The sequence below is a fragment of the Vibrio sp. STUT-A16 genome (genome assembly GCF_026000495.1).
Taxonomy (GTDB): domain Bacteria; phylum Pseudomonadota; class Gammaproteobacteria; order Enterobacterales; family Vibrionaceae; genus Vibrio; species Vibrio diabolicus.
The window spans coordinates 3460141-3517811 of the sequence record NZ_AP026765.1 but is presented as its reverse complement, the minus strand read 5'-3'; the positions used below and the strand labels follow the sequence as shown (position 1 = coordinate 3517811).

The 57671-nt window shown below is 47.2% G+C and carries 50 protein-coding genes, 3 tRNA genes and 3 rRNA genes (2 of these 56 only partly in view); 29 read left to right on the top strand and 27 right to left on the bottom strand.

The window, feature by feature from the left end; translation table 11 throughout:
- From atpF to glmU, 7 genes are all read left to right on the top strand, one after another.
- On the top strand, window positions 1–359 hold the 3' portion of the coding sequence (atpF, locus tag OO778_RS16595) for a F0F1 ATP synthase subunit B (protein WP_031780375.1). Its footprint begins 112 nt before the window's first position; 359 of the gene's 471 nt are visible here — the last part of the coding sequence; its start codon lies beyond the left edge, outside the window; the stop codon is at window positions 357–359.
- A 14-nt stretch (window positions 360–373) separates the two neighbouring features.
- A complete protein-coding gene (gene atpH / locus OO778_RS16590) occupies window positions 374–907 on the top strand; it encodes a F0F1 ATP synthase subunit delta (protein WP_005394085.1) in 534 nt (177 codons plus the stop codon).
- A 13-nt stretch (window positions 908–920) separates the two neighbouring features.
- Window positions 921–2462, top strand: a complete 1542-nt coding sequence (gene atpA, locus OO778_RS16585; protein ID WP_005394084.1) for a F0F1 ATP synthase subunit alpha — start codon at window positions 921–923, stop codon at window positions 2460–2462.
- 44 nt (window positions 2463–2506) lie between these two features.
- Window positions 2507–3373 (top strand): F0F1 ATP synthase subunit gamma, encoded by an 867-nt coding sequence (gene atpG, locus OO778_RS16580; RefSeq protein WP_005394082.1) that lies wholly within the window; start codon window positions 2507–2509, stop codon window positions 3371–3373.
- Window positions 3374–3408: 35 nt separating this feature from the next.
- Complete coding sequence (gene atpD / locus OO778_RS16575; RefSeq protein ID WP_005383849.1) at window positions 3409–4812, top strand: F0F1 ATP synthase subunit beta; 1404 nt, start codon at window positions 3409–3411, stop codon at window positions 4810–4812.
- 18 nt (window positions 4813–4830) lie between these two features.
- Window positions 4831–5253: a F0F1 ATP synthase subunit epsilon gene (locus tag OO778_RS16570; protein WP_005378937.1), complete on the top strand. Its 423-nt coding sequence runs from the start codon at window positions 4831–4833 to the stop codon at window positions 5251–5253.
- Window positions 5254–5402: 149 nt separating this feature from the next.
- Window positions 5403–6764 carry a bifunctional UDP-N-acetylglucosamine diphosphorylase/glucosamine-1-phosphate N-acetyltransferase GlmU gene (gene glmU, locus OO778_RS16565; protein ID WP_005394079.1) on the top strand — a complete coding sequence of 454 codons (1362 nt, stop codon included), beginning with the start codon at window positions 5403–5405 and terminating at the stop codon, window positions 6762–6764.
- 81 nt (window positions 6765–6845) lie between these two features.
- Here glmU and OO778_RS16560 read toward each other — a convergent pair whose 3' ends face one another.
- A complete protein-coding gene (locus OO778_RS16560) occupies window positions 6846–7586 on the bottom strand; it encodes an amino acid ABC transporter permease (protein ID WP_031780374.1) in 741 nt (246 codons plus the stop codon).
- 115 nt (window positions 7587–7701) lie between these two features.
- Here OO778_RS16560 and OO778_RS16555 point away from each other — a divergent pair, with 115 nt between their 5' ends.
- Window positions 7702–8478, top strand: a complete 777-nt coding sequence (locus OO778_RS16555; RefSeq protein ID WP_005394073.1) for a transporter substrate-binding domain-containing protein — start codon at window positions 7702–7704, stop codon at window positions 8476–8478.
- A 45-nt stretch (window positions 8479–8523) separates the two neighbouring features.
- Here OO778_RS16555 and punC read toward each other — a convergent pair whose 3' ends face one another.
- Window positions 8524–9729 (bottom strand): purine nucleoside transporter PunC, encoded by a 1206-nt coding sequence (gene punC / locus OO778_RS16550; protein ID WP_074190057.1) that lies wholly within the window; start codon window positions 9727–9729, stop codon window positions 8524–8526.
- 152 nt (window positions 9730–9881) lie between these two features.
- On the opposite strand from punC, the gene punR reads away from it, so the two are divergent.
- Complete coding sequence (punR, locus tag OO778_RS16545) at window positions 9882–10784, top strand: DNA-binding transcriptional activator PunR (protein ID WP_005394068.1); 903 nt, start codon at window positions 9882–9884, stop codon at window positions 10782–10784.
- 55 nt (window positions 10785–10839) lie between these two features.
- Here punR and ilvA read toward each other — a convergent pair whose 3' ends face one another.
- Genes ilvA through ilvG form a run of 5 tightly spaced genes read right to left on the bottom strand, consistent with a single transcriptional unit; the run spans window position 10840 to window position 17139 of the window.
- Complete coding sequence (gene ilvA, locus OO778_RS16540) at window positions 10840–12387, bottom strand: threonine ammonia-lyase, biosynthetic (RefSeq protein WP_074190056.1); 1548 nt, start codon at window positions 12385–12387, stop codon at window positions 10840–10842.
- A 2-nt stretch (window positions 12388–12389) separates the two neighbouring features.
- Entirely contained in the window at window positions 12390–14231 is a 1842-nt protein-coding gene (gene ilvD / locus OO778_RS16535) for a dihydroxy-acid dehydratase (RefSeq protein WP_258614849.1), read from the bottom strand.
- A gap of 14 nt (window positions 14232–14245) precedes the next feature.
- The gene (ilvE, locus tag OO778_RS16530) at window positions 14246–15184 is read right to left on the bottom strand and encodes a branched-chain-amino-acid transaminase (RefSeq protein ID WP_005378953.1); all 939 of its coding nucleotides are present in this window, start codon (window positions 15182–15184) and stop codon (window positions 14246–14248) included.
- Window positions 15185–15196: 12 nt separating this feature from the next.
- On the bottom strand, window positions 15197–15481 hold the full coding sequence (ilvM, locus tag OO778_RS16525; protein ID WP_005378958.1) for an acetolactate synthase 2 small subunit: 285 nt from the start codon (window positions 15479–15481) through the stop codon (window positions 15197–15199).
- An 11-nt stretch (window positions 15482–15492) separates the two neighbouring features.
- Complete coding sequence (gene ilvG, locus OO778_RS16520; RefSeq protein WP_264910434.1) at window positions 15493–17139, bottom strand: acetolactate synthase 2 catalytic subunit; 1647 nt, start codon at window positions 17137–17139, stop codon at window positions 15493–15495.
- 465 nt (window positions 17140–17604) lie between these two features.
- Between ilvG and OO778_RS16515 the strand changes: the two genes are divergently transcribed.
- Window positions 17605–19128, top strand: coding sequence for a YifB family Mg chelatase-like AAA ATPase (locus OO778_RS16515; protein ID WP_005383862.1), 1524 nt, complete (start codon window positions 17605–17607; stop codon window positions 19126–19128).
- A 55-nt stretch (window positions 19129–19183) separates the two neighbouring features.
- On the opposite strand, the gene OO778_RS16510 is transcribed toward OO778_RS16515, so the two are convergent.
- Entirely contained in the window at window positions 19184–20140 is a 957-nt protein-coding gene (locus tag OO778_RS16510; protein WP_005379034.1) for a DUF2860 domain-containing protein, read from the bottom strand.
- Between the two features lie 149 nt (window positions 20141–20289).
- Between OO778_RS16510 and OO778_RS16505 the strand changes: the two genes are divergently transcribed.
- A complete protein-coding gene (locus tag OO778_RS16505; protein ID WP_064368872.1) occupies window positions 20290–21168 on the top strand; it encodes an acyltransferase in 879 nt (292 codons plus the stop codon).
- A gap of 46 nt (window positions 21169–21214) precedes the next feature.
- On the opposite strand, the gene OO778_RS16500 is transcribed toward OO778_RS16505, so the two are convergent.
- The 5 genes from OO778_RS16500 to OO778_RS16480 all read right to left on the bottom strand — a co-directional run bounded on the left by OO778_RS16500 (window position 21215) and on the right by OO778_RS16480 (window position 25227).
- A complete protein-coding gene (locus OO778_RS16500; RefSeq protein WP_005379036.1) occupies window positions 21215–21817 on the bottom strand; it encodes a thiol:disulfide interchange protein DsbA/DsbL in 603 nt (200 codons plus the stop codon).
- 34 nt (window positions 21818–21851) lie between these two features.
- Window positions 21852–22838 (bottom strand): serine/threonine protein kinase, encoded by a 987-nt coding sequence (locus tag OO778_RS16495; RefSeq protein ID WP_104970086.1) that lies wholly within the window; start codon window positions 22836–22838, stop codon window positions 21852–21854.
- 53 nt (window positions 22839–22891) lie between these two features.
- Window positions 22892–24313: a cytochrome c oxidase accessory protein CcoG gene (gene ccoG / locus OO778_RS16490; protein WP_047010286.1), complete on the bottom strand. Its 1422-nt coding sequence runs from the start codon at window positions 24311–24313 to the stop codon at window positions 22892–22894.
- A gap of 313 nt (window positions 24314–24626) precedes the next feature.
- Window positions 24627–24893, bottom strand: a complete 267-nt coding sequence (locus OO778_RS16485) for a YihD family protein (protein ID WP_046874595.1) — start codon at window positions 24891–24893, stop codon at window positions 24627–24629.
- A 166-nt stretch (window positions 24894–25059) separates the two neighbouring features.
- Entirely contained in the window at window positions 25060–25227 is a 168-nt protein-coding gene (locus OO778_RS16480; RefSeq protein ID WP_005379043.1) for a hypothetical protein, read from the bottom strand.
- 296 nt (window positions 25228–25523) lie between these two features.
- On the opposite strand from OO778_RS16480, the gene OO778_RS16475 reads away from it, so the two are divergent.
- Window positions 25524–26330, top strand: coding sequence for a sporulation protein (locus OO778_RS16475; protein ID WP_005394045.1), 807 nt, complete (start codon window positions 25524–25526; stop codon window positions 26328–26330).
- Window positions 26331–26400: 70 nt separating this feature from the next.
- Complete coding sequence (locus OO778_RS16470) at window positions 26401–27054, top strand: hemolysin III family protein (protein ID WP_005394044.1); 654 nt, start codon at window positions 26401–26403, stop codon at window positions 27052–27054.
- A gap of 38 nt (window positions 27055–27092) precedes the next feature.
- Here OO778_RS16470 and OO778_RS16465 read toward each other — a convergent pair whose 3' ends face one another.
- From OO778_RS16465 to def, 6 genes are all read right to left on the bottom strand, one after another.
- Window positions 27093–27677 carry a DUF3157 family protein gene (locus OO778_RS16465; RefSeq protein ID WP_264910433.1) on the bottom strand — a complete coding sequence of 195 codons (585 nt, stop codon included), beginning with the start codon at window positions 27675–27677 and terminating at the stop codon, window positions 27093–27095.
- Window positions 27678–27702: 25 nt separating this feature from the next.
- A complete protein-coding gene (locus OO778_RS16460; protein ID WP_006742925.1) occupies window positions 27703–29148 on the bottom strand; it encodes a TrkH family potassium uptake protein in 1446 nt (481 codons plus the stop codon).
- Between the two features lie 9 nt (window positions 29149–29157).
- On the bottom strand, window positions 29158–30534 hold the full coding sequence (trkA, locus tag OO778_RS16455; RefSeq protein ID WP_005394041.1) for a Trk system potassium transporter TrkA: 1377 nt from the start codon (window positions 30532–30534) through the stop codon (window positions 29158–29160).
- A gap of 64 nt (window positions 30535–30598) precedes the next feature.
- Window positions 30599–31882, bottom strand: coding sequence for a 16S rRNA (cytosine(967)-C(5))-methyltransferase RsmB (gene rsmB, locus OO778_RS16450; RefSeq protein WP_005394040.1), 1284 nt, complete (start codon window positions 31880–31882; stop codon window positions 30599–30601).
- Between the two features lie 80 nt (window positions 31883–31962).
- Window positions 31963–32910, bottom strand: a complete 948-nt coding sequence (fmt, locus tag OO778_RS16445) for a methionyl-tRNA formyltransferase (protein ID WP_005461453.1) — start codon at window positions 32908–32910, stop codon at window positions 31963–31965.
- A gap of 33 nt (window positions 32911–32943) precedes the next feature.
- Window positions 32944–33462, bottom strand: a complete 519-nt coding sequence (def, locus tag OO778_RS16440; RefSeq protein ID WP_005379068.1) for a peptide deformylase — start codon at window positions 33460–33462, stop codon at window positions 32944–32946.
- 138 nt (window positions 33463–33600) lie between these two features.
- Between def and OO778_RS16435 the strand changes: the two genes are divergently transcribed.
- The 4 genes from OO778_RS16435 to OO778_RS16420 all read left to right on the top strand — a co-directional run bounded on the left by OO778_RS16435 (window position 33601) and on the right by OO778_RS16420 (window position 36918).
- Window positions 33601–34695, top strand: a complete 1095-nt coding sequence (locus OO778_RS16435) for a LysM peptidoglycan-binding domain-containing protein (protein ID WP_264910432.1) — start codon at window positions 33601–33603, stop codon at window positions 34693–34695.
- Window positions 34679–35788: a DNA-processing protein DprA gene (dprA, locus tag OO778_RS16430; RefSeq protein WP_074190043.1), complete on the top strand. Its 1110-nt coding sequence runs from the start codon at window positions 34679–34681 to the stop codon at window positions 35786–35788. The genes OO778_RS16435 and dprA overlap by 17 nt, the downstream gene beginning before the upstream one ends.
- 2 nt (window positions 35789–35790) lie before the next feature.
- Window positions 35791–36270 carry a DUF494 family protein gene (locus OO778_RS16425; protein WP_005379074.1) on the top strand — a complete coding sequence of 160 codons (480 nt, stop codon included), beginning with the start codon at window positions 35791–35793 and terminating at the stop codon, window positions 36268–36270.
- A 78-nt stretch (window positions 36271–36348) separates the two neighbouring features.
- Entirely contained in the window at window positions 36349–36918 is a 570-nt protein-coding gene (locus tag OO778_RS16420) for a topoisomerase DNA-binding C4 zinc finger domain-containing protein (protein ID WP_104971082.1), read from the top strand.
- 69 nt (window positions 36919–36987) lie between these two features.
- On the opposite strand, the gene OO778_RS16415 is transcribed toward OO778_RS16420, so the two are convergent.
- Both OO778_RS16415 and purE read right to left on the bottom strand, forming a co-directional pair.
- Window positions 36988–38115 (bottom strand): 5-(carboxyamino)imidazole ribonucleotide synthase, encoded by a 1128-nt coding sequence (locus OO778_RS16415; protein ID WP_074190041.1) that lies wholly within the window; start codon window positions 38113–38115, stop codon window positions 36988–36990.
- Window positions 38116–38119: 4 nt separating this feature from the next.
- Window positions 38120–38605: a 5-(carboxyamino)imidazole ribonucleotide mutase gene (gene purE / locus OO778_RS16410; RefSeq protein WP_074190040.1), complete on the bottom strand. Its 486-nt coding sequence runs from the start codon at window positions 38603–38605 to the stop codon at window positions 38120–38122.
- Between the two features lie 199 nt (window positions 38606–38804).
- On the opposite strand from purE, the gene OO778_RS16405 reads away from it, so the two are divergent.
- The 4 genes from OO778_RS16405 (at window position 38805) to OO778_RS16390 (ending at window position 41529) form a co-directional block, all read left to right on the top strand.
- Window positions 38805–39362 carry an L-threonylcarbamoyladenylate synthase gene (locus OO778_RS16405; RefSeq protein ID WP_053815514.1) on the top strand — a complete coding sequence of 186 codons (558 nt, stop codon included), beginning with the start codon at window positions 38805–38807 and terminating at the stop codon, window positions 39360–39362.
- Between the two features lie 47 nt (window positions 39363–39409).
- On the top strand, window positions 39410–40327 hold the full coding sequence (gene hemF / locus OO778_RS16400) for an oxygen-dependent coproporphyrinogen oxidase (protein WP_005394013.1): 918 nt from the start codon (window positions 39410–39412) through the stop codon (window positions 40325–40327).
- A 101-nt stretch (window positions 40328–40428) separates the two neighbouring features.
- Window positions 40429–41262 (top strand): shikimate dehydrogenase, encoded by an 834-nt coding sequence (aroE, locus tag OO778_RS16395; protein ID WP_264910431.1) that lies wholly within the window; start codon window positions 40429–40431, stop codon window positions 41260–41262.
- Between the two features lie 3 nt (window positions 41263–41265).
- Complete coding sequence (locus OO778_RS16390) at window positions 41266–41529, top strand: DUF1488 domain-containing protein (protein ID WP_012841273.1); 264 nt, start codon at window positions 41266–41268, stop codon at window positions 41527–41529.
- A 7-nt stretch (window positions 41530–41536) separates the two neighbouring features.
- Here the strand turns inward: OO778_RS16390 and OO778_RS16385 are convergent, their stop codons facing one another.
- Window positions 41537–42085 carry a gamma carbonic anhydrase family protein gene (locus OO778_RS16385; protein ID WP_005394003.1) on the bottom strand — a complete coding sequence of 183 codons (549 nt, stop codon included), beginning with the start codon at window positions 42083–42085 and terminating at the stop codon, window positions 41537–41539.
- A gap of 496 nt (window positions 42086–42581) precedes the next feature.
- Here OO778_RS16385 and OO778_RS16380 point away from each other — a divergent pair.
- The 6 genes from OO778_RS16380 to rrf all read left to right on the top strand — a co-directional run bounded on the left by OO778_RS16380 (window position 42582) and on the right by rrf (window position 47904).
- A 16S ribosomal RNA gene (locus tag OO778_RS16380) occupies window positions 42582–44134 on the top strand.
- 90 nt (window positions 44135–44224) lie between these two features.
- A tRNA-Glu gene (locus OO778_RS16375) sits at window positions 44225–44300 on the top strand.
- Window positions 44301–44302: 2 nt separating this feature from the next.
- Window positions 44303–44378 (top strand) — tRNA-Lys (locus OO778_RS16370).
- Window positions 44379–44406: 28 nt separating this feature from the next.
- Window positions 44407–44482, top strand: a tRNA-Val gene (locus tag OO778_RS16365).
- A 322-nt stretch (window positions 44483–44804) separates the two neighbouring features.
- A 23S ribosomal RNA gene (locus OO778_RS16360) occupies window positions 44805–47694 on the top strand.
- Window positions 47695–47787: 93 nt separating this feature from the next.
- Window positions 47788–47904: ribosomal RNA gene (gene rrf / locus OO778_RS16355) — 5S ribosomal RNA — on the top strand.
- Together the 16S, 23S and 5S rRNA genes with 3 tRNA genes alongside form the textbook arrangement of a ribosomal RNA operon.
- 94 nt (window positions 47905–47998) lie before the next feature.
- On the opposite strand, the gene ilvY is transcribed toward rrf, so the two are convergent.
- Entirely contained in the window at window positions 47999–48889 is an 891-nt protein-coding gene (ilvY, locus tag OO778_RS16350) for an HTH-type transcriptional activator IlvY (RefSeq protein WP_134647525.1), read from the bottom strand.
- 143 nt (window positions 48890–49032) lie between these two features.
- Here ilvY and ilvC point away from each other — a divergent pair, with 143 nt between their 5' ends.
- Window positions 49033–50517, top strand: coding sequence for a ketol-acid reductoisomerase (gene ilvC / locus OO778_RS16345; RefSeq protein ID WP_139060105.1), 1485 nt, complete (start codon window positions 49033–49035; stop codon window positions 50515–50517).
- Window positions 50518–50699: 182 nt separating this feature from the next.
- Here ilvC and OO778_RS16340 read toward each other — a convergent pair whose 3' ends face one another.
- The 4 genes from OO778_RS16340 to OO778_RS16325 form a co-directional block, all read right to left on the bottom strand.
- Window positions 50700–50951, bottom strand: coding sequence for an accessory factor UbiK family protein (locus OO778_RS16340; RefSeq protein WP_012841251.1), 252 nt, complete (start codon window positions 50949–50951; stop codon window positions 50700–50702).
- A gap of 131 nt (window positions 50952–51082) precedes the next feature.
- Window positions 51083–54205 (bottom strand): multidrug efflux RND transporter permease subunit VmeD, encoded by a 3123-nt coding sequence (gene vmeD, locus OO778_RS16335; RefSeq protein ID WP_264910430.1) that lies wholly within the window; start codon window positions 54203–54205, stop codon window positions 51083–51085.
- Window positions 54206–54217: 12 nt separating this feature from the next.
- Window positions 54218–55321, bottom strand: coding sequence for an efflux RND transporter periplasmic adaptor subunit (locus OO778_RS16330; RefSeq protein ID WP_012841250.1), 1104 nt, complete (start codon window positions 55319–55321; stop codon window positions 54218–54220).
- Window positions 55322–55339: 18 nt separating this feature from the next.
- Window positions 55340–55921: a TetR/AcrR family transcriptional regulator gene (locus tag OO778_RS16325; protein ID WP_104216645.1), complete on the bottom strand. Its 582-nt coding sequence runs from the start codon at window positions 55919–55921 to the stop codon at window positions 55340–55342.
- 168 nt (window positions 55922–56089) lie between these two features.
- On the opposite strand from OO778_RS16325, the gene rep reads away from it, so the two are divergent.
- Window positions 56090–57671, top strand: partial view of a DNA helicase Rep gene (rep, locus tag OO778_RS16320; RefSeq protein ID WP_109168649.1) — the 5' portion only. It continues 434 nt past the right edge of the window; only the first 1582 of its 2016 coding nucleotides appear in the window; the start codon lies at window positions 56090–56092; its stop codon lies beyond the right edge, outside the window.

Sequence of the window (57671 nt, the reverse complement as noted above, 5' to 3'; positions counted from 1 at the left end):
AGAAAATTGCTGATGGCCTTCAAGCAGCAGAACGTGCTGCGAAAGACTTGGATCTAGCACAAGCCAACGCTTCTGATCAATTGAAAGAAGCGAAGCGCACAGCAACTGAGATCATCGAACAAGCGAACAAGCGCAAGTCTCAAATTCTTGATGAAGCTCGCGAGGAAGCTCAGGCAGAACGCCAGAAAATCCTAGCGCAAGCAGAAGCAGAACTTGAAGCTGAACGCAATCGTGCGCGCGATGACCTGCGCAAACAAGTTGCTACTCTGGCTGTAGCTGGTGCTGAGAAAATCCTTGAGCGTTCTATCGATAAAGATGCGCAAAAAGATATTCTCGACAACATTACTGCAAAACTTTAAGTCTGGGGGCGCATATGTCTGATTTGACTACTATCGCACGCCCCTATGCTAAAGCAGCCTTCGACTTTGCTTTAGAGAAAGACCAGTTGGACCAATGGGGCCAAATGTTATCTTTTGCTGCTGAAGTGGCCAAAAACGAACAAATGAACGAACTTCTAACCGGTTCGGTTTCTGCTGATAAAATGGCAGAGATTTTTGTTGCAGTTTGCGGCGAACAAGTTGATACGCACGGTCAAAACCTTTTGAAGGTGATGGCTGAGAATGGTCGTTTAGCGGCCCTTCCTGATGTTTGCACAGAGTTTTACACTCTGAAGAAAGAGCATGAGAAAGAAATCGATGTTGAAGTCATTTCAGCAACAGAACTTTCTGATGAGCAACTTGCAAACATTGGCAGCAAACTTGAAAAGCGTCTTGAACGCAAAGTGAAGCTGAATTGCAGTGTAGATGAGACCCTACTTGGTGGGGTTATTATTCGAGCCGGAGACCTAGTCATCGATGACTCAGCGCGTGGTCGTTTGAACCGCCTGAGCGATGCATTGCAGTCTTAATGGGGATTGGAGCATGCAACTTAATTCCACGGAAATTAGCGATCTAATCAAACAACGCATCGAATCTTTCGAAGTTGTTAGTGAAGCTCGCAACGAGGGTACTATCGTATCGGTAAGCGATGGTATCATCCGCATCCACGGCCTAGCGGACGTGATGCAAGGTGAAATGATTGAATTACCGGGTGGCCGTTATGCACTGGCACTTAACCTTGAGCGTGACTCGGTTGGTGCGGTTGTAATGGGCCCATATGCTGACCTTAAGGAAGGCATGAAAGTTACAGGTACTGGCCGCATTCTTGAAGTGCCAGTTGGTCCAGAACTACTAGGCCGCGTAGTAAACACGCTGGGTGAGCCTATCGATGGTAAAGGTCCAATCGAAGCGAAAATGACTTCGCCTGTAGAAGTGATCGCACCAGGTGTAATCGACCGTAAATCGGTAGACCAACCTGTGCAAACTGGTTATAAGTCAGTTGACTCAATGATCCCAATCGGTCGTGGTCAGCGTGAGCTTATCATCGGTGACCGTCAGATTGGTAAAACAGCACTGGCGATCGACGCGATCATCAACCAGAAAGACTCTGGTATTTTCTCTATCTACGTAGCAATTGGTCAGAAAGCATCGACTATCGCTAACGTAGTTCGCAAACTAGAAGAGCACGGCGCACTACAAAACACTATCGTTGTAGTTGCATCAGCTTCTGAATCTGCAGCGCTGCAATACCTAGCGCCATACGCAGGTTGTGCGATGGGTGAATACTTCCGCGATCGCGGTGAAGACGCACTGATTGTTTACGATGACCTATCTAAGCAAGCGGTAGCTTACCGTCAGATCTCTCTACTACTTAAACGTCCACCAGGCCGTGAGGCATTCCCAGGTGACGTATTCTACTTACACTCGCGTCTACTAGAGCGTGCAGCTCGTGTAAACGAAGAGTACGTAGAACGTTTCACTAACGGTGAAGTGAAAGGTAAGACTGGTTCATTGACTGCTCTTCCTATCATCGAAACTCAAGCAGGTGACGTTTCAGCATTCGTACCGACTAACGTAATCTCGATTACCGATGGTCAGATCTTCCTACAAACTGAGCTATTCAACGCCGGTGTTCGTCCAGCGGTTGACCCAGGTATCTCAGTATCTCGTGTAGGTGGTTCAGCTCAGACGAAAATCATCAAGAAACTATCAGGTGGTATCCGTACAGCACTAGCTGCATACCGCGAACTAGCAGCATTTGCTCAGTTCTCTTCTGACCTTGATGAAGCAACGAAGAAACAGCTAGACCATGGTCAAAAAGTAACAGAACTAATGAAGCAGAAGCAGTACGCTCCAATGTCTGTATTTGACCAAGCTCTAACTATCTTCGCGGCAGAGCGCGGTTACCTTGATGATGTAGAACTTAACAAAGTTCTAGATTTCGAGGCGGCTCTACTATCGTACGCTCGCGGTCAATACGCTGAACTAGCAGCTGAGATCGACAAGTCTGGCGCTTACAACGATGAAATCGAAGCTCAGTTGAAGAAACTGACTGACGACTTCAAAGCAACCCAAACTTGGTAATTAGGTCGGTGGCAGTTTCTGCCACCAACTAACGGAGAGTAACGATGGCCGGCGCAAAAGAGATACGTAATAAAATCGGTAGTGTTAAAAGCACGCAGAAAATTACGAAAGCGATGGAAATGGTAGCAGCTTCAAAAATGCGTCGTTCTCAAGATGCAATGGAAGCTTCTCGTCCATACGCTGAAACAATGCGTAAAGTGATCGGTCATGTGGCTAACGCAAACCTAGAGTACCGTCATCCGTACCTAGAAGAGCGTGAAGCTAAACGTGTTGGTTACATCATCGTTTCGACAGACCGTGGTCTGTGTGGTGGTTTGAACATTAACGTGTTCAAAAAAGCCGTTACAGACATGCAAGCATGGAGAGAGAAAGGTGCTGAGATTGAGCTTGCCGTTGTTGGCTCAAAAGCAACAGCTTTCTTTAAACATGGTGGCGCAAAAGTTGCGGCACAGGTTTCTGGCCTGGGTGATAACCCAAGCTTAGAAGACCTAATCGGTTCTGTTGGCGTAATGCTGAAGAAATACGATGAAGGTGAACTGGACCGTCTATACGTAGTATTCAACAAGTTTGTGAATACTATGGTTCAGCAACCAACGATCGATCAATTGCTACCTTTGCCTAAATCGGACAGCGAAGAGATGCAGCGTGAGCACTCATGGGACTACATCTATGAGCCTGAGCCAAAACCTCTACTGGATACGCTACTAGTGCGTTACGTAGAGTCTCAGGTATACCAAGGTGTGGTTGAGAACCTTGCTTGTGAACAAGCGGCTCGAATGATTGCGATGAAGGCTGCAACGGATAACGCAACCAACTTGATTGACGATTTGGAACTTGTGTACAACAAAGCCCGTCAGGCTGCGATCACACAAGAACTATCGGAAATCGTTGGTGGTGCAGCTGCGGTTTAAGCTTAGGTAAAACGAAATAGTTTAGAGGATTAACGATGGCTACAGGTAAGATCGTACAGATCATCGGTGCGGTAGTCGACGTAGAGTTCCCACAGAGCAATGTACCTAGTGTATATGACGCTCTAAACGTAACGGACTCAAAAGAGCGTCTAGTTCTTGAAGTTCAACAACAGCTAGGCGGTGGCGTAGTTCGTTGTATCGTAATGGGTAGCTCTGATGGTTTACGTCGTGGAGTTGAAGTGGTTAACACTGGCGCTCCAATTTCAGTACCAGTCGGTACTAAAACTCTAGGTCGTATCATGAACGTCCTAGGTGACGCGATTGATGAGCGTGGTGAAGTGGGCGCGGAAGAGGTTTACTCTATCCACCGCAGCGCACCAAGCTACGAAGAACAATCAAACGAGATCGCACTTCTAGAAACGGGCGTTAAAGTAATCGACCTAATTTGTCCATTCGCTAAGGGTGGTAAAATCGGTCTATTCGGTGGTGCTGGTGTAGGTAAGACCGTTAACATGATGGAACTTATCAACAACATCGCACTACAGCACTCAGGTCTATCCGTATTTGCGGGTGTTGGTGAGCGTACTCGTGAAGGTAACGATTTCTACTACGAGATGCAGGAAGCGGGCGTTGTAAACGTTGAGAAGCCTGAAGAGTCAAAAGTAGCGATGGTTTACGGTCAGATGAACGAGCCACCAGGTAACCGTCTACGTGTTGCACTGACTGGTCTAACAATGGCAGAACGTTTCCGTGACGAAGGTCGTGACGTACTACTGTTCATTGATAACATCTACCGTTACACACTTGCAGGTACAGAGGTATCGGCACTGCTAGGTCGTATGCCTTCTGCGGTAGGTTACCAGCCAACTCTTGCAGAAGAGATGGGTGTACTTCAGGAGCGTATCACGTCAACGAAATCAGGTTCTATCACGTCTGTACAGGCGGTATACGTACCTGCGGATGACTTGACTGACCCGTCTCCAGCAACAACGTTCGCGCACTTGGATGCAACGGTTGTACTTAACCGTAACATCGCGGCAATGGGTCTATACCCTGCGATCGACCCACTAGATTCAACATCTCGTATGCTTGATCCACTAGTAGTTGGTCAAGATCACTACGAAGTTGCTCGTGGCGTTCAGCAGACACTTCAGCGCTACAAAGAGCTGAAAGACATCATTGCTATCCTAGGTATGGACGAGCTATCTGAAGAAGATAAGCAAGTTGTATCTCGTGCACGTAAGATTGAGCGTTTCCTAACTCAGCCTTACCACGTAGCAGAAGTATTTACAGGTGACCCTGGTATTTACGTACCTCTAAAAGAGACTCTACGTGGCTTTAAAGGTCTACTAGCTGGTGAATACGACGACATTCCTGAGCAGGCATTCATGTACTGCGGTAGCATCGACGATGCTATTGAGAATGCGAAGAAGCTATAAGGCTAACTAGGAGGCGATATGGCAGCAATAACCTTTCACCTAGACGTAGTAAGCGCTGAGAAGAAAATCTTCTCTGGTCGTGTTGAAACGTTTCAGGTGACCGGTAGCGAAGGTGAACTTGGTATTTTCCATGGTCACACACCGCTGCTGACCGCTATCAAGCCTGGTATGGTGCGTATTGTGAAACAGCACGGCCACGAAGAAATCATTTATGTTTCTGGTGGTATGGTAGAGATTCAGCCTGGTACAGCGACTGTACTGGCTGATACCGCTATCCGTGGTGAAGAGCTAGACGCAGCGAAGGCAGAAGAAGCCAAGCGCCGCGCTGAGGAGCAAATCCAGAATCAGCATGGTGACATGGACTTCGCACAAGCGGCCAGTGAACTGGCTAAAGCCATTGCTCAGCTACGAGTTATCGAGCTGACAAAAAAGCGTCGCTAAGCTCAATTAGCAACGTTGCATGACAAAAGGCGGCCAAATGGTCGCCTTTTTGATTAATTTTAGTTGGAAATTTACCTTACTCCATTAACTATTTTAAAAGAGCTGTTTAAAATAACGGCCAATTAACATAAAACGTCAATAGGTTCTCAATGAAATTCAGTGCAGTGATTCTTGCTGCGGGTAAAGGTACCCGTATGCATTCGAACATGCCTAAAGTGCTTCACACTTTGGCAGGGAAGCCAATGGCAAAACATGTGATTGATACATGTACTGGTCTTGGTGCACAAAATATTCACTTAGTATTTGGTCACGGTGGTGATCAAATGCAAACCACTCTTGCTGAAGAGCCAGTAAACTGGGTGCTGCAAGCGGATCAGTTGGGGACTGGCCATGCAGTTGACCAAGCATCTCCTCGCTTCGAAGACGATGAGAAAATTCTCGTGCTTTATGGTGATGTGCCATTAATCTCAGCTGAAACCATCGAGAACTTGTTGGATGCTCAACCAACTGGTGGTATTGCACTGCTTACAGTGATGCTTGATAACCCAACAGGTTATGGTCGTATTATTCGTAAAAATGGTCCTGTTGTTGCGATCGTTGAGCAAAAAGATGCAACGGAAGAACAAAAACAAATTAAAGAGATCAACACGGGTGTCATGGTTGCGACTGGTGGGGATCTCAAGCGTTGGTTGTCTGGCTTAAACAACAACAACGCGCAAGGCGAATACTACCTAACTGACGTTATTGCAGCCGCACACGATGAAGGTCGTGCCGTTGAAGCTGTACACCCAGTCAATGCCATTGAGGTGGAAGGGGTCAACGACCGCGCACAGCTTGCTCGTCTAGAGCGTGCTTTCCAATCAATGCAAGCTCAGAAGCTACTAGAGCAAGGTGTGATGCTACGCGATCCAGCACGCTTTGATTTGCGTGGTGAGTTGCAGTGCGGTATGGACTGTGAAATTGACGTGAATGTTATCATTGAAGGTAAAGTATCACTCGGTGATAACGTGGTTATCGGTGCTGGCTGTGTACTGAAAGATTGCGAAATCGACGACAACACCATCGTTCGCCCTTACAGTGTGATTGAAGGTGCAACGGTTGGTGAAGAATGTACCGTTGGTCCATTTACTCGCCTTCGTCCTGGTGCTGAGATGCGTAACGATTCCCATGTGGGTAACTTCGTAGAAGTGAAAAATGCGCGCATCGGAGAAGGCTCAAAAGCGAACCATCTCACTTACTTAGGCGATGCTGAAATCGGTCAACGTACGAACATCGGTGCCGGTACGATTACTTGTAACTACGATGGTGCGAACAAGTTTAAAACCATCATCGGTAATGATGTATTTGTTGGTTCTGATAGTCAGTTGGTGGCTCCTGTCACTATCGCTGATGGCGCAACCATCGGTGCAGGTACGACGCTGACAAAAGATGTTGAAGAAGGCGAGTTAGTGATTACTCGCGTCAAAGAGCGCAAAATTAATGGCTGGCAACGCCCTGTAAAACAGAAATAAGCAGTACCTGCACTCTGTTGCTATATTATCAAAGCCGCTCAACAAGAGCGGCTTTGTTGTTTCTAGCTAAAGGCTTCATCGTTAGTAACTGGGAATGGCGATGCGTTTTTCGAGCCAACGAACGGCTTGGGATACGAATAGAATGAGCAACAAGTACTCCAAAACGAGGAAGGTATAAATCTCTAGGGGTAAGTATTCATTCACCACCAGCTCATTGGCACGGCGAGTGAGATCGCTTAAACCAATAACACTGACTAAAGAGCTCATCTTGAGGATGTAGACAAATTGATTGCCCAGTGGCGGGAGAATTTGCCGAAACGCTTGAGGAAGAATTACCAAGCGCATCTTTTGCCAATAGCTTAAGCCCAAAGATTCAGCCGCTTCATGCTGGCCACGACTGATGGCTTGGATTCCACCGCGAAACACCTCCGCCATAAACGCACTCTCAGCAATGGTCAGTGCAATGACTCCTGCCCAAAAGTGATTGAGTGAAACATCCAATAGCGTTGGCATACCGTAATACACCCAAAGTAGTAAGACTAAAACAGGCACTGAACGGACTACCTCGACATAAATGCGGTTGATCCACTTCAAGTAGGGAGAGTTCGACAGAGCCGGTAGGGCGATGATTAAACCTAAGGTCATCGCAAATAACATACTGAGGAGTGATACTTGGATGGTGTCACTAAATCCGGCGATTAAAAACTTCAGATTGGTGAGTCCTTGCTCCGTGGAGGGATCGAGCACATACCAGCCCCATTGATAATCTGAGCAACCTGTGAGCAACAGCAGCGAAATCAGCCATAGAGTTCGAAAGGTCACATTTACTCCCTGAATTAACTAAAAAACTTCCATTGTTGCTGCTATGTTATCAATAGAGCTTTAATAAAGGTTAATCATTAAACCGTATAAGGTCACTATTTTTAAGGGAATAAAAATGAAAAAGATTTTACTAGCGCTAGGAATGTGTTTACTTGCTGCAACTCAAATTGCTCATGCTGAAAGCCGTCTTCAATCCATTTTAGACAGTGGTGTACTCCGTGTTGGAACGACGGGAGATTGGAATCCGATGACGATGAAAGACCCTGCAACCAACAGTTATCGTGGCTTTGATATCGACGTAACGACCGAGCTTGCTAAAGATCTCGGTGTAAAAGTAGAGTATGTAGCCACGGATTGGAAGACACTAGTCAATGGCATTACCGCCAACAAATACGATATTACTGGCAGCGCGTCCCTGAATATGTCGCGCGCGAAAGTCGCTGGATACAGCCAACCGTATTTCTACCTTGCCTTTGTACCCGTTGTGCAAAAGAAAGATCTCGCCAAATTCTCTGATTGGGCAGATTTTAATACGCCTGATGTGAAAGTCGCGGCGACACTAGGAACGGTGCAAGAAAAAATGGTGAAAGAGTTTTTCCCGCTGGCTCAACACATTGTGATTGAAGCGCCAGCGCGCGACTTCCAAGAATTACTAGCTCGCAGGGCCGATGTATCGGTGACGTCCAATGTGGAAGCAGCGACGTTGGTGGACAAGTTTAAACAACTGGCGATAGTACCAGTGACCGCTCCGCGTAAACCGACACCAATTGCGATGCTGTTGCCGCAAGACGATCAAGTATGGATTAATTACATCAACCATTGGGTTGAGCTGAAAAAGACCCAAGGCTTTTTCAAGCTGACTGCCAAGAAATGGGGGTTGAAAAGCTTATAAACAAAAAGAGCCGGATTACGCGGCTCTTTTTTATTATCTGAACAATTAAAGTTCGTCTTCACTCACTACACGAGCATTGTCTGGAGTCGTGAAGTGCTGAGACAATTCACGGTTAGATAAGATGTAACCCATCCAAAGACCACCCATACAGATGATGATTGCAACGCCCGTTACCATTTGAGCTTGGCTTGCCATTGCAGCAACTAATGCGCTTGATAGACTGCTCACAGTAATTTGTAAGCTGTTTTGCAGGCCTGCAGCTGTTGCAGGGCTTTGTTTAGCACTTGCCAACGCGCGGTTTACTACGATTGGGTATAGCGCACCATTGGCTACCGCAATTAAACAGAAAGGCGCTAGAATTGGCCAGATAGAAGACAGTTCCCATTGTGAGGCAATGAATATCATTATTGCCGCGACACTAAATAGTCCAATCAATTGACGTAGAACTTTTTCATCACCAAATTTACGAACGCCGACTTTACCCAAGTAACCACCAGCCATAAACGCGATAGTTTGTGGGATAAAGCTCAAACCAATATCTTTTGCTTCATAGCCTAGTTGCGCCATGATTTCTGGCATACCAGTTAGGTAAGCAAAGAATGCAGCCGAAGCCGTCGCAAACATAAACACGTTGCCAAGGTACTTTTTAGAACTCAGCAGCGCTTTGATGTCGGCAGACATACTGGTTTGTTTGATTTCTGCTTTCTCGTCTTTTTGGACCATTGTCGCAAAGACCAAGAAGACACCAACTAGTGTTAGCGTAATAAAGATACTGTGCCAGCCGAAGTTATCTGCCAACACTACCCCTAATTGAGGTGCTAGTGCTGGTGATAGCGCGACTAACGGCATGATCGTTGCGAAAATTTGCTGACTGCTGCTTGAGTAGCGTTTAATGACCATGGCTTGCCAGATCACGGCTGGTGCACATACACCGATAGCTTGGATAAAGCGCAGTGTCAGTAGTTGCCATACTTGGTCACAGAAAGCCAAACCGAATGACGCGATAGTAAACAGCACTAACCCGGCCGCGAGTGTATTGCGGTGGCCAAATTTATCGGATGCCAATCCCCACATTAGCTGGCCAACCGCCATACCAACTAGGAATACTGTTAAAGAGAGCGCTATTTGCTCAGGGCCTGTTGCAAAGTCGATTTCCATCGCTTTGAATGCTGGCAGATACATATCGGTAGCAACGAAGCCAAGCATCGATAATGCTGCCAGATAAATGAGCTGTAGTTTTGATATTTTCATGATTCAACCAGTCAAATTATTTAATCATTTTTTAATCAACATCAGTTGGCGCCAACCCTGATTTATTTACCTTATTATTCTATTTTTCGATTTTAAGAAAATAAAACGCTAAAATTGTTGGTTATCAATCAAATTTTTTGAAAGGTTAAATCATGTTCTCTAAAGCGTCTCTGGAAATGCTGGATACGGTTGCCCGTTTAGGCAGTTTCACCGCTGCGGCTGAGGTGCTGCATAAAGTCCCTTCAGCCATCAGTTATGGAGTAAGGCAGGTCGAGCAAGATTTAGATGTGGTGCTGTTTCGACGCTTACCGAGGAAAGTGGAGTTAACTCCAGCAGGTGAGCTTTTTATGGCTGAGGCGCGCTCTTTGCTGCGTCAAATGGAAGAGGTGAAAGCACAAACACGCCGAGCCGCTCAGGGATGGAAGAGTACATTAAAACTGACCTTAGATAACGTGGTGAAACTGGAGAAGTTAAAACCTTTGGTGGAAGATTTTTATCGCGAGTTTGAATTTGCTGAATTGCAGATCAATATGGAGGTCTTCAATGGTTCTTGGGAAGCTATAGCACAAGGACGAGCTGATATAGTCGTTGGCGCTACGTCTGCGGTTCCCGTTGGTGGGGATTTTGAAGTCAAAGATATGGGCGTATTGGATTGGGCATTTGTGATGTCTCCCGCTCATCCCTGTGTTCGCCAACAAGTGCTTACTGAAGAGTTTGTGAGTCAATTTCCGGCGATCTGCCTTGATGATACTTCGAACGTGCTGCCAAAGCGCCATACTGGCCATTACCCTCAACAACGCCGATTGTTACTACCCAACTGGTACAGTGCAATTGAATGTTTGAAAAATGGAGTTGGCGTGGGTTATATGCCACGTCATATTGCAACGCCACTGATCAATGATGGTGTGCTGGTGGAGAAGGTGATGCCAGATGATAAGCCGCTCAGTCATTGTTGCTTGGTCTGGCGCAAAGATGATAATCATAAATTGATCCAATGGATGGTGGATTACCTAGGATCGCCTAATCAGCTACATCAAGATTGGTTACAGTCATAAAAAAACACCTCGCAATAGCGAGGTGTTTTATTTGATATGTTTGGAGTGTGGCGTTTTATGACAAGAAGAACTTGTAAGACGGGTTGTCTGTTTCGTCTTTGCATTGATAGCCAAGTTCGCGCAAATGTGCCGAAAATTGAGCTAAATCCCCTTCATCTAACTCGAAACCACATAAAACGCGTCCGTAGTCGGCGCCGTGGTTACGGTAGTTGAACAAGCTAATATTCCAATGGGTACCAAGCGTGCTTAAGAATTTCAGCAAGGCACCTGGGTACTCTGGAAATTCAAAGCTGTAGAGTCGCTCTTTGAGTTGCTTCGATGGCTTCCCGCCGATCATGTAGCGAACGTGTAGCTTCGCCATTTCATCATCAGAAAGGTCAACCACCGGATAGCCACCTTCACGTAGATCGTGAATGATGTTTTCCAACTCTTCTTGACCGCCTTGCAGACGAACACCGACAAAGATATTAGCGAGTTCGTCATCGTTATAACGATAGTTAAACTCCGTAACTGCACGACCGCCAATCAAGTTACAGAATTCAAAGAATGCTCCTTGGCGTTCAGGGATCGTCACTGCCAATAAACCTTCACGTTTTTCACCTAACTCGCAACGTTCTGACACGTAGCGTAACCCGTGGAAGTTGGTGTTTGCGCCAGACAGTACCGTGCCTAGGTTTTTGTCTTTCAGCTTGTTCTGTTCAGCAAATTTCTTCAGCCCCGCCAGAGCAAGCGCCCCCGAAGGCTCAGCAATGGCGCGAGTATCTTCAAAGATGTCTTTCACAGCTGCGCAGATTTCATCACTAGAGACCGCAATGTGGCCATCAATGTACTTTTGGCACAGACGAAACGTCTCTTCACCAATGCGTTTTACAGCGACGCCATCGGCAAACATGCTGACCTGGTCTAATACTACTGGTTCACCTGCATCCAATGCCGCTTTGAGGCATGAAGAATCTTCTGGCTCGACCGCAATCACTTTGATTTCTGGCATGAGTTGCTTCACAAGTACCGCAACACCAGCGGCCAAACCGCCGCCACCGACAGGAACAAAGATGTAATCAAGGTGACCATTTTGCTGCAGCATTTCCATACCGATGGTGCCTTGACCTGCGATCACCAGTGGGTGATCAAAGGGGGGCACAAAAGTATAGCCATATTGCTCTGACAAACGTTCGGCTTCTGCTTTTGCTTCATCAAAGTTGCTGCCGTGTAGTACCACATTGCCACCAAAGCTGCGTACTGCGTCGACTTTGATATTCGGCGTGGTCTTTGGCATCACGATGGTGGTTTTGATGCCCAGCTTAGTGCCAGACAGCGCCATGCCTTGAGCGTGATTACCTGCCGATGCTGCGATGACACCAGCGGCTTTTTGTGCTTCAGTTAGGCTTGCCACCATGTTGTACGCACCGCGTAATTTAAATGAGTGCACGGGTTGGCGATCTTCGCGCTTGATTTGCACATTGTTACCAATACGCGCAGATAAACGAGGCATTTCTTGCAGTGGTGTTACTGTTGCGACTTCATACACCGGAGCGCGGAGGATTTGGCGCAGATAGTCTGCGCCAGTTTGATTTACTTTCTTTTCGGGTTGAGATTCCATCATTGCTAGCCCTCTAGCTTCGACTTGTCTCGTACTGCACCCTTGTCAGCACTGGTGGCCATGCTAGCGTACGCTTTAAGTGCAAAGGAAACTTCTCTTTGACGATCAACAGGTTTCCAGCCAAGTTCGTCTTGTTTTGCACGGCGCTCTGCAAGTTCTTGTTCAGACACTTCGAGTGAAATTGAACGGTTCGGAATATCAATCGCGATCATATCGCCCGGTTTCACCAGTCCAATAGCACCGCCGTTAGCGGCTTCAGGAGAAGCATGGCCGATAGAGAGTCCTGATGTACCTCCAGAGAAGCGGCCATCTGTTAATAACGCACACTCTTTACCTAAGCCCATCGATTTTAGATAAGTGGTTGGGTAAAGCATTTCTTGCATGCCCGGACCACCTTTTGGACCTTCATAACGGATAACAACCACATCACCGGCTTTCACTTTACCTCCTAAGATGCCTTCCACCGCATCTTCTTGGCTTTCAAATACCACAGCCGGACCAGTGAACTTAAGAATGCTTTCATCAACACCGGCTGTCTTAACGATACAGCCATCCAATGCGATGTTGCCTGATAGAACGGCTAGGCCACCTTCTTGGCTGAAGGCGTTGTCTTTCGCGCGAATACAACCTTCTGCACGGTCGTCATCAAGGCGATCCCAACGACAATCTTGCGAGAACGCTTGGGTGGTACGAATACCCGCAGGGCCTGCGCGGTAGAACTTAAGTACCTCTTCGTCTTCCGTTTGGATTATGTCGTATTTTGCCAACTGCTCTTTCATTGAAAGACCCAGTACGGTGCGAGCATCATTGTGCAGTAGACCTGCACGATCTAACTCACCGAGAATCGCCATGACGCCACCAGCGCGGTGTACGTCTTCCATGTGATATTTCTGGGTAGATGGTGCCACTTTACATAGGTGTGGTACTTGGCGTGATAGGCGATCGATATCTTCCATATCGAAATCCACTTCACCTTCTTGCGCTGCAGCCAACAGGTGCAAAATGGTGTTGGTCGAGCCGCCCATGGCGATATCCAGTGCCATTGCATTTTCGAAGGCATCATAAGTTGCGATGTTGCGTGGCAACGCGGATTCGTCATCTTGCTCGTAGTAACGACGAGTCAGTTCAACGATGCGACGACCTGCATTAAGAAACAGTTGTTCACGGTCTGCGTGCGTCGCCAGCATAGAACCGTTGCCCGGCTGAGAAAGACCCAGCGCTTCCGTTAGACAGTTCATCGAGTTTGCCGTGAACATGCCTGAACACGATCCACAGGTTGGACATGCGCTGCGTTCGATCTGCTCACTTTGCTCATCAGGTACTTTTGGATCCGCGCCTTGGATCATTGCATCAACAAGGTCTAGTTTGATGATCTGATCAGAAAGCTTGGTTTTACCCGCTTCCATTGGGCCACCAGAAACAAAGATAACCGGGATGTTGAGACGCATGGATGCCATCAACATTCCCGGAGTGATTTTGTCACAGTTAGAGATACATACCATGGCATCGGCACAGTGCGCATTGACCATGTATTCTACAGAGTCTGCGATAAGTTCGCGTGAAGGCAGTGAGTACAGCATGCCGCCGTGACCCATTGCGATACCATCATCAACCGCGATGGTGTTGAATTCTTTTGCGATGCCGCCGGCTTTTTCGATTTCACGTGCGACAAGCTGACCCATGTCTTTAAGATGTACGTGACCCGGAACAAATTGAGTAAACGAGTTCACCACGGCGATGATTGGTTTACCGAAGTCTTCTTCTTTCACACCCGTTGCACGCCACAGCGCGCGTGCCCCCGCCATGTTACGACCATGTGTGGTGGTAGCTGATCTATATTTTGGCATTTCTTAAATCCTTCTTACTTCTGTTCTGGGTACACATAGTCTAACCAGCCCCACTTATCTTCCGTGGTGCCGTCAAATAGGCCAAAGTAGGCTGCTTGTAGTTCTTTAGTGATTGGGCCGCGTTTACCTGTGCCCACTTCAATTTTGTCGATGGTTGCCACAGGCACAATTTCAGCTGCAGTACCTGTCATGAAGACTTCATCGGCAAGGTAAAGGGCTTCACGAGCAATGTTCGCTTCACGCACTTCGTAGCCTTTATCGCGTGCAATCGTCATGATCGAGTCACGAGTGATGCCCGGTAGAATCGCGCTAGTTGCTGGTGGTGTGGTGATTACGCCATCTTTGATAACGAAGATGTTTTCACCGGCGCCTTCCGATAGGTAACCATCTACGCTTAGCGCAATACCTTCGTCGTAACCGTGACGACGCGCTTCACCACCAACCAGTAGTGAAGATAGGTAGTTACCGCCGGCCTTAGCTGCTGTCGGGATGGTGTTTGGTGCCGCGCGGTTCCAGCTTGAAATCATCGCATCCACGCCTTTCTCTAGCGCTTCTTCGCCTAAGTAAGAGCCCCAAGGGAATGCCGCAATGATTAGATCCATTTCAGTGCCAACTGGTGGGCACACGCCCAAACCAACATTACCGACAAAACCTAATGGACGAATGTAAGCGCTATCGAGTTTGTTTTGGCGCAGTGTTTCGCGGGTCGCTTCCATGATTTCTTCTACAGAAAAAGGGATCGGGAAACGGTAAATCTTGGCGGAATCTTTTAAACGTTGTGCATGCTCACGGTGACGGAAGACAATTGGGCCTTTTGGTGTGTTGTAACAGCGCACGCCTTCAAACACGGATGTACCATAGTGCATTGCGTGAGTCAGAACGTGAACGTTCGCCTCTGCCCATGGAACCATCTCACCATTAAACCAAATGAAATCTGCAGTTTTCGTTGCCATTTGTTGCCTTCCTTATGCACTTACGTGTTGTTGTAAGTTGTGATTTGGCAGTTCATCGTTGCGGATTTTTAGCACCTCAACCTTACGAACGTCCCACAACTTCTCTATTTGATTGATCAAAAACGAGATTGGTCGATCGCTGTCGACGATGATCTCGACGCTGGCTACTTTACTTTCATGGTTTTGCGTAGCAGCGACTTGTTTGATCACGAAGCCTCGGTGACGAATCACACGTAGAACGCGCTCCAACAGTACCGGTTTGTCATCGGCTTTGATGTCGAGTAAATATCTGTCCATGCGATTGTCTCCTATGTATTTTCCAACATATCACTGTTTGATGCGCCAGGTGGCACCAATGGCCACACGTTTTCTTCTTCATCAATCAAAACGTGAAGTATGTAAGAAGTTTCACTCGCTAGCATCTCTTTCAGCGCTGGCTCCACTTCTTCTTTCTTGGTGATGGTCTTGCCCGGGATATCGAACGCTTTTGCTAGCATCACGAAATCTGGGTTGTCATCAAGAATGGTTTCGCTGTGGCGGCCGTCAAAGAACAATGACTGCCATTGGCGTACCATGCCAAGACGTTGGTTGTTGAGGAGAACAATCTTCACTGGAATTTGGCGGCGTTTCAGCGTACCCAATTCCTGCACGTTCATCATAAATGAACCGTCACCTGTAATAAGGATAGACTGATCATCAGGACGTGCGATTGCTGCACCCATCGCTGCTGGCAAGCCAAAGCCCATGGTGCCAAGGCCAGCAGAAGTGATGAAATTTTGTGGTTCGCGTGGCTGGATATGTTGCGCTGTCCACATCTGGTGCTGACCGACATCAGTCGAGACAATTGAGCTGTCTGGCATCATGTCTGACAGTTGTTTAAGCAATAGCGGTGCGTAGATTAACTCGCCCGGGTGGTCGTAACGCCACTTAAAGCCGCTGCGCAGACTTTCACTGTGATGAACCCACGGTGAGATATCTTGAGTCAGTTCTAGCTGAGGGAGAATGGTGTTGATGTCGCCACGTAATGGTGCGTTGGCGTGGCGCAGTTTATGAATCTCCGCAGCATCAATGTCGATGTGAATCACTTTCGCATTTGGTGCAAACGTATCGAGCTTACCCGTCACACGGTCATCAAAACGCGCGCCAACCACAATCAATAGATCAGCTTCTTGAACCACTAGGTTGGCGGCTTTGGTGCCATGCATACCCAACATACCAAGATAGTGGGGATCATGGCGTTCAATGGTACCGAGGCCTTTTAATGTGCTAACTGCAGGCATTGGGTTTAAGCGAAGAAATTCGCGTACTGCATCGGTTGCTTTCGCAAGTTGCACGCCACCACCAACATACAACACTGGGCGAGTAGATGCTGCCAGCACATCTTGCGCACGTTTGATATCTTCAGCGCTGACATCTTCGATTGCTGGTGCTATGTATGGAGGAAGAAGGTCTGTGGGTGCTTGAGCGAGTTGAACGTCTTTGGCGATATCGACAATGACTGGACCCGGACGACCGGTTTTTGCGACCTCAAAGGCTTCGGCAAGTGTCGGAGCTAGATCTTCAATTTCGGTCACGAGATAGCTGTGCTTAGTACAGGCTAGGGACATTCCGATCACATCCATTTCTTGGAATGCATCGGTACCGATATGAGAGCTAGCAACCTGGCCTGTGATGGCAACTAGAGGTACGGAGTCAAGGAAAGCGTCGGCAAGGCCGGTAACAAGGTTAGTGGCTCCTGGGCCAGAAGTTGCCATGCACACAGCAACGTCTTGAGTGGAACGAGCCATCCCGATAGCTGCCATAGCGGCCCCTTGCTCGTGACGGCATAGGATGTGTTCCACCCCACCGTCATACAAAGCATCATAGATTGGCATGATGGCCCCGCCGGGGTAGCCAAAAACGGTTTCGATGCCTTGCTGTCTTAAAGCGGCTACGACAAGTTGTGCACCAGTCATCGTAAACCTCCTTTGCTACGTTGTGGCTCGTAGCGATTGCCATATTTATTGCACTTCATGTGCACTCCCATTCTTCCCGTTAAACTGTCCGAGGGTTAGACAGATGACAACTTGTAGTTGTAAAAAAACCCCCGGACTTTTCAGTGCGGGGGTTTTTTGTAATTTGTGGTTACCTTTCGCCCACAATACCCCGCGCGGTGCCAATAATGACCACGATAATCAGGGCTAGCAGTGCGTTGATATGAGCGAAAAGGTTCATCTGTCTGTCGTTCTTTTTTCGTTAAAAAATGTTGTGTAATGTTCTACGAAATTGTTTGCGTCATTAGTGGTATCACACAATTCCGCTGCATGACAAGCAAAAAGTCATTCTTTTTTCACATTAACTCTCAATTGGGACGCGGTATATAACATAACCAACCAGATAAAACATTTGTTTACAGAGTGTTCAAAAAAATTGAGGAACGTATGGGGCTGGCAATCATTCATAGTCGAGCAAGCGTCGGGGTGCAAGCGCCATCGGTTAGTGTAGAAGTTCATATCAGCAACGGCATGCCAGGGTTTACCTTAGTAGGCTTGCCAGAGACAACGGTAAAAGAGTCCAAAGATCGCGTACGCAGTGCGATCATTAATTCTAACTTTCAATTTCCTGCTAAGCGGATCACCGTGAACTTGGCTCCGGCAGATCTACCCAAGGAGGGAGGACGTTTTGATCTTCCTATAGCATTGGGGATTTTGGCCGCTTCGGAGCAAATCGCGACAGATAAGCTCAAAAACTACGAATTTGTGGGTGAGTTAGCACTATCTGGTGGTCTGAGACCTGTAAAAGGTGTGCTGCCTGCTGCGCTGGAAGCCAGTAAGATTCAACGTCATTTGGTCGTCCCACATGTGAATGGCGATCAGGCGGCGCTGGTGGGGAAGGAACAACATAAATCGGCCCAATCATTACTGGAAGTATGTGCCGAGCTTTGTGGTCAACATCGACTGAATCTTTTTCAAACGCCTAAGCGAAAAACGATCGAAAAACATGGTCGAGACTTACAAGATATTATTGGCCAACAACAAGGTAAGCGAGCACTGGAGATTGCTGCCGCTGGAAACCACAACTTACTTTTCCTTGGCCCGCCAGGTACTGGAAAAACGATGTTGGCTTCGCGTTTGTGTGACTTATTACCGGAAATGAGTGACGAAGAAGCAATGGAAACCGCTTCGGTGGCATCGTTGACTCAGAGTGAAATTAATGAGCATAACTGGAAGTCGCGTCCGTTTCGTTCTCCGCATCATTCAAGTTCAATGGCGGCATTAGTCGGCGGTGGTTCGGTACCCAGACCAGGGGAGATCTCTTTAGCCCACAACGGGTTATTGTTTCTCGATGAAATGCCCGAATTTGATCGTAAAGTTCTAGACTCGTTACGCGAACCGCTCGAATCTGGCGAGATCATTATCTCTCGAGCGCAAGGTAAAACACGCTTTCCGGCTCGCTTCCAATTAGTTGGAGCATTGAACCCAAGCCCGACAGGATATTACGAAGGCAATCAAGCTCGCACCAATCCACAAGCTATTTTGCGCTACCTTGGTCGATTATCTGGACCACTGTTAGATCGCTTTGATATGTCTTTAGAAATCCCAGCTTTGCCCAAAGGGACATTAGCAGAAGGAGGTGATCGCGGTGAGCCGACTGCTATCGTAAAAGCGCGTGTGAGCCATGCGCGTAACAATATGCTAAACCGCAGTGGTAAGGTCAATGCACTGCTAGGTAGTCGAGAAATTGAGGCGTTTTGTCCCTTGCATAAGAGTGATGCTGAGTTTCTTGAAACCGCTTTGCACCGTTTAGGACTCTCGATTCGTGCGTATCATCGTATTATCAAAGTGGCGCGAACAATCGCCGATCTGGATGGGGCGGAGCAAATTGAACGAACGCACTTGGCTGAGGCACTTGGGTATCGAGCGATGGACCGTTTACTGAAACAGCTTACGGCGCAAGCGGTATAGACAGCAAAGTGTCATCGCAACAAGTGTTGTAAGCACCTTGTTGCGATGAAGGACGTTAGAAGGTGTAGTTGAGACCAAGCGACAATAGGTACTCTTTCTCCTCATAAAACGTGATATTCGAGTCAGTTTGGCTATAGCCGGCTAAAGAAATGAACGACCAGTCTTGCCAGTCAAATACGTTTTGATATTCGTAGGCCGCAAATAGGCTGATGGTGTCGTCATTTCGTGTTTTAGCAAAAGTTTGGCTAGCGGCTTGATAGTCTTTCCATGCATAACCCGCGGTGAGGGCCAATCGATGGCGGTTGATAAATTTAAACCAGCTAATGTCAAATCCGTACGAATCAAATGACTCCGCCTTACCGTCGGCATCTTGATTGATGTAGGTGAAAGCGGGTTGCAACATAGACGTTTGGTTGAGTGGAATGCGATAGTCGCCTTTGACATAGTAAAGGTTAGCATCGCGAGCAAGTGAGCGGTCTGTCACTTCCTCCTGCTCGATGTCTTTATCAGCATAAGCTAGATCAAGGTTGAAGTTCTTATCAATTAACCCTTTGATCTGAAAGCGATACGCATTGCCGTCAACATCCGTCTCTTTACGTGCGGTTCCTACTTGATAAGGGTTGCGCCAAGTTTCGCCTTTGAGTACCGTCGGCAGATAGGAAACATCGAGCACGGTGCCAGATTGTAGCTCGTGTTGATAGCCCAACTGAAAAGCGAGTGTACCTACCGCGACATCTGAGCGTGTGGTACCGGCGTAAACTTGGTGGTTGAGTCGGCTACCAAAGGTGTATGTCACACTCCCTAGCGGTGCAGCGATAACAGAACTGTCACTATCGGCACGCTTATCGAGAGAATCGATGGTGTTACTATTTTCTGTATTGAAATTGGATTCTGATGATATGAATCCGGCATTCAGCGAAATTTCACCGCCAAAACCTGCGGTTTCAGCGAGTTGAGCCTGAGCAGAACTGACGACAAAGGCCAAAGGCAAGAGAAGTAGCCTTGGTTTCATTCGTTATCTCCTTGTTGTCGAATGAGTGGTGCACATATTGGTTGCGGTAACAAATCTGACCATTTCCACGCATGTTCCAATGTGGCAAAGGCGCAGTATAATTACACGCTGTTTTATTCTTCACACATTATCACTGTTGTTTGACTATCATGTTGGCATATTTGTTATTTTTTTTTAACGCTTCTTTTGTGATTCTCAATTCTGCGGTTTGTTCACTCGCAATTTGTGTTATCGCTGTATTTAAAATATTGCTTCCTGGCGTAAAGCTAAAAGCACTAGCGACCGTTTGTGCCAATAAGGTGATGTGGTTATGGGCTACCGTTAATGCGTGCATTCTGGCGGTATCTAACCGTGTTGAGTGGGATGTTCAGGGCGGTGAAGCGCTTAAAAAAGACGGGTGGTATCTGCTGATCAGTAATCATCTCAGTTGGACAGATATTGTTGTGCTTTGCTGCGTGTTTAAAGACCGTATTCCCATGCCGAAGTTTTTCCTCAAGCAACAACTGCTGTATGTGCCTTTCATCGGGATGGCGTGTTGGGCGCTCGATATGCCATTTATGCGTCGCTATTCGCGAGAGTATCTGATCCGCAATCCTCATAAGCGAGGTCAAGATTTAGAGACGACACGTCGCTCGTGCGCTAAATTCAAACACACTCCAACCACAGTGGTTAACTATGTCGAAGGAACCCGATTTACCGAAGAAAAGCAGCGTAAGAGTAAAGCAAACTATCAATATTTGTTGCAACCAAAGTCGGGCGGGATTGCGTACACGTTAGCGGCGATGGGGGAGCAGTTCGAGAGCATTATCGACGTTACGTTGGCGTACCCAGAAAATACGCATAAACCGTTCAAGGATTTATTGATGGGCCGCATGAGCAAGGTGGTTGTGCGTGTAAATGTGTTACCCGTTGATGAAAGAGTGCTTGGTGATTACTTCAACGATAAGCCCTATAAGCGACAATTTCAGCAATGGTTGGGGGATGTGTGGCAAGAAAAAGATCGGTTGCTACAAGAGATTTACAAATAAACAAAAGGGGATCGACGTGTTCCCCTTTTGATTGATATCGATGTGCTTATTTTAGTGTCAGCAAGTAGTTCACCAGAGAGAAGTACTCATCCATCGTTTTGATGCTTTGTGCTTGAACTAGGTATTTGTTGTTAACGATAACCGCAGGAACGCCGGTTAGACCGCTGTTTTCAAATTGCTTGTCCATACGGCGAACCATTGAATCAACCGCGAAGCCTTTGAATGCAGAATCGAATTTTTTCGCGTCTACACCTTCATCAAGGAAGATTTGACGAAGTTCTTCATCATTACGTGGTGCTTTCTTTAGATTGTGGATGCGGTTAAACATCACTGGCACCATTTTGTCTTCCACTTTTAATGCAACCATCGTTGCGTAGGCTTTGCTCATTGATGGGCCCATGTTGCCACCCATGAAAGAAACGTGGTTTTTTAATAGCTTAGTACCTTCTGGCAACTGCTTTTTCAGTTGCTGGATAACTGGTTCAAAGCTATTACAGTGCGGGCAGTAGAAAGAGAAAAACTCCGTCACAAGAGGTTTTTTTGATGCCTCAAGATCCAATACTTTGTAATGTTCACCTTCTTTGAATTGCGCTGCATGTGCCGACAGGCTTAACATCAGCATAGAAAACAGTGCGAACAGTTTTTTCATCGAAATATCTCCATTTTTGAATTTTTGGCCTGACTTACCATTGAGGCATTAAAGACAGCGGTGCTTCTTCTAAAGCGGCGATCTGCTCTTTAAATGCAAGGACCTGACCTTCCCAGTATTTTGGCTCATTAAACCATGGAAAAGCGAGAGGAAATGCAGGGTCATGCCAACGTTTTGCTAGCCATGCCATATAGTGCACCATTCGTAGACCGCGAAGTGGCTCGATTAGTTTCAATTCTGCAGGATTAAAGTCGCAAAACTCTTGGTAAGCCTCTAAAACAATATCCAGCTGCATCAGTTTGTCTTGGCGTTCACCGTTCAGTAGCATCCATAAGTCTTGTACTGCAGGGCCGTTACGAGCGTCATCCAAATCAACAAACATAGGGCCATCTCGCCACAAAATGTTGCCTGGGTGGCAATCGCCATGCAGCCGAATAGTATTGAAGCCTTCTTGCCAGTGGCTTTCAATCGATTTGATCAGCATATCCAAGTCATTGAAGAAGCTGTTCTCCAAGTGCATTGGAATCATGTTGGCGTTTTGCAGAATCTTTCTTGGTTGATACAGGTATTCTTGCAAGCCAATCGTTGGGCGATGTTGGAAGGCTTGGCGGCTACCCACTTTGTGGATGCGACCAAGGAAGCGCCCTACACCTTCGAGCTGATCTAAGTTGTCAACCTCGTACTGGCGACCACCCACGCTCTCAAACAGCGCAAAGGCATAGCCTTGATAGTGATGCAGGGTTTCACCGTTGATGCGCACAGGTGGTGCGACGGGGATTTCGTTTCCAATTAGTTCTAAAGTGAAGTCGTGCTCCTCTTGGATCTGTTCGTTGCTCCAACGTTCAGGGCGGTAAAACTTGACGACATAACGACGACTCTCTTCGTCAGTGAATTGATAAACACGGTTTTCGTAGCTATTGAGGGGAAGAAAGCCTGATTCTGCGCGAACGCCGATGCTTTCTAACGCGTACCACATAAAATCTGGGGTAAGGGCGTCAAAGTTAAACATACTTTGGGACATATAAACAAAAAGGCTCATTACTGAGCCTTTTTCCGTTAGTCACTGAAGTAGCGCTATAGTTTTTTAATAAAACGGCTTTCCACTTCAATGGTGAATTCGTTGCTCTTATCGGTGAGTATAAACTGAATTGTCGTAATCGCAGAGTTTAGCTTGTCAGGATCGGCGCCAAGACTCATTGGTAAGTTCAATACCTCACCTGGCTGTACCTGAATTGTCTGCTTACCATACCAGCTTACATCGGATAGCCCTTCAACATCTAACGAGTACTCTTGCACTTGCTGAGTTTTGTTGATCACCTTGAGGGTGTAGGTGTTTTCTACTTCGCCTGAGCTATTAACGCGGAACAGTTGGTTACGGTCGCGAATAACACTCATGCCTGCTGGGTCTACCGCTGCGATTTGGGCAAAGAACAGACCAATCATGACCAGTAGCACAGCTCCATAGCCCAGCAGCTTCGGACGCATGACTTTGGTACTCTTACCCGATAAGCGGTGCTCGGTGGTGTAACTGATTAGTCCTTTCTCGTAACCCATGCGATCCATGGTGTTGTCACACGCATCAATACAGGCGCCACAGTTAATACATTCATATTGTAAGCCGTCACGAATATCGATACCTGTTGGGCACACCTGCACACACAAATCACAATCAATACAATCCCCCAAACCAAGCTGCTTTGGATCGGCTTTGCGTGGACGTGGACCACGCTTTTCACCACGTTTTGCATCATAGCCAACGATGAAGGTGTCTTTATCAAACATGGCAGACTGGAAGCGCGCGTAAGGACACATGTGAATACACATGATGGAACGCATCCAACCAGCATTACCATAAGTACAAATGGCAAAGAACATTATCCAAAAGACGGGCCAGAAGTTGGCGTTAAAAGTGAAAAAGTCGATAACCAATTGCTTCATTGGAACGAAGTAGCCAACAAAAGTAAAACCAGTGGCGAGCGCAATGGCAAACCAAGCGATATGTTTGATGGTTTTGCGCATCGCTAAATTCGCCGTTAGCTTATTGGAGTCCTGCTTACGACGCTTATTGGCGCTGCCCTCTAGCTTCTCTTCAAACCAGATATACATGAAGGTCCAGACGGTTTGTGGGCAGAGATAGCCACACCAAACTCGACCTAAGAAGGTGGTAATAAAGAACAACCCAAATGCCGCGATCACAAATAGCAAGGCGAGTAGGGTAAGATCTTGCGGATACAACGTGGTACCGAAAAAGTTGAACTGCTGGTTGCCAATATCGAGCAAGATCGCTTGACGTTCACCGTAAGGGATCCACGGTATCAAAGCGAAGAGAAGCAGTAAGAACCAACCACCGTAACGACGCAGTTTCTGGTAAGTCCCTTTGCTTTCGCGTACATAGATGCGATTACTTGGGTTGAACCGATCCCCATTCCCTTTATGAGTCTTGGGGTTGTAGGTTTTAGGAGTCACATCTTTGATATCGATCTTATCCTGACTCATGCACTCATCCTTCTTAGGCTTTTATAATGTACGGCGTCATTTCTATTGATGTCGCTCGATGACATTGCTACTTCGTCCTTATCATAAATCATGACCGGACATAATTATTTTAGTAAATACTGATGAACGGCGATTATACAATCAATAACAATTCCTTTTCTTTAACGCAGTCAACGTTTAACAACAAAAGTCAGTACAGTTAACCTGATAATTGGCTGAACAGTTATAACCAACTGTGGGACTAAAAATTTTAGTTATAAAAAAGCGACTCATTTGAGGGAGTCGCTTAAAGAATACTGGGTTGTTGAGCCGGTTATTTGATGATGCCACGAGCGCGCAGAATCGCAGTTTTAAAATCATCTTCTTGGTCTTTCTTAAGACCTGGGATCATTTCGTCTTTGCTGCTGTTACGCATTTTAAGGTGGTAGATCAGCACGTCGTCGGTCAGATCTTCTAGCTTGCCTTCGTAGCCTGCTTCTTTCGCTAGCTTCACGATGAACTGCATTAGGTTCATTTCTTGGTCTTTATGCCATTCAGGCTCTAGTAGCTCAAGCAGCTCTTCAATGCGATGACACTTCATTTCTTTCTCCACAGAATTTATAGGTGTAATTAACTGTAAAGGTACCAAATTGCTTTGCGAAGACCAAATAGGAAAAACTATCTATTTCACTGTGTTTTGTTCTAAGTCGTTGAGGTGGTTTGAGTTGCGTGCAAAGAAAAAAGCGCAGCTGGCGCCGCGCTTTTGATTAAGCTGCTTTGATAACTTTGGCCGGAACACTCGACATCATTGCTGTCTTCTCAACCAATGTCATTGCTGGCGCAACTTGCTTTGCCTTTGGTGCAGTAGTAAAGCCACTGCGGCGGCGCATTGCACTAGTATTAGTGTGTGCGAACCTGACTGTTGTTGGGCGCATTAATTTACCTAACTGTCAGGCATATCCATTGCCGATGTAATGGCCTGAATCATTATGAGCTAGGCTCCAACAAGATTGAAGAATCACTCTTCTGGCTCTCGCCAATCCAGTTAATGAATCAGGAATACCGATATGCATGCATATCACGTATAAGATTAGCATCCTTGTAATAATTGGTCGATAGTTGAGCAATTGAATTGTTTAGATTTTGTCATTTTGTCGCGATGATCGAGGCAATTTTTGTTTGATCCCTCGATCAGCAGTAGTAGTATGAGATCTCGACGAAGGAGGTGCCTATGTCATTTTTGAAGAAGACACTTGCCAGTTTTGGGATTGGGAGCGCTAAGGTTGACTCAATCCTAAATCAAGACGTGCTATATCCTGGTCAAAGTGTGGATGTGTCTATCCATGTTTATGGTGGTGCCACTGAACAAGCGATCGACAACATCGATTTAAAACTGTGTTGTCGCTATATCGCGGAAGCTCCTGATGACCGTGGTGCGCGAGAAGGACACAGCATGCGCCGAGTACCTCAGACTCATGTGCTTGCTAAGTGGAGCCTCCCTTATGCGTTTACCATCCATTCCGGCGAAGAGCGTACCTTCGATGTTCAGCTCGATGTGCCTTGGAATACGCCTGTCACCATTGGTGACGCCAAAGTGTGGCTCGAAACCGGCTTGGACGTTGCTGCTGCTTTAGACCCGACCGATAAAGACATCCTCACCGTTCGACCTGATCCACTAATGGATGCGGTGTTATCCGCATTTGAAGCGCAAGGTTTGCGTATTCGCCAAGTGGAGTGTGAGGAAGTAAAAGGGTTCGACCTGCCATTTGTGCAAGAATTTGAGATGGTGCCGACTGACGGGCCATACCATGGCGTGTGGCGTGAGTTAGAATTTGTCGCTCATCGTAGCGAGCAAGAACTCAAATTATGGTTTGAAGTTGACCGCACACGCAAGGGCGAGGGTGGCATGCTCGCAAGCTTACTGGGTAGCGGAAAACTCAAACGAGAGTTGACCATTCCAGCCACGACTAAGCTTGATCAAGTGGGCGAGCTTGTACTTAATTATCTCGATCAAACCACGGCCGTTCATGAGTCTTAATTTAAGCTTACACGTGTAAGCCTAATGTGCCATACTAGAGCAAATTTCAAACTCTAGTATAGGCGCATTGATGTCCGAACTGCAGAAACCGCAATACAGTCAACGCGAAGAACTGGCCAATACCATCACTCATGGCATTGGGATGATTTTTGGTATTGTTGGCTTGATACTGCTGCTAATCAAAGCCATAGACCAGCAAGCTGATACGCTGACGCTGGCCAGTATGGCTGTCTATGGTGCGAGTATTATCGTGCTATTTTTGGCTTCGACGCTGTATCACGCAATTCCGCACCCCAACGCTAAACGATGGCTAAAAACTTTCGATCACTGCGCCATTTATCTACTCATTGCTGGCAGTTATACGCCTTTTTTGTTGGTGAGTTTACGTACGCCGCTCGCGTTTGGTTTGATGATTGTTATCTGGACCATCGCTCTACTCGGCATCATCATGAAAGTCGCGTTTGTTTACCGATTTAAAAAGCTTTCCTTGATGACGTATTTGGTCATGGGCTGGCTGTCGTTGATTGTGATTTATCAGTTGGCGATCAACTTGGATATTGGCGGACTGACATTACTCGCAGCTGGTGGGATTGTGTATTCACTGGGGGTGATTTTCTACGTTGCGAAGCGTATTCCATTCAATCATGCGATTTGGCACGGCTTCGTTTTAGCGGGTTGTGTGTGTCACTTCTTCGCAATTTATTATTTTGTCGAGCCTATCTAACGGATAGATATGAACTCGACAAAACATGTGTTATCACATTAACGAGTTTTCACTTCTAACACTTTGGCTGAAAACTGGTATTGCTGAGATTGCGGCACTGCCAGTTTGATGCTTTTACCCTGTTCTGCTTGTTTTGGTCGCAGGTAAGTATCCGCCATTCGCTTGATGGATTGCCAAACCGTGACTTTTTCTTTCGCCAGTTGCTGGCCAGACATATCAAATACCTGAACTTCCACTTCAACTTGAATCACCGATTGTGAGCTTTGATTGGTAATGGACGTTGGCAGTACGAGCTCACCATCTTGATAGCTCGCGGAGCCAATCAGTACGTCGACACCAGAGTCAGACAGCTGCATGGTTGGCTTTTTGGCGTTTACCACCACAGTAGTGCCAACAGTTTTCGTCACAACTGGAATTGTCGCAATTGCGGGAGCTGCGATCGTTTCAACCGCGCCTATTGTCGCTTGCGTCTCTGTTGCTTGCTGCGCAGGTTTTTTCATGACGTATTCCCAAGTAAAGTCATCGTTTAACTTCACTTCTCGACCATCGGCTAAAGTGATGACTTCAGCGGCGTATGTGGATGAGGCGGCAAGTAGGGTCGCCAGAGTGATCCATGTTTTCATTGTTATACCTTTTATTTGTGTCTGCTTAACGGCGCCAAAACGCAGGGAAGAACAGTACAAGAATAGTCAGAATTTCCAAGCGGCCCATCAACATGCCAAAGCTCAGAAGCCACTTGGCGGTATCTGGCAGAGGCGCGAAGTTACCCGTCGGTCCAATCACGCTTCCCATACCCGGGCCGACGTTGGCTACCGCAGTGATGGCACCAGAGATGCTAGTGATGGGGTCTAAACCCAGCGCACTCAAGCAACCCGCGATAAAGATGATGGTGATAAAGAACATCAAGCCAAACGCGACCACCGAGCGAACAATGTCATCATTCACTGGGCGTTGATTGTAGCGCTGTACAAACACACCTGAAGGGTGAATCAATTTCATCATCTGTTTGTTCAGCAGTGTCATTGCGATTTGGAAACGGAAGATTTTGATCCCACCAGACGTTGATCCTGAGCATGCCCCCGCCATCATTAAGAAGGCAAAAAGAGTTGTGGGTAATGCGCCCCACGCGGTGAAGTCCTCTAAGCCAAAGCCGGTTGTGGTGACGACAGAGACGATATTAAACATCGACACTCGTAGCGCATCCAAAATGGTGTATCCGTCTCGAATCACTAACCAGGCTGAAATCACTAAGCTTGAGAACACGAACAGGTACGCGAATCCTCGAACTTGAGCGTCGTTAACTAACACATCAATACGGCGTTTACGTAACGCGGCGATGAAGAGCAAAAATGGCAAGCCACCTAAGAACATAAAGGTAGTGGCCACCCAGTGTGCGCCATTAGAGAAGTGGTTCATCGACCCGTCGGATGTAGAGTATCCGCCCGTTGATAGCGTGGTAAAGGCGTGATTGATCGCTTCAAACAGGTTCATGCCGGTGACCAAGTAGCCCACAATGCATAAGCCAGTAAGCATCAAATAAACCGCTACGATGTTTTTGGCGACCGTTTTTGCTCTCGGGCTACTTTTATCCGACCAATCGGATGATTCGGTTTGGAATAGCTTCATACCACCGACATTGAGCATAGGTAGCACCGCCACCGCCATTACGATAAAACCAATCCCCCCAAGCCACTGCAAGATAGAACGCCACAACAAAATACTTGGCGCCATGTTGTCTAAACCGCTGAGCACTGTGGAACCAGTGGTAGTAATGCCTGACATGGTTTCAAAGTAGGCGTCAGTGAAGCTGATGTGGTTGATGAACACAAACGGCAAGGCGGCAAACGCACTCGCGATGGTCCAAACCAAACTGGTGATGAGGAACATATCGCGTACGCTGAGTTTGAACTTAGCGGTTCGACCGATCGTCAAACAAATGAAAGCGGCAAGGTGCGTGATCACAACGGCTTGGGCGAAATCGAGAAATCCCCCCGTACCAGTGAAGAAAGCGACCAAAGTCGGCACGTACATAAAAAGGGCCAGTTTGGATAAAACCAGCCCGATAACAAATAGTACGGGACGTAAGTTGACCATAGGAAAATCCTAGAGGAAGAATGGACTCGGCTGGAATAGCGCTTCGACGTCTGATACGTATTTTTTGTTGACCAGGAACATCACCACATGGTCATCCTGCTCGATGACCGTACGGTCGTGGGCAATAAGGACTTCTTCGCCACGAACGATAGCACCAATGGTGGTCCCAGGTGGGAGCTTAATATCTCCAATCGCACGTCCAACCACTTTCGATGTACTTTCATCACCGTGAGCGACGGCTTCAATTGCTTCCGCAGCGCCGCGGCGAAGTGAGGATACGTTCACGATATCAGCGCGACGAACGTGCGTCAGCAAGGCGGAAATGGTCGCTTGTTGTGGTGAGATCGCCACATCAATTACGCCGCCTTGTACCAGATCTACATAAGCGCCACGTTGGATCAGCACCATTACTTTTTTCGCGCCCATGCGTTTTGCCAACATCGCAGACATGATGTTGGTTTCATCTTCGTTGGTCAGCGCGATGAAGACGTCGACTTGGTCGATGTTCTCTTCCGAAAGAAGCTCTTGGTCTGCCGCGTCGCCGCAGAACACGATGGTGTTTTCTAGCTCTTCTGACAGTTTTTCTGCACGTTGGTAGTTACGTTCAATCAGCTTCACGCTGTAGTTTTGTTCTAAGCGCTTTGCGAGACTGGCACCAATGTTACCCCCGCCAACAATCATGATGCGGCGGTACGGTTTTTCTAGGCGCTGAAGTTCACTCATCACTGAGCGAATATGGTTGCTTGCGGCGACGAAGAACACTTCATCGTCGGCTTCAATGATGGTAGTGCCTTGCGGGCGAATCGGACGGCCTTGACGGAAAATCGCTGCCACACGGGTATCGATGTGTGGCATGTGCTCACGCAAAGCAGACAGCGCGTTACCCACCAACGGGCCACCGTAGTAGGCTTTTACCGCCACTAGGCTGACTTTCTGTTCAGCAAAGCTCACCACTTGCAGCGCGCCCGGGTATTGGATCAGACGTTCGATATAGCTCGTAACGAGTTCTTCTGGGGCGATAAGGTGATCGACAGGAATGGCGCCAGATTTAAACAGGGCTTCTTTTTCTGCCAAGTATTCTGGAGAGCGAATACGTGCAACGCGGTTTGGGGTGTTGAATAGAGTGAACGCGACTTGACATGCGGCCATGTTGGTTTCATCAGTGTTGGTTACTGCGACGAGCATATCGGCGTCTTGCGCCCCCGCTTCGTGCAGCACGTCGGGGTGGCTCGCATGGCCATTGACCACACGCAGGTCGTATTTGTCCTGCAATTCACGCAGTCGATCGGCATTGTTATCGACGATGGTGATGTCGTTGTTTTCACCCACTAGGTTTTCTGCCAGTGTGCCGCCAACCTGACCTGCACCAAGAATAATGATCTTCATACTCTTTTCTCGTTATCTGAAAAAGGCGATTGAAATCACTCCAATCGCCCTATTTAGCATGCTGTTACGCGTGTGTTTTAGTTAGCACTGCGTAGTAGAAACCATCCATGTCTTCTTCGCCTGGTAGAATTTGACGACCAGGCTGGTCGGGATCAGAATCCAGCAGTTGCGCATCCGCGGTACGTGCTAAAAACGCTTTTACTTGCTCCACGTTTTCTTGCGGTGTGATTGAACAAGTCGCGTAAACCATTGTGCCGCCGGGTTTCAGTTGCGTCCACATGGCATCAAAAATTTCACTTTGTAGCTCTGCTAATGCGGCGATGTCGTCTGCACGACGTAGCCATTTGATGTCTGGGTGACGACGAATCACGCCAGTCGCAGAACATGGGGCATCCAGCAAAATGCGATCAAATTGCTCGCCTTGCCACCATTCTTGTGGATTACGCGCATCACCGCAAACCACTTTTGCCTGAAGGTTGAGACGCTTCAGGTTTTCATGCACACGTTTCAAGCGTGTGTCGTCGCAGTCAATCGCGACCACTTCACTGCCCGACGTGCGCTCTAGAATGTGCGCCGTCTTGCCACCTGGCGCAGCACAGCAATCTAAAATCAGCTCGCCGTCTTGTGGTTTTAGATAGTTGATCGAGAGCTGCGCTGCCGCATCTTGTACCGAAACCCAACCTTTATCAAAGCCAGGTAGCTTCATCACGTCACATGGTGCGGCCAATTTTATGGCGTCCATTGCTTCTGTGTGTGGCGTGCTATCAATGTTTTCATTTTTGAGCAGCGCAAGGTATTCATCACGAGTGTGGTGTTGATGGTTCACACGCAGCCACATTGGTGCTTTTTGGTTATTCGCTTCAACAATGCTTTCCCATTGCTGTGGGTAGGCCTCTTGCAGCAGTTTTAGTAACCAGCTTGGGTGACCGTACTTGCCAGCGTTGTTGCTGACAGCCATTTGGTCGAGTTCTTCTTGGTTGCGTTGGTAGTTACGCAATACAGCGTTAATCAAACCACGCAGACGAGGACCTTTCAGCTCTTTAGTGCCTTCAACCGTTTCACCGACTGCTGCGTGCGCAGGAATACGCATGAAGCTCAGTTGGTAAATGCCAACCAGAATTAGGTGATGGAATACACGTTGTTTGCCTTTGAGCGGCTTATCCATCAACTGGTTTGCGATCATTTCTAGGCGAGGTAGGTAACGTAGCGCACCGTAACAGATCTCTTGTAGCAGAGCGTGGTCACGAGGTCGTACCGTTTGTTGAGCCGCTGGAAGAGCGCTTGAAAGTGAGTGGCCCTTGTCGACGACAAGATACAGGACGTTAGCAGCCGCAGCGCGAACATTCATGATGAGTACCTTAAAGTAAAGGAGGGCATCTCTGCCCTCTAAAAGTTCGTATTATTGGGGATGATTACCCCTAGTATGGCTTAAACCAGCAGAGTGCCGACTTCAAACCAAGCTGCACGTGAGTTCAGAATATCCTGAACTGACATGGCTTTTTTGCCAGGAACTTGCAGTTGCTCTAGCACCAGTACGCCGTTGCCTGTCGCAACATAGATACCGGTTTTATCTGCTTGCACGATGGTGCCGGCTGGCTTGTCACTGGTTTGCTCTGCCACACGGCTTTGCCATACTTTGATGCTGTTTTCTGCCGCCTCAAAGTGGCTCATTGGCCATGGGTTAAAGGCACGAACGCAGCGCTCAATGTGAGCCGCATCGTCGTTCCAATTGATGCGTGCTTCTTCTTTGCTGAGCTTTTTCGCATAGTTCGCGAGTTCATCGTCTTGCTTCACTGGCACAGCTTTACCCGCAGCAATGTCTGCTAGGCAGTCAATCAGGGCTTCTGGACCAAGCTCAGCCAATTTTTCGTACATTGAAGCGCTGGTATCTGTCGCTTCGATTGGCAGAGTTGCAATCTTCAGCATATCACCAGTGTCGAGACCGATGTCCATCTGCATGATGGTCACGCCAGTTTCTGCATCGCCCGCCCAAATAGAGCGTTGGATTGGAGCCGCACCACGCCAACGAGGTAGGATAGAACCATGTACGTTGATACAACCCAGCTTAGGGGTATCAAGAACCGCTTGTGGCAGTAGCATACCGTACGCCACGACAACCATGAGATCGGCGTTCAGATCGGCAAGTTCTTGTTTCGCTTCGTCGGACTTAAAGCTTTCAGGTTGGTAAACCGGGATGTTGTGTTCTAGCGCCAGTTGTTTTACCGGTGGCGCAGCCAATTTCTTGCCACGACCCGCTGGACGATCTGGGTTTGTGTAAACCGCGATGACTTCATGCTCCGAAGACAACAACGCCGCCAAGTGACGGGCGGCGAAATCCGGAGTACCTGCAAAGACAATACGTAAAGACTGACTCAAGGTAGACTTCCTTCTAATTGGTATGGTTCGAGATTAAGCGTTTTGCTGCTTCTCGTTAAAGCGTTTGATTTTTGCTAGCTTGTCCTGAATGCGTTTGCGTTTCAGTGGCGATAGGTAATCCACGAACAGCTTACCTTGTAAGTGATCAAGCTCGTGTTGAACACAAATCGCTAGCAGGTCGTCGGCTTCGAAGGTGAACTCTTTGCCATCACGATCCAGTGCTTTAACGGTAACTTCTGCAGCGCGAGGCACAAGTGCGCGTGCACCTGGTACCGACAGACAGCCTTCTTCGATGCCATCTTCGCCACGCTTTTCCAGAATCTCAGGGTTGATTAGCACCATCGGCTCATCGCGAGTTTCTGAAATATCAATCACTACGATACGTTTGTGGATATCAACCTGCGTTGCAGCAAGGCCAATACCTTCTTCGTCGTACATGGTTTCAATCATGTCATCGACGATTTTTTGAATCTCAGGCGTCACCGCTTCAACAGGCTTTGCGACTGTGCGCAGGCGATCATCCGGGAATGTTAATACTTGTAATACAGACATATTCACTCGAAATATTGAACTGTGCCGAAACAGCACAAACCTTGTTGGCTCAATTCTAGACATTTTATAGCCTAAATGACAGCATCCTTGCACCAATTTCCATTCTGGTTCCTGCTTAATAGACCAAGGACGAGGGTCATGAATCGAATTTTCCGCAACGTTGCCAGTGTTACGTTGCCGTTACTTTTCTCTTTCAACGCTGTAGCAAATGTGGATGCGAAACCACTGACTGTTAAAGATGATGCGCCACAAACATATGTAGTCGTGAAGGGCGATACGCTATGGGATATTTCGGCCATGTACTTGGATAGCCCGTGGTTGTGGCCTCGTTTATGGCAAGTAAACCCGGAAATCGACAACCCTCATTTAATTTATCCCGGAGATAAGCTGTCTTTGGTGTGGATTAACGGTCAGCCCGTGTTAAGCCTAAAACCAGTTAAGAAGATTAGCCCGAAAGCACGCATCACGGAAAAGAAAGCGGTACCAACGGTCGCGGAAGGTTTGGTGATGCCTTACCTTAAATCGGATCGGTTGCTAGATAAAGATTCGTTGAACAGAGCAGCAAAAGTGATGGGTAGCAGCAAAGGCAGTAAGTATCTGACGGCAGAAGATGTGCTGTACATCGATGGCAAGCAGACCGCGACAGGTTGGGCTATTTACCGACCAGTAGCTACCTTTTCGCGTGACGATGTGTCCGAAGAGATTACCGCGCTGCGTTTGATTGCCAAAGGCGAGCTCGTTGAAGCTTCGAGTGATTATTCAGGTTTGAAGCTTACATCGCAAATGCAAGAAATCCTACGTAACGATATCGCGTTGCCAAATCAATCGGTTGAGAATACTGACTTCACGACTACGTTCTACCCGCTGCCGTCGCCACAAGGCAGTTCGGCAAAGTTGCTAGGTAATATCGAAGGTATTCGCTTTAGTTCAACTAACCAAGTCGTGGTGATTGATAAAGGCACGTCAGACAATCTGAAGCAAGGCAGTGTGTTTGATTTAAAAGAAGACGCGCACCCAGTTTACAAAGACGGCGATGAGTTCAAGAAAGAGTTTGGCGTGCTTGATAAGAAAATCACTCTGCCACAGAGTAAAGTTGGCGAATTGCTTGTGATTCGTCCGTATCAGTACTTTAGCTTGGCACTTATCACTAACAGTACGAAACCCATTAACCAAGATGTTTCGGTGGTGTCACCGTTGGCGAACGAATTAACCATCGATGAATCGACGAAATAACGATGATCTCGCTGCCTGGTTAAAACTGAGTTGTTTACCAGGCATTGGCGGGGTCAAAATGAATAAGCTACTGGCAAGAGACACGCCGCGTAACATCGTAAACTTCTCTCCCGAACAGCTACAACAACTTGGGTTAACAACTAAGCAAATTCAAGCTTGGGCTTCAACAGATAAAGAAGTTGATGCCTGTTTAAGTTGGTTTGAGGCTTCTACAAATCATCATATCCTGACACTGACTGACCCGCTTTATCCACCTCAACTCAAACAAATCGTTGCGCCGCCTCCGTTGTTATTTGTTGAGGGGAGTCCCACCTTTTTATCGCAACCACAAATTGCCATGGTGGGTAGCCGAAATGCGAGTATTGATGGCTTACAGCATGCACGCCACTTTGCCGCCGAATTTGTTCAGCACGATTTTATTGTCACCAGTGGTCTCGCTATAGGCATTGATGGCCATGCGCATGATGGTGCGTTGCAAGCAAAAGGTAAGACGATTGCGGTGCTAGGATCTGGTTTAGCAAATATTTATCCAGCACGTCATCGTAGTTTAGCGCAACGTGTTATTGAACACGGGGCTTTGGTGTCTGAGTTTCGGCCTAATGCCAAGCCGCGCCCAGAAAACTTCCCGCGTCGTAATCGTATTATTAGTGGATTATCGCTTGGTGTACTGGTCGTCGAGGCGGCGAAAAAGAGCGGCTCGTTAATTACAGCTCGTTACGCGCTTGAGCAAGGTCGAGAAGTATTTGCGCTGCCAGCGTCAATCAATGCCCCCAATGCCTGCGGTGGAAACCAGTTGATACGTCATGGCGCTTGCCTCGTAGAAAAGACGAAAGATGTCTTAGATGAAATACAGTCCTTGCTTGATTGGTCTATTAATCAGAGTACCGATTTATTTTCTACGTTAAATGAAGAAGAAGAATTGCCATTTCCTCAGCTGTTAGCTAACGTAGGAAGTGAAGCTACACCGGTTGATATTCTTGCAAACAGGACCAATATACCTGTCCAAGAAGTCATGATGCAGCTCTTAGAGTTAGAACTCTCTGGGCATGTCGTTGCGGTTTCAGGTGGCTATATTCGAAAGGGGAGGGGCTAGCTATGATGATGGATATACTGATGTATCTATTCGAAACCTACATCCATAGCGATGCAGAGTTACAGGTCGAACAAGACGAGTTGGAAGAAGAGCTGCTCCGTGCAGGCTTCCAACAAAAAGATATCTACAAAGCCCTTGTCTGGTTAGAAGAGCTTGCCGCATTGCAGCAAAGTGACACCTCTTCTGCAATTTCGACTTGCATGGCTTCGTCATCAACTCGTATCTACACAGCGAAAGAGATGCAGCGTTTAGATTTGGAATGCCGAGGGTTTTTATTGTTTCTCGAGCAAATCAATGTGTTAACCACAGAAACTCGCGAAATGGTGATTGACCGAGTGATGGGTCTAGAAACGAGTGAGTTTGAGCTTGAAGACCTCAAATGGATCATTTTGATGGTGCTGTTTAATGTGCCTGGCAATGAAAACGCTTATACGCTAATGGAAGAGCTGTTGTACACCAAGGAACAAGGGATTCTTCACTAACCCAATCTAGGCAAGTTCGAGTTTAGCTAGCAAGAACGCGAACTTGTCTTTTTGTGTGTTTTTCACGAAACGGTAAGTATGAGTAGTAAAATCGACAACACCCTTTTCTCTGCCCATGAACACGCTTTGGAACACGAGCCGTGTCCTAAATGTGGCAGTGAATTGATCCTCAAACATGGCAAACACGGTCCCTTTCTTGGCTGTAGCCACTACCCAAGCTGTGATTACATCAAAGCCCTGCACAACAATGATGGACACATCGTCAAAGAGCTTGGCGTTCCTTGTCCAGATTGTGGTAACGAGTTGGTATTACGCCAAGGGCGTTATGGCATGTTTGTTGGTTGCAGTAACTATCCGGCTTGTCATCATATTGAGTCGATTAATCAACCTGAGCCAGAAAAGCAGCCGCAAGAGCAACACGCGTGTCCTGAATGTGGTAAAGGTCATTTAGTTGAGCGTAAGACGCGCTTTGGTAAAGCTTTCTACGCATGTGATAACTACCCTAAATGCAAATTTGCAGTGAATCTCCCTCCGGTTAAAGGGAGATGCGAAGAATGTGGTTTTACTTTGTTGGTGGAGAAGAAACTCGCCAGTGGTGTGAAATTGCAATGTGCCAATCGTAAGTGCCAGCACACCCAACAAGGGTAAATACATCAAAGGAATTAAAAAGGGTCGCATCGTGCGACCCTTTGTGGTTTTTGGGGCTAGATTTTAGCGTTATGCTTGTTTCGCAAACTCGTGCACGGCTGGGAATGCCATTGGATCTAAGACATCCGCGAGAGCGCACAATCTACGGTGCAATTCTCCTGAGTAGTCACCGCATACGTTGATGTGACCCATTTTGCGTCCTTCACGTTTCTCTTTGCCGTACCAATGGATGTGACAACCATCCATTGCGAGCAATGCTTCTGGTAACGTATCTTCACCAAGAATATTCACCATTGAGGTTTCGCGAATCAGTTTGGTGCTGCCTAACGGCAAGCCGCACACGGCGCGCAGATGGTTTTCAAACTGACAAGTTTCCGCACCTTGCTGTGTCCAGTGACCGGAGTTGTGCACGCGTGGGGCAATCTCATTGACTAACAGTGTGCCATCGACATCAAAGAACTCGAGTGCCAATACGCCAACGTAATCCAGGCTATCTGCGACGGCCGTGAACATCTGCTTGGCTTGGGCTTGCAGCTCTGGCGCATCAATCGCGGTGGATAAGCTCAATACGCCATTGGTATGAACGTTTTCTGCTAGAGGGTACACTTCAACATTGCCGTCTTTGCCACGCGCACCAACTAAAGAGACTTCACGATTAAATGGCACAAACTCCTCAGCCACAATGGCTTGAGTTGGTGTTGCTGCAATGCACTCCGCCATTTCTGTCCAGATCGTCTCGATCTGAGCCGTTTCTTTCAAGCGCCATTGGCCTTTACCATCGTAACCACCCAATGCACTTTTCAGAACCATTGGCATACCAACGTGTTCAATTGCGCGCTCAAAGTCTTCACGAGTTTCAATCACGTAGTATTTCGCGTTGCGCACGCCAGCATCATCAAGCAGTGCTTTTTCAATACGGCGATCACCACCTGCTTTGATGGCTTGCGTACTTGGTAGGAACTTGCCGCTCGCTTCGCAAACCTTGAGCACGTCATGTGGAATATGCTCGAACTCGGCAGTAATCGCATCAACTTGCGTAATCGCATTTTCCAAGCCATGGCCAAGTACCTGTTGAGTTAAAGGATGAACGACATCACCGCTGCTGACATCGTAAGCTGAAATTTGAATATTCAATGGCGCACCAGCCAGAGACATCATGCGAGCCAACTGACCCGCACCAAGAACCAGTACATGCATCTGATTAATCCTCAGCTGGATTTGGGTTAGCCAGTACGGTTTCCGTCTGTTCATTGCGGAACGCTTCTACCTTCGCCATGATGCTTTCGTCATGAGTGCCTAGTATTTGCGCCGCTAGGATACCGGCGTTTGCTGCGCCCGCTTCGCCAATCGCTAACGTACCGACGGCAATGCCTTTTGGCATTTGTACAATAGATAGCAGAGAGTCCATGCCTTTTAGTGCGCGAGACTGAACTGGAACACCGAGTACAGGTACGCTAGTAAATGCAGCTGCCATACCAGGTAGGTGAGCCGCACCGCCTGCACCGGCGATGATCACTTTGATACCACGTTCTTTCGCGCTGCTGGCGTAGTCTGCCAGTAATTGAGGAGTTCGGTGTGCTGATACGACTTTTGTTTCGTAAGGTACGCCAAATTGGTCTAGCATGTCTGCTGCTAGTTTCATGGTTGGCCAATCGGATTTAGAACCCATGATGATACCGACTTTCATCTCAAACTCCTTCAAGCTGCAAAATTAGGTGAGCTGATAAATTTGTGCGCATTATACGGGGATTTTTATCTCAAGCAAACGTTTGCGCCTTGTTGTTGATGCTATTGATACATTTTATAAAAAAATTGCTTTAGTGTCTGAGAATGAATATTTGTACACTTAGTGAAAATAATACAGTCAGACAATCAGGAAGTAATCGGTGGATAACTTTGAACAAGTGCTCAACGCACTACAACAAGGCGAAGTGATTGCCTACCCAACAGAAGGGGTTTTTGGTGTCGGATGCGATCCAGATAACCCAGAAGCAATTCAAAAACTGCTGGAGCTCAAGCAGCGCCCGGTGGAAAAAGGGCTGATTCTGATCGCTGCAAGTTATGAGCAGCTCTTGCCGTATATTGATGAATCTCAACTGACTCGAGAACAACTAGCGACCGTTCATGCAACTTGGCCAGGTCCATACACTTGGATCATGCCAGCGAGCGATAAAGTCTCCAACTGGGTTTCAGGACAATTTGATTCAATTGCAGTTCGTGTGACTGATCATCCTTTGGTTCAAAAGATGTGTAATGCATTCGGAAAGCCGTTAACCTCTACCAGCGCGAATCTTTCCGGCTTGCCACCGTGTATGACCACTGAAGAGGTAGAGCAGCAATTGGGTGACAAGCTGGTGGCCATTCTTCGTGGTGAAACCAGCGGTCGTGATAAACCCAGCGAGATTCGTGACGCCAAGACTTCACAAATATTAAGACAGGGCTAACCCTGCTTGCCAGTCATCAACCGGTATCACGTAATAGGTAATAACGTATGTCAGCAATCGATAAGCACGCCGTAAAGCAGTTCCTGATGTCACTTCAGGACTCCATTTGTCAGCAGTTAGAACAAGAAGATGGAGAGGCCGTCTTTGTCGAGGATGCATGGCATCGTGAACCGGGCGAACGTCTTGGTGGCGGTGGGCGCTCACGTGTTATGCGTGATGGCCTTGTTTTCGAGCAAGGTGGGGTGAACTTCTCGCATGTAGAAGGGAAAGAAATGCCAGCATCTGCGACGGCACATCGTCCGGAGCTAGCGGGTCGCCGTTTTGAAGCGATGGGGGTCTCTTTGGTTATCCATCCCAAAAACCCTTACGTCCCAACTTCTCATGCGAATGTGCGTTTCTTTATCGCCGAGAAAGAGGGCGAAGAACCAATTTGGTGGTTTGGTGGTGGTTTCGACCTGACTCCTTTCTATCCTTTCGAAGAAGATTGTCAGTCATGGCACGATACAGCTAAGGCAATCTGTGCCCCATTTGGTGAAGAAGTATATGCTGAACACAAAGCGTGGTGTGATAAGTACTTCTTCTTGCCACATCGAAACGAAACTCGTGGTGTCGGTGGTTTGTTCTTTGATGATTTGAACCACTGGGAGTTTGATAAGTGTTTCGATTACATCAAAGCGGTGGGTGAAGGCTATTGCCAAGCTTACTTGCCGATCGTGTCTCGTCGTAAAGACATCGAATATGGCGAGCGCGAGCGTGAATTCCAACTTTACCGTCGTGGTCGTTATGTTGAGTTCAACTTAGTGTACGACCGTGGCACTTTATTCGGTTTACAAAGTGGTGGGCGTACCGAGTCGATTCTGATGTCGATGCCGCCGTTAGCGCGATGGGAGTACCGCTACGAACCAGAAGCAGGAACGCCTGAAGCGGAACTTTACGAGCGATACCTGAAACCACGCGAATGGTAAGCACGGAATCTCCTTTTCTATATAGATAGATAGTGATAGGGTCATCTGTAATCAGATGGCCCTGTTTTCTCTATATCTAAGTAAGGAATAAAGGTAAGGAAATGACCCTGCAAATCGATCGTTACGCCGTGTTTGGTAACCCTATCGGGCACAGCAAGTCGCCATTTATCCATACACTCTTTGCTCGCCAAACTAATCAGTCCCTTACATACACCGCAGAGTGTGCGCCTGTGGGTGGATTTATCGAGGCGGCGAAAGCATTTTTTGCTGACGGCGGCAAAGGCTGTAACGTGACCTTGCCTTTTAAAGAAGATGCCTATCAATTTGCCAGCCGTTTGACCGAGCGTGCTCAGCTTGCTGGAGCAGTGAATACACTTAAGAAGCTTGATGATGGTGAAATCATTGGTGATAACACTGATGGTGCAGGCTTAGTGCAGGACTTGTTGCAACATCAAGTCGTTTTAGAAGGCGCACGCATCCTGATCATAGGAGCTGGTGGTGCCGCTCGAGGAGTGATTAAACCATTGCTCGATCAAAAACCAACATCTCTAACGATAACTAATCGTACATTTTCTAAAGCCGAAGAATTGGCAGAATTGTTTTCTGCATATGGTCCTGTTACAGCAAACGAGATGAATACCATTGCTGAAGAGTTCGATGTCATAATCAACTCTACGTCTGCATCATTGAGTGGTGAGTTACCTGCGATCTCTTCCTCGGTGTTCGCCGCCAATAGTACAAGCTACGACATGATGTATGGCAAAGGTGATACCGCATTTAACCAATGGGCTAAGCAACACGGTGCGGCACATGCTTATGATGGTTTAGGTATGTTAGTTGGCCAAGCTGCTGAGAGTTTTATGTTATGGCGCGGTCTTCGTCCTGGAGCTAAACAGATTTTGCGTGAATTAAGAAAGAACCTTGAAGGTCAATAAGCGATGAATCAATCCATCTTATTCCCAGACATGCAATCATGGGATGAAGTATCACAATCAGTAAACTTTGCAGCGCAACAATCTGGTGCGTTAATCGAATGCTTTGTGACGAAACAAAAGTTAGAAAAGTTATCTGGCTCAGAGTTAGATACGGAGCAGGCCGTGCTCTCTGCTTTTATTGACTACCGATTTGATCTGGAAGAAATAGCAGAAGAGTTAATAGAAGATGAAGCCTTCAACGAAGAAGGCCATATTATCATCGGCTAACAGACCTTTAGTTCAAGTCTTCTACTTCATGTAAGTAGTCGTTTTTGTTTTGAACATAGTTATTGGCAGACTTTTGCAAAAAAGCTCGTTCTGTCTCTGATAGAGGACGAGCTTGTTTAACTGGACTACCGACATAAAGATAGCCGCTTTCTAATCTCTTTCCTGGCGGCACTAAACTGCCCGCTCCAATCATCACCTCTGATTCAATAACGACAGCATCTAAAACAATCGCCCCCATACCAACCAATACACGATCGTGGATCTCACAACCGTGCAGCATCACTTTGTGGCCAATCGTAACGTCATTGCCAATTATAAGTGGGTAGCCGTTTGGGTTTTCGGCGTTCTTATGGGTGACATGCAAAACACTACCATCTTGAATATTCGTTCGATCACCAATGTGAATGTGGTTCACATCGCCTCGTGCCGCTACTAATGGCCAAATGCTAGAATCGTCCCCAATACGGATATCTCCGACTAACACTGAGGTTGAGTCAACGTAAACACGCTCACCAAGTTGGGGCTTTATACCTTTGTAGCTTCTAATTGAGCTCATCTTTTCTCCTTATTAGGGGCGATTACTGGGGACATGGAGGTAGAATAGTAGTGAAAACTCGCCTTTTAGAATAAAAAACACCCAAACGATAAAAAAATCAAAAAAAACGTGAAAAAGGGCTTGCCAATGTGATCGCAATCTCTATAATGCCACCTCGCTGACACGGCAACGCTTCGAAAGAAACGAAGTCGAGGTTAGCAAGCCAAATTAGCCAAGCGGAAACACTTGAAGAAAGTTTGAAAAAAGTGATTGACACTAAACTTTAACTCGCTAAAATGGCCGTCCTGTTTTGAGCAAAGCTCAACAGGAAAAGCTCTTTAACAATATAGACCTATCAATCTGTGTGGGCACTCGTTGATGATAATCCAATTAGAAGCTTCGGCTTCAAATTAGGTTTCAATGAAACGAAGTGACCATTGAATCTTCGGATTCAGCACAGTCAATTCAAACATTACTTTATGTAATGTTCAGTATTCATTGAGCCGAACAAAATCTTAAATTGAAGAGTTTGATCATGGCTCAGATTGAACGCTGGCGGCAGGCCTAACACATGCAAGTCGAGCGGAAACGAGTTATCTGAACCTTCGGGGAACGATAACGGCGTCGAGCGGCGGACGGGTGAGTAATGCCTAGGAAATTGCCCTGATGTGGGGGATAACCATTGGAAACGATGGCTAATACCGCATGATGCCTACGGGCCAAAGAGGGGGACCTTCGGGCCTCTCGCGTCAGGATATGCCTAGGTGGGATTAGCTAGTTGGTGAGGTAAGGGCTCACCAAGGCGACGATCCCTAGCTGGTCTGAGAGGATGATCAGCCACACTGGAACTGAGACACGGTCCAGACTCCTACGGGAGGCAGCAGTGGGGAATATTGCACAATGGGCGCAAGCCTGATGCAGCCATGCCGCGTGTATGAAGAAGGCCTTCGGGTTGTAAAGTACTTTCAGTCGTGAGGAAGGCGGCGTCGTTAATAGCGGCGTTGTTTGACGTTAGCGACAGAAGAAGCACCGGCTAACTCCGTGCCAGCAGCCGCGGTAATACGGAGGGTGCGAGCGTTAATCGGAATTACTGGGCGTAAAGCGCATGCAGGTGGTTTGTTAAGTCAGATGTGAAAGCCCGGGGCTCAACCTCGGAATAGCATTTGAAACTGGCAGACTAGAGTACTGTAGAGGGGGGTAGAATTTCAGGTGTAGCGGTGAAATGCGTAGAGATCTGAAGGAATACCGGTGGCGAAGGCGGCCCCCTGGACAGATACTGACACTCAGATGCGAAAGCGTGGGGAGCAAACAGGATTAGATACCCTGGTAGTCCACGCCGTAAACGATGTCTACTTGGAGGTTGTGGCCTTGAGCCGTGGCTTTCGGAGCTAACGCGTTAAGTAGACCGCCTGGGGAGTACGGTCGCAAGATTAAAACTCAAATGAATTGACGGGGGCCCGCACAAGCGGTGGAGCATGTGGTTTAATTCGATGCAACGCGAAGAACCTTACCTACTCTTGACATCCAGAGAACTTTCCAGAGATGGATTGGTGCCTTCGGGAACTCTGAGACAGGTGCTGCATGGCTGTCGTCAGCTCGTGTTGTGAAATGTTGGGTTAAGTCCCGCAACGAGCGCAACCCTTATCCTTGTTTGCCAGCGAGTAATGTCGGGAACTCCAGGGAGACTGCCGGTGATAAACCGGAGGAAGGTGGGGACGACGTCAAGTCATCATGGCCCTTACGAGTAGGGCTACACACGTGCTACAATGGCGCATACAGAGGGCGGCCAACTTGCGAAAGTGAGCGAATCCCAAAAAGTGCGTCGTAGTCCGGATTGGAGTCTGCAACTCGACTCCATGAAGTCGGAATCGCTAGTAATCGTGGATCAGAATGCCACGGTGAATACGTTCCCGGGCCTTGTACACACCGCCCGTCACACCATGGGAGTGGGCTGCAAAAGAAGTAGGTAGTTTAACCTTCGGGGGGACGCTTACCACTTTGTGGTTCATGACTGGGGTGAAGTCGTAACAAGGTAGCGCTAGGGGAACCTGGCGCTGGATCACCTCCTTAAACGATGATTATTGCGATGAGTGTTCACACAGATTGATATGGTTTATGAAGTTTAAGAGATAGAACATCCCCCAAGATGTTCAACTTAGTGTCCCGTTCGTCTAGAGGCCTAGGACACCGCCCTTTCACGGCGGTAACAGGGGTTCGACTCCCCTACGGGATACCATTGGGTCGTTAGCTCAGTTGGTAGAGCAGTTGACTTTTAATCAATTGGTCGCAGGTTCGAATCCTGCACGACCCACCATTTCCTTCCACGGAAATCAAAATAATGTGGGCGATTAGCTCAGTTGGGAGAGCACCTGCCTTACAAGCAGGGGGTCACTGGTTCGAGCCCGGTATCGCCCACCATTCTCTAAGTATTTTTGGAATAAAACGTCCAAACCAGAACAAGCAATTGATACTGGTTGGCATTTTTGACTCTGAAAGTCTTTAGAAAATGTAACTTCCTTGTGAAGAAACATAGCTCTTTAACAATTTGGAAAGCTGACAAAACAACAATTTATTGTTGTTTGTAAAGTTCTCAAAGTATTCATTTATGAATACAACTAAAAACACATTCAAGTGTTCTTGGAATTTGAGTCCGGCAAAATCGAATGTCTCTCGCTCATTCAAATAATGAGAGACAACTTTGGTGATTTGAACATCAACTCGAAACTCCTTCGGGTTGTATGGTTAAGTGACTAAGCGTACACGGTGGATGCCTTGGCAGTCAGAGGCGATGAAGGACGTATTAACTTGCGATAAGCCCAGATTAGGTAGTAAAAACCACTTGAGTCTGGGATTTCCGAATGGGGAAACCCACTTACATAAGTAAGTATCGTTATGTGAATACATAGCATAACGAGGCGAACCGGGGGAACTGAAACATCTAAGTACCCCGAGGAAAAGAAATCAACCGAGATTCCGAAAGTAGCGGCGAGCGAAATTGGACTAGCCCTTAAGCTTTATAGGCGTTAGGTGAACAAGCTGGAAAGCTTGGCGATACAGGGTGATAGCCCCGTAACTGACGACGCATATTCAGTGAAATCGAGTAGGGCGGGACACGTGATATCCTGTCTGAATATGGGGGGACCATCCTCCAAGGCTAAATACTACTGACTGACCGATAGTGAACCAGTACCGTGAGGGAAAGGCGAAAAGAACCCCTGTGAGGGGAGTGAAATAGAACCTGAAACCGTGTACGTACAAGCAGTAGGAGCAGGCTTTGTCCTGTGACTGCGTACCTTTTGTATAATGGGTCAGCGACTTATATTCAGTGGCAAGGTTAACCATCTAGGGGAGCCGTAGGGAAACCGAGTCTTAACTGGGCGTTCAGTCTCTGGATATAGACCCGAAACCAGGTGATCTAGCCATGGGCAGGTTGAAGGTTGAGTAACATCAACTGGAGGACCGAACCGACTAATGTTGAAAAATTAGCGGATGACTTGTGGCTAGGGGTGAAAGGCCAATCAAACCTGGAGATAGCTGGTTCTCCCCGAAAGCTATTTAGGTAGCGCCTCGGACGAATACTACTGGGGGTAGAGCACTGTTAAGGCTAGGGGGTCATCCCGACTTACCAACCCTTTGCAAACTCCGAATACCAGTAAGTACTATCCGGGAGACACACGGCGGGTGCTAACGTCCGTCGTGGAGAGGGAAACAACCCAGACCGCCAGCTAAGGTCCCAAATTACTACTAAGTGGGAAACGATGTGGGAAGGCTCAGACAGCCAGGATGTTGGCTTAGAAGCAGCCATCATTTAAAGAAAGCGTAATAGCTCACTGGTCGAGTCGGCCTGCGCGGAAGATGTAACGGGGCTAAGTAGTAAACCGAAGCTGCGGCAATACTCTTTGAGTATTGGGTAGGGGAGCGTTCTGTAAGCGGTTGAAGGTGTGTGGTAACGCATGCTGGACGTATCAGAAGTGCGAATGCTGACATGAGTAACGATAAAGGGGGTGAAAAACCTCCTCGCCGGAAGACCAAGGGTTCCTGTCCAACGTTAATCGGGGCAGGGTAAGTCGACCCCTAAGGCGAGGCCGAAAGGCGTAGTCGATGGGAAACGGGTTAATATTCCCGTACTTCTTACAATTGCGATGGGGGGACGGAGAAGGCTAGGTGGGCCTGGCGACGGTTGTCCAGGTTCAAGTGCGTAGGCTTGAGAGTTAGGTAAATCCGGCTCTTCTTAAGGCTGAGACACGACGTCGAGCACCTACGGGTGTGAAGTCATTGATGCCATGCTTCCAGGAAAAGCCTCTAAGCTTCAGATTGTAAGGAATCGTACCCCAAACCGACACAGGTGGTCGGGTAGAGAATACCAAGGCGCTTGAGAGAACTCGGGTGAAGGAACTAGGCAAAATGGTACCGTAACTTCGGGAGAAGGTACGCTCTCGACGGTGAAGTCCCTCGCGGATGGAGCTATTGAGAGTCGCAGATACCAGGTGGCTGCAACTGTTTATTAAAAACACAGCACTGTGCAAAATCGCAAGATGACGTATACGGTGTGACGCCTGCCCGGTGCCGGAAGGTTAATTGATGGGGTTAGACTTCGGTCGAAGCTCTTGATCGAAGCCCCGGTAAACGGCGGCCGTAACTATAACGGTCCTAAGGTAGCGAAATTCCTTGTCGGGTAAGTTCCGACCTGCACGAATGGCGTAATGATGGCCACGCTGTCTCCACCCGAGACTCAGTGAAATTGAAATCGCTGTGAAGATGCAGTGTACCCGCGGCTAGACGGAAAGACCCCGTGAACCTTTACTACAGCTTGGCACTGAACATTGACCCTACATGTGTAGGATAGGTGGGAGGCTTTGAAGCGCAGTCGCTAGATTGCGTGGAGCCGTCCTTGAAATACCACCCTTGTAGTGTTGATGTTCTAACGTCGACCCCTCATCGGGGTTGCGGACAGTGCCTGGTGGGTAGTTTGACTGGGGCGGTCTCCTCCCAAAGCGTAACGGAGGAGCACGAAGGTGGGCTAATCACGGTTGGACATCGTGAGGTTAGTGCAATGGCATAAGCCCGCTTGACTGCGAGAATGACAATTCGAGCAGGTGCGAAAGCAGGTCATAGTGATCCGGTGGTTCTGAATGGAAGGGCCATCGCTCAACGGATAAAAGGTACTCCGGGGATAACAGGCTGATACCGCCCAAGAGTTCATATCGACGGCGGTGTTTGGCACCTCGATGTCGGCTCATCACATCCTGGGGCTGAAGTCGGTCCCAAGGGTATGGCTGTTCGCCATTTAAAGTGGTACGCGAGCTGGGTTTAGAACGTCGTGAGACAGTTCGGTCCCTATCTGCCGTGGGCGTTGGAGAATTGAAAGGGGCTGCTCCTAGTACGAGAGGACCGGAGTGGACGAACCTCTGGTGTTCGGGTTGTGTCGCCAGACGCATTGCCCGGTAGCTAAGTTCGGGATCGATAACCGCTGAAAGCATCTAAGCGGGAAGCGAGCCTTGAGATGAGTTCTCCCTGATACTTTAAGTATCCTAAAGGGTTGTCGTAGACTACGACGTTGATAGGCAGGGTGTGTAAGCGTTGTGAGGCGTTGAGCTAACCTGTACTAATTGCCCGTGAGGCTTAACCATACAACACCCAAGGGGTTTTGATGGACTCAATGAAAGAACATTGAATGTGTAAGAACGAGAATTAAGAAACAGCTTTCCGAATTAAAGAATTTGCTTGGCGACCATAGCGTTTTGGACCCACCTGACTTCCATGCCGAACTCAGAAGTGAAACGAAATAGCGCCGATGGTAGTGTGGGGCTTCCCCATGTGAGAGTAGGACATCGCCAGGCTTTAAATTTGAAAAAGCCCACTCGAAAGAGTGGGCTTTTTTACGTTTCTGGGTTCTGAAAATTACCTAAGCACTCAGAACTCAAACATCTATCGTTAAGGTGTAATGTATTTACTCTCCGCTACTTTCCAAAAAGCCTTCACTAATGGATTCTCTAACTGATTTTTGGTACAGCAGACACCAAGTTCAAACGGCTTAATTGGTAACACTTTTAAGCGATTTATCTTCTCTCTCACCGGGCTATTGTTGATCACGACATCAGGTGCTATACCTACACCGCATCCTAGTGCAACCATACTTACGATGGCTTCATGCCCTGACGTTTGCGCGTAGATATTCGGCTTTATTTTCATTTGTTTGAGCCAAGTATTGGCTCTATCTCTTGCTGTCCCTGCTTCTGGGAGAATGAATGGAATGACTGACCAGTTTGGTCTTTCTTTTTGTAGCTCCTCCGCAAATGAACTCACGCCGACAGGAGCGATGACAGAAAGTGGTATTTCACTGATCGTTTCAAATGCGATTTTGCTTGGCATCTGCTCAGATTTGGCTGAGATGGCAATATCTGCTTCATCTGCTAAAATTTTGTCGATCGCTTGAGCTGGATCGCCGGTTGATAGCTTAAATTCGATAAAAGGATGCTGCAGACGAAAATCAGAGATTAACTCTGGCAGGTGGCTGTAGCTTGCAGTAACCGAACAAAATAGACGGATTTCTCCTTTCAATTCGTCCTCTGCTCCCTTTAGGTGACTTTGGTACTGCTGCCATTCGCCAAGAATTTTTAAGGCGACAGGAACCAGTTTTTTGCCTTGGCTCGTTAAATCAACGCTGCGATTGTCCCGCAAAAATAATTGTTGGCTAGTTTCTTCCTCTAGCTTTTGTATTTGTCTGCTCAAGGCTGAAGGACTCACATGCATCGCTGCTGCGGTCTTAGCGAAACTTTTACTCTCACACAGATGAATAAAAAGTTGCAGGCTTTTGATATTCATTAAATCTTCATTTCCATGTTGCACAAATTGCAATAACTAATTGTGAATATATCACTTTAAGCAATTTAATGTCTGTTTTAGTATGAAGTTATTCGGTAAGGCAATTACCGACCTCAATGGAAGAATCTCAAAGGAGCACCCAGATGGCTAATTATTTCAATACCTTAAACTTGCGCGAGCAGTTGGACCAATTAGGTCGTTGTCGCTTTATGGACCGTAGCGAATTTGCTTCAGAAGCGGATTACTTAAAAGGCAAGAAAGTGGTCATCGTAGGTTGTGGTGCTCAAGGTCTTAACCAAGGTCTGAATATGCGTGACTCTGGTCTAGACGTTGCTTATGCGCTTCGCCAAGCAGCGATTGATGAGCAACGCCAGTCATTCAAAAACGCAAAAGACAACGGTTTTGAGGTAGGTAGCTACGAAACGCTAATTCCACAAGCTGACTTAGTAGTAAACCTTACTCCTGATAAGCAGCACACAAACGTTGTTGAGACGGTAATGCCGCTAATGAAAGAAGGCGCAGCACTGGGTTACTCTCACGGTTTCAACGTTGTTGAAGAAGGCATGCAAATCCGTAAAGACCTAACGGTAGTAATGGTTGCACCTAAATGTCCGGGTACGGAAGTTCGTGAAGAATACAAGCGTGGTTTCGGTGTTCCAACTCTTATCGCTGTTCACCCAGAGAACGACCCAAAAGGTGAAGGTTGGGATATCGCGAAAGCTTGGGCTGCAGCAACAGGTGGTCACCGTGCAGGCTGTCTAGAGTCTTCTTTTGTTGCTGAGGTGAAATCTGACCTAATGGGTGAGCAAACTATCCTTTGTGGCATGTTGCAGGCTGGTTCTATCGTATGTTACGAGAAGATGATTGCTGACGGTATCGAACCTGGCTACGCAGGCAAGCTTCTTCAATACGGCTGGGAAACGATCACGGAAGCTCTGAAGTTTGGTGGTATCACTCATATGATGGATCGCCTAACTAACCCTGCGAAAGTGAAAGCATTTGAGCTTTCTGAAGAGCTAAAAGAGCTGATGCGTCCGCTATACAACAAGCACATGGATGACATCATCACAGGTCACTTCTCTAGCACGATGATGGCTGACTGGGTAAACGACGATGCAAACCTACTAGGCTGGCGTGCAGAAACGGGTGAAACTGCTTTCGAAAACTACCCAGAAACTGACGTAGAAATCTCTGAGCAGGAGTACTTCGATAACGGTATCCTGATGGTTGCTATGGTTCGTGCGGGTGTTGAGCTAGCATTCGAAGCAATGACGGCATCTGGCATCATCGATGAGTCTGCTTACTACGAGTCTCTACACGAGCTGCCACTTATCGCAAACACTATCGCACGTAAGCGTTTATACGAGATGAACGTGGTTATCTCTGATACGGCTGAATATGGTAACTACCTATTTGCTAATGTAGCAACGCCGCTACTGCGTGAAAAATTCATGCCTTCTGTTAGTACAGACGTCATTGGTAAAGGTCTAGGTGAAACGTCTAACCAAGTGGATAACGCGACTCTTATCGCTGTGAATGAAACAATCCGCAACCACCCTGTAGAATATATCGGTGAAGAACTACGTGGTTATATGACAGATATGAAGCGCATCGCGGTTGGTGGCTAATTTTCTTTGCTTCAAAGTAGAGAAAATATTAAATGAACTCTGGCCAGACTGGAGTCGATAAATACAAAAACACAACATCTAATCAAAAGGCTTGGTCGCCGTTGACCAAGCCTTTTTGTTTTTAGCCGATTTATCTGCGCGCCGATAAGAAAAACGCTCCTTTGTGAGGAGCGTTTTAACACTTATTTTTCTGCAAGCTTCTCTTCAAGCTCCGCCAATTTCTGTTCCATTTCTGTTAGCTTTTGACGTGTACGTAGTAAAACTTGAGTTTGAACATCAAACTCTTCACGACTTACAACATCTAGCTTGTTTAGTTGGCCTTGGATTACTTGACGAATCTTCTGATCAACATCAGAGCCCAACTCTTTTACAGGTTGAGGCATTGAGTCGTGAATCTGTTTAGCAATTTGCTCTAATTTCTTTGGGTCAAACATAGTGGCTAAAACTCCTTTTGATTTGTCCTCATTTTAAGTAAATGATACGTGAAAGTCGCCATTTAGATGGCAAAAAAGAGAGCGGCAATAAAAAAGGTCACCGAAGTGACCTTTTTGAATGCCTTAAAAGCTTATCTGTTATCCGCTAATTCACGGTGGGCTGCTTTCGCTTCATCAACTCGTGCCAACTTCTCCAAGTCTTTGTCTTCAACAAATACTGGCAGTGGTTTGTGTTTTTCTGCTAGGTAGCTGTAAATCACAGGTAGTACGAATAGTGTGAACAATGTACCAATTGCTAGACCAGCAACGATTACGATACCGATACTGAAACGTTGCGCGGCACCTGCACCTGTTGCGTACATCAGCGGGATCAGACCTGCGATCATTGCTGCGGTTGTCATTAGGATAGGGCGAAGACGCACTTTCGCAGCCTCCATCACCGCATCAATACGAGACAGTTTATTATGTAACTGCTCTTCTTTGGCTACTTCACAGATCAAGATACCGTGCTTGGTGATCAGGCCGACCAGCGTGATCAAACCAACCTGCGAGTAGATGTTCATTGAGGCCGTACCCCACGCCAACGCGATCAAGGCACCACATATTGCTAGCGGTACAGATACCATGATGACAATAGGGTCGCGGAGTGATTCAAATTGAATCGCCAGAACGAGGAAGATGATCGCAAGTGCAAGACCAAAGGTTGCATACAAGGCACTACCTTCTGTCACAAACTGACGAGATTCGCCCATGTAATCGTGGTTATAGCCTGCAGGCAGTTTGGTTTGTGCGATGTCTTCAAACCAGTTAATTGCATCACCCATAGCAACGTTAGGCGATGGCACCGCACCTACCGTCGCGGAGTTTAGCTGGTTGAAGTGTGGCAAAGAGCGAGGCTCTGCTATCACATCAATCGTAATCAAGCTGCTTAGTGGGACGGCTTTACCATCAACAGAACGCACATAGTAGTTCTTCATCGACTCTGGGTTTAGGCGCCATTTACGTTCAACTTGAGGAATCACTTCATATGATCGGCCGTTAAGGTCGATACGGTTTACATAGCCATCTGCCATCATGGTGCTGAGAGTGATACCTATGTCTTGCATAGTCACACCGTAGGCACCCGCTTTGTCTTTATCGATCTTAATCTTCATGGTTGCAGAATCATATTTCAGATCCAGATCGGAATAGACAAACATTGGACTGCTTGCTACTTCTGACAGAATGTCATTTGCAACGGTAAACAAACTTTCAAAGTTGTTTGGTGTTGTAATTACGAACTGTACAGGAAGGCCTGAACCAGCACCTGGTAGCTCCGGCATTTCGTAGGCAGCAATAGACATTCCCGGAATGCTCGAAACAAGCCCACCAACACGCTGTTTGATTTCTGCTTGGCTCGCTTCTCGTTCGCCCCATGGTTTGAGTGTAGCTAAACCAAACGCTTGATTAGAATCCGGAACACCGTTAAATACCTGAGCGTATTCTACTTCTGGTTGATCAGAGAGAATCTTATTCACATCATCCATGGTGTTTTGGATGTAGTCCAAATTCGAATTCGATGGTGCGGTCCCTATGAGCACAACAACACCTTTATCTTCAGAAGGAGCTAGTTCACTAGGAATAAACTTGAATAAAACAGGTAGGCTTGCAAATACAATAATGGCAAATACGATCACCACTGGTCGGCTCGCCATTACTGCTTTTAACATATTTGCGTAGCGATTAGTCATGCCATCAAGGATATGGTGAACTTTTTGCTCAAACTTGCTCGGCTTTTCGTTCGCCTTCAGCATCTTTGAACACATCATAGGTGATAGCGTTAAAGCGATGATACCGGACACAAATACCGAACCTGCTAGCGTTAAAGCGAACTCTTTGAACAACGAGCCCGTAATACCGCCCATCAACGCGATTGGTGCGTATACCGCACCTAGCGTTAATGTCATCGCAATAACTGGCACAGCAATTTCGCGCGTACCAATGATTGCTGCACGGAATGGTGACTCGCCTTCTTTGATATGACGGTCCACGTTTTCTAGCACCACGATCGCGTCATCCACCACCAGGCCGATGGCAAGTACCATCGCTAGTAGTGTCATTAAGTTCCAAGAGAAGCCCATTGCCTGCATAACCATCGCCACACCAATCAAAGAGAGTGGAATAGTGACGATAGGAATGATGACCGCACGGAACGAACCTAGGAACAGTGTAATCACTACAAGTACGATAATTGCCGCTTCAAGAATCGTTTTCACTACTTCGTGAATTGACTCGTTGATCGCAATGGTAGAGTCGTACATCACGTTCATTTTGATGTTACTTGGTAAGTTGCGCTCAAGTTGAGGTAATAATTCAAGCACATCAGCAGCGATGTTGATTGGGTTGGCACTTGGCGCGGCGTTGATTGCAGCAACCACGGCTTCTTGGCCGTTTGCACTTGCACGGTAAACGTCGTGACTCTTCTCAAGTGTTACCTTCGCGATATCACCTAAGCGAATAACGTCCCCTTCACCCGTTTTTACGACCAACGCTTCAAGTTCAGCAACGTTTGATACCTGAGTATCCGCGCTACCGTTATAAAGCACGAACTCACCCGTCGCTTGACCCGTCGCAGATTGGTAGTTGTTGGCGTTAAGAACGCTCATCACATCCGTTGCAGTCAGCTTTAATGCGCCCATTTTGGCTGGATCTAGCCATACGCGCAGCGCGTATTTCATACCACCGTAAAGGTCGACTTTTGATACACCATTTACAGTGAATAGCTGTGGGTTGATTACACGCTCAAGGTAGTCGGTGATCTGGCTGGAAGACAACTCGTCACTGGTAAAACCAATATACAATACCGCGGTAGTAGAACCGGTCGACATCGTTACGGTCGGGTCTTCGGCTTCTTTTGGAAGCTGGGAACGTACCGAGTTAGTTTTCGCTAAGATGTCAGCCAATGCCGCGTTTGGGTCGGTATTCAACTTCATGTTGACAGTAATGGTTGATTTACCTAACACCGATTGCGAGGTCATATAATCAATATTATCGGCTTGCGCCACCGCTTGCTCCAATGGCTGAGTAATAAAGCCCTGGATCAAGTTGGCACTTGCACCGTAGTAACTGGTGGTCACGGTGACCACTGTATTCGTCATTTCAGGGTATTCACGAACTTGCATTTTGAACACGGCTTGCAAACCAAGCAATGCAATCAAAAAACTGATCGATACCGCTAAAACTGGACGTTTTATAAAAACATCTGTAAAGCGCATGATGCCTCCAACTTAAAGCATTGGTGTTTCAGCAGGTGGGGTAGTTGCATCGCTTTCGACAATGCTTACTTTTGCGTGGTTACTTAAACGGACTTGACCCGATGTCACCACTACATCACCTGGCTTCACGCCTTCTAGAATGTGTGCGATATCTTTAGAGCGTTCGCCAACTTTTACCACATGCTGCTTAACGCGTTTCTCGCCATCTTCTTCCGTTACGATGTAAACATTGTCGCCGTATAGCGTAAACGTGATCGCAGTTTGAGGCAGAGTGACCTGATTTTCTAATTTAGGCAGAATGATGTTTGCACGTGCGAACATACCACTACGCAGTTTGCCATCACTGTTAGGGATATCTGCTTGAACCTGAATCAAGCCACTTTGTACGTTAACCGCAGGCTCAATCGCAGAAATTGAACCTTTGAAAGGCTGTTCTGGGTAGGCATCCACGAAGATATCCACTTCTTGGTCGATGTTGATACGTGAAATATCGGTTTGCGGCACGGTAAAGCGTAAGCGCATCACGCTGGTGTCTTCCAGGCGAACAATATCAGTACCCGCTTGTAGGTACTGACCTAGGTACACGTTACGAATACCTACCACACCATCAAATGGCGCTTTGATTTCGCGTCGGTCGATGGTCGCTTTCAAGCTTTCAATGTCCGCTTTTAAGGAGAAGTAGTTCGCTTCTGCTTCGTCATACGCTTCTTTAGAAATAGAGCCTTTTTTAAATAGCCCTTGGTAGCGTTTGTATTTCGCTTCTGCTGCTGGCAACTTGGCTTGCGAGCTCTTTAAATTCGCTTTCTCAACGTCAGAGTCAAGCAGTACTAATGGCTGGCCTGCTTTGACTTGAGTGCCGGAATCAAATGCGATTTTGTCGATAACACCGCTAGTTTCATTAGCAACGGTAACCCCTTGGTTTGGTTCAATAAAGCCAATTGCCTCTATAGCAGGAACCCAATCAACCGCTTGTACTTCAGTTACGGTTACTGGGAATGCTGGTTCAGGGCGATTGGCAAACTGTTCCATTTTGTCTTTGATATCAATTAGCCTGTATGTCACAACACTACCAAAAAGTAATAAAACAATTGATAGCATCAAAATCCACTTTTTCATTCTATTAAGAACTCCAAGTTAGTGTTTAATAATTGCATCCCAACTGGCTTCAATAGCAGCTTCTAATGCCGCCTTATCCAGCTGATAAAATCCCAAAGCGTGTTTCCTAGCAAGTGCAACACTTGCCTCAAAACTCAATCCAGAAAGCACTTCGTTATCGAGAGACTTGAATACGCCCTCTTCTTTCCCCTGATTAAAAAGAAGATCTACTTGGGCAAACATTTGTCTTTCAAGTTCCCGAGCTTTGCTACTATTTGAACAGGGTAGAGACTCATATTGAACTCGATTGCTGAGCGCATTTAAATTCGAGCTCGCTAGATTCCAAATATTGAGCCACATGGTTCGATATCGCTGTTTTAAAGGCATCTCTTCACTCACGCCCAGTTGCACAGCCGTAGCGACACGCTTTGCAACGTTAAGGCGTAACTCCTCCAAAAGATGTTCTTTATCTGAGAAATAACGATAAATCGTTCCTGCTGCGACACCTGCTTCATTGGCGAGCTTTTGCATGGAAAGCCCTTGAAAGCCCGATTCAGCAATGAGTTGCTCTGCAGCGACTAAGATTTGTTCTCGCTTATCTACAGCAGGGTTATCCTTCATAATCCTACCACTAGTGAATGAACGTTCATTCATTATAGCTCAAATACCCGCCTTTTATGCAACAGAATGTTGCGCTTGTTGGTATGAAAATTACAAGAAATCAGCGTAGCTTTCACGAGGCCACCCCTTTATCATAGGCGCCACATTTATCACCCGCAGAGAATTTCTATGAAGCTGAACCCTAGTCAAGATGAAGCCGTGAAATACGTGTCTGGTCCATGCCTAGTGCTAGCTGGTGCTGGCTCGGGCAAAACTCGTGTTATTACCAATAAAATCGCTTATCTGGTTCAGCAATGTGGCTACAAAGCGCGTAATATTGCAGCGGTGACGTTTACCAACAAAGCGGCGCGTGAAATGAAAGAACGTGTCGGCCAAACGTTGGGGAAAGCCGAGTCTAAAGGTTTGATGGTATCAACGTTCCACACCTTGGGATTAAACATCATCAAACGCGAATACAAGCATTTAGGATTGAAAGCGGGCTTTTCACTGTTTGATGACCAAGACCAACTGGCGCTACTCAAGGAACTTACCGAAAAGCAGCTTGATGGTGATAAAGATCTGCTACGTCAGCTTCTGAGTTGTATTTCCAATTGGAAAAACGACATGTTGACGCCAGAGCAAGCCAAAGCGCGTGCGCAAGGTGAGCAGCAACAATTGTTTGCGTTCTGCTTTGATATGTACCAAAAGCAAATGAAAGCCTATAACGCGCTCGATTTTGATGACCTAATTTTGATGCCCGTCTTACTCTTGCGCAATCATGAAGACGTTCGTCAACGTTGGCAGAATCGTATCCGCTATCTGTTGGTCGATGAGTACCAAGATACCAACACGAGTCAATATGAGTTGGTGAAATTAATCGTCGGTGAACGTGGGCGATTGACGGTCGTAGGAGATGATGACCAGTCCATTTATTCATGGCGTGGTGCGAAGCCTCAGAACCTAGTCTTGCTGGGTGAAGATTACCCGAATTTGCGATTGATTAAGTTGGAGCAAAACTACCGCTCAACGAGTCGAATCCTGCGTGCGGCCAACATTTTGATAGCCAATAACCCTCACGTCTATGAGAAGTCCTTATTTTCAGAAATTCCTGACGGTGAAAAACTCAAAGTGTTGTTGGCTAAAAATGAAGAGCATGAGGCTGAGCGTGTCACGGGGGAGTTGATTGCACACAAATTCTTGAATCGAACCGACTATCGTGATTACGCAATTTTGTACCGTGGTAACCACCAATCACGCTTAATTGAAAAGTCTCTAATGCAAAACCGTGTGCCGTATAAAATTTCTGGTGGCACCTCGTTTTTTGCACGAGCAGAAATTAAAGACATCATGGCGTATTTGCGCGTTTTGGTTAACCCAGATGACGACAATGCATTCTTACGCATTGTGAATACACCACGACGTGAAATTGGCCCAGTAACGTTAGAAAAGCTAGGCAGTTATGCCAATATGCGTGGGAAGAGCCTGTTTGAGTCGAGTTTTGAAATGGGGCTCGAACAGCACTTAACGGGACGCGGCCTGGAAAACTTACGTCGTTTCACCCAATGGTTAGTGGCGATTGCTGACCAAGCTGAGCGTGGTGATACCGTCGAAGCGGTTCGCTCCTTGGTTCGCGATATCCATTACGAAGATTGGTTATACGAAACTTCAGCAAGCCCGAAAGCCGCTGAAATGCGAATGAAGAACGTTTCTGATCTTTACTCCTGGATAGTGGCGGATCTAGAAGGTGACAACTACGATCAAGAAGAGAAAA

Coding starts and splice junctions, on each gene's coding strand:
- punR (WP_005394068.1), top strand. CDS start 9,882: ATGTTCTCTAAAGCGTCTCTGGAAATGCTGGATACGGTTGCCCGTTTA.
- OO778_RS16425 (WP_005379074.1), top strand. CDS start 35,791: ATGATGATGGATATACTGATGTATCTATTCGAAACCTACATCCATAGC.
- def (WP_005379068.1), bottom strand. CDS start 33,462: ATGTCTGTATTACAAGTATTAACATTCCCGGATGATCGCCTGCGCACA.
- ilvM (WP_005378958.1), bottom strand. CDS start 15,481: ATGGACAGATATTTACTCGACATCAAAGCCGATGACAAACCGGTACTG.
- ilvY (WP_134647525.1), bottom strand. CDS start 48,889: ATGAATATCAAAAGCCTGCAACTTTTTATTCATCTGTGTGAGAGTAAA.
- OO778_RS16510 (WP_005379034.1), bottom strand. CDS start 20,140: ATGAAACCAAGGCTACTTCTCTTGCCTTTGGCCTTTGTCGTCAGTTCT.
- ccoG (WP_047010286.1), bottom strand. CDS start 24,313: ATGAGTCAGGATAAGATCGATATCAAAGATGTGACTCCTAAAACCTAC.
- ilvA (WP_074190056.1), bottom strand. CDS start 12,387: ATGATGGAATCTCAACCCGAAAAGAAAGTAAATCAAACTGGCGCAGAC.
- ilvG (WP_264910434.1), bottom strand. CDS start 17,139: ATGACTGGTGCACAACTTGTCGTAGCCGCTTTAAGACAGCAAGGCATC.
- atpD (WP_005383849.1), top strand. CDS start 3,409: ATGGCTACAGGTAAGATCGTACAGATCATCGGTGCGGTAGTCGACGTA.
- OO778_RS16495 (WP_104970086.1), bottom strand. CDS start 22,838: ATGTCCCAAAGTATGTTTAACTTTGACGCCCTTACCCCAGATTTTATG.
- hemF (WP_005394013.1), top strand. CDS start 39,410: ATGTCAGCAATCGATAAGCACGCCGTAAAGCAGTTCCTGATGTCACTT.
- aroE (WP_264910431.1), top strand. CDS start 40,429: ATGACCCTGCAAATCGATCGTTACGCCGTGTTTGGTAACCCTATCGGG.
- OO778_RS16340 (WP_012841251.1), bottom strand. CDS start 50,951: ATGTTTGACCCAAAGAAATTAGAGCAAATTGCTAAACAGATTCACGAC.
- OO778_RS16435 (WP_264910432.1), top strand. CDS start 33,601: ATGAATCGAATTTTCCGCAACGTTGCCAGTGTTACGTTGCCGTTACTT.
- OO778_RS16480 (WP_005379043.1), bottom strand. CDS start 25,227: ATGCGCCCAACAACAGTCAGGTTCGCACACACTAATACTAGTGCAATG.
- OO778_RS16485 (WP_046874595.1), bottom strand. CDS start 24,893: ATGAAGTGTCATCGCATTGAAGAGCTGCTTGAGCTACTAGAGCCTGAA.
- ilvE (WP_005378953.1), bottom strand. CDS start 15,184: ATGGCAACGAAAACTGCAGATTTCATTTGGTTTAATGGTGAGATGGTT.
- OO778_RS16570 (WP_005378937.1), top strand. CDS start 4,831: ATGGCAGCAATAACCTTTCACCTAGACGTAGTAAGCGCTGAGAAGAAA.
- glmU (WP_005394079.1), top strand. CDS start 5,403: ATGAAATTCAGTGCAGTGATTCTTGCTGCGGGTAAAGGTACCCGTATG.
- OO778_RS16460 (WP_006742925.1), bottom strand. CDS start 29,148: ATGGTCAACTTACGTCCCGTACTATTTGTTATCGGGCTGGTTTTATCC.
- OO778_RS16470 (WP_005394044.1), top strand. CDS start 26,401: ATGTCCGAACTGCAGAAACCGCAATACAGTCAACGCGAAGAACTGGCC.
- punC (WP_074190057.1), bottom strand. CDS start 9,729: ATGAAAATATCAAAACTACAGCTCATTTATCTGGCAGCATTATCGATG.
- vmeD (WP_264910430.1), bottom strand. CDS start 54,205: ATGCGCTTTACAGATGTTTTTATAAAACGTCCAGTTTTAGCGGTATCG.
- OO778_RS16385 (WP_005394003.1), bottom strand. CDS start 42,085: ATGAGCTCAATTAGAAGCTACAAAGGTATAAAGCCCCAACTTGGTGAG.
- dprA (WP_074190043.1), top strand. CDS start 34,679: ATGAATCGACGAAATAACGATGATCTCGCTGCCTGGTTAAAACTGAGT.
- OO778_RS16330 (WP_012841250.1), bottom strand. CDS start 55,321: ATGAAAAAGTGGATTTTGATGCTATCAATTGTTTTATTACTTTTTGGT.
- atpA (WP_005394084.1), top strand. CDS start 921: ATGCAACTTAATTCCACGGAAATTAGCGATCTAATCAAACAACGCATC.
- OO778_RS16420 (WP_104971082.1), top strand. CDS start 36,349: ATGAGTAGTAAAATCGACAACACCCTTTTCTCTGCCCATGAACACGCT.
- rsmB (WP_005394040.1), bottom strand. CDS start 31,882: ATGAATGTTCGCGCTGCGGCTGCTAACGTCCTGTATCTTGTCGTCGAC.
- OO778_RS16390 (WP_012841273.1), top strand. CDS start 41,266: ATGAATCAATCCATCTTATTCCCAGACATGCAATCATGGGATGAAGTA.
- purE (WP_074190040.1), bottom strand. CDS start 38,605: ATGAAAGTCGGTATCATCATGGGTTCTAAATCCGATTGGCCAACCATG.
- OO778_RS16505 (WP_064368872.1), top strand. CDS start 20,290: ATGTTGGCATATTTGTTATTTTTTTTTAACGCTTCTTTTGTGATTCTC.
- OO778_RS16500 (WP_005379036.1), bottom strand. CDS start 21,817: ATGAAAAAACTGTTCGCACTGTTTTCTATGCTGATGTTAAGCCTGTCG.
- OO778_RS16475 (WP_005394045.1), top strand. CDS start 25,524: ATGTCATTTTTGAAGAAGACACTTGCCAGTTTTGGGATTGGGAGCGCT.
- OO778_RS16415 (WP_074190041.1), bottom strand. CDS start 38,115: ATGCATGTACTGGTTCTTGGTGCGGGTCAGTTGGCTCGCATGATGTCT.
- atpG (WP_005394082.1), top strand. CDS start 2,507: ATGGCCGGCGCAAAAGAGATACGTAATAAAATCGGTAGTGTTAAAAGC.
- OO778_RS16325 (WP_104216645.1), bottom strand. CDS start 55,921: ATGAAGGATAACCCTGCTGTAGATAAGCGAGAACAAATCTTAGTCGCT.
- trkA (WP_005394041.1), bottom strand. CDS start 30,534: ATGAAGATCATTATTCTTGGTGCAGGTCAGGTTGGCGGCACACTGGCA.
- OO778_RS16515 (WP_005383862.1), top strand. CDS start 17,605: ATGGGGCTGGCAATCATTCATAGTCGAGCAAGCGTCGGGGTGCAAGCG.
- ilvC (WP_139060105.1), top strand. CDS start 49,033: ATGGCTAATTATTTCAATACCTTAAACTTGCGCGAGCAGTTGGACCAA.
- OO778_RS16555 (WP_005394073.1), top strand. CDS start 7,702: ATGAAAAAGATTTTACTAGCGCTAGGAATGTGTTTACTTGCTGCAACT.
- OO778_RS16465 (WP_264910433.1), bottom strand. CDS start 27,677: ATGAAAACATGGATCACTCTGGCGACCCTACTTGCCGCCTCATCCACA.
- atpH (WP_005394085.1), top strand. CDS start 374: ATGTCTGATTTGACTACTATCGCACGCCCCTATGCTAAAGCAGCCTTC.
- ilvD (WP_258614849.1), bottom strand. CDS start 14,231: ATGCCAAAATATAGATCAGCTACCACCACACATGGTCGTAACATGGCG.